General features: G+C 68.1%; 57 protein-coding genes, 2 tRNA genes and 1 pseudogene (2 of these 60 cut by a window edge). 26 read left to right on the top strand and 34 right to left on the bottom strand.

Going from position 1 to position 55,651, the window contains the following annotated elements; all coding sequences use genetic code 11:
* Both C6A86_RS10105 and C6A86_RS10100 read left to right on the top strand, forming a co-directional pair.
* Nucleotides 1–1,178 carry the 3' portion of a DUF1800 domain-containing protein gene (locus C6A86_RS10105; RefSeq protein WP_105364033.1) on the top strand. The gene continues 91 nt to the left of window position 1, outside the view, so the window shows 1,178 of its 1,269 coding nt (coding positions 92–1,269); its start codon lies off the left edge, out of view; it ends in the stop codon at nt 1,176–1,178.
* Between the two features lie 11 nt (nt 1,179–1,189).
* Nucleotides 1,190–2,395, top strand: a complete 1,206-nt coding sequence (locus C6A86_RS10100) for a DUF1501 domain-containing protein (protein ID WP_105364025.1) — start codon at nt 1,190–1,192, stop codon at nt 2,393–2,395.
* A 54-nt stretch (nt 2,396–2,449) separates the two neighbouring features.
* Here C6A86_RS10100 and C6A86_RS10095 read toward each other — a convergent pair.
* From C6A86_RS10095 to C6A86_RS10080, 4 genes are all read right to left on the bottom strand, one after another.
* A tRNA-Glu gene (locus C6A86_RS10095) sits at nt 2,450–2,522 on the bottom strand.
* A 74-nt stretch (nt 2,523–2,596) separates the two neighbouring features.
* Nucleotides 2,597–2,668 (bottom strand) — tRNA-Gln (locus C6A86_RS10090).
* Nucleotides 2,669–2,784: 116 nt separating this feature from the next.
* Nucleotides 2,785–4,236: a glutamate--tRNA ligase gene (gene gltX / locus C6A86_RS10085; protein WP_105364024.1), complete on the bottom strand. Its 1,452-nt coding sequence runs from the start codon at nt 4,234–4,236 to the stop codon at nt 2,785–2,787.
* Nucleotides 4,237–4,238: 2 nt separating this feature from the next.
* Nucleotides 4,239–5,051 carry a fumarylacetoacetate hydrolase family protein gene (locus C6A86_RS10080; protein ID WP_105364023.1) on the bottom strand — a complete coding sequence of 271 codons (813 nt, stop codon included), beginning with the start codon at nt 5,049–5,051 and terminating at the stop codon, nt 4,239–4,241.
* 130 nt (nt 5,052–5,181) lie between these two features.
* Here C6A86_RS10080 and C6A86_RS10075 point away from each other — a divergent pair, with 130 nt between their 5' ends.
* Nucleotides 5,182–6,384, top strand: coding sequence for an MFS transporter (locus C6A86_RS10075; protein WP_105364022.1), 1,203 nt, complete (start codon nt 5,182–5,184; stop codon nt 6,382–6,384).
* Nucleotides 6,385–6,402: 18 nt separating this feature from the next.
* On the opposite strand, the gene C6A86_RS10070 is transcribed toward C6A86_RS10075, so the two are convergent.
* The 4 genes from C6A86_RS10070 to serA are packed head-to-tail and all read right to left on the bottom strand — an operon-like array spanning nt 6,403 to nt 10,215.
* Entirely contained in the window at nt 6,403–7,011 is a 609-nt protein-coding gene (locus C6A86_RS10070; protein ID WP_105364021.1) for a dihydrofolate reductase family protein, read from the bottom strand.
* 29 nt (nt 7,012–7,040) lie between these two features.
* Nucleotides 7,041–7,604, bottom strand: a complete 564-nt coding sequence (locus tag C6A86_RS10065) for a hypothetical protein (RefSeq protein ID WP_105364020.1) — start codon at nt 7,602–7,604, stop codon at nt 7,041–7,043.
* 5 nt (nt 7,605–7,609) lie between these two features.
* Nucleotides 7,610–8,632 carry a 3-isopropylmalate dehydrogenase gene (locus C6A86_RS10060; RefSeq protein ID WP_105364019.1) on the bottom strand — a complete coding sequence of 341 codons (1,023 nt, stop codon included), beginning with the start codon at nt 8,630–8,632 and terminating at the stop codon, nt 7,610–7,612.
* Nucleotides 8,629–10,215 carry a phosphoglycerate dehydrogenase gene (gene serA / locus C6A86_RS10055; protein ID WP_105364018.1) on the bottom strand — a complete coding sequence of 529 codons (1,587 nt, stop codon included), beginning with the start codon at nt 10,213–10,215 and terminating at the stop codon, nt 8,629–8,631. The genes C6A86_RS10060 and serA overlap by 4 nt, the downstream gene beginning before the upstream one ends.
* Nucleotides 10,216–10,292: 77 nt before the next feature.
* On the opposite strand from serA, the gene C6A86_RS10050 reads away from it, so the two are divergent.
* Genes C6A86_RS10050 through C6A86_RS10030 form a run of 5 tightly spaced genes read left to right on the top strand, consistent with a single transcriptional unit; the run spans nt 10,293 to nt 13,318 of the window.
* On the top strand, nt 10,293–11,723 hold the full coding sequence (locus tag C6A86_RS10050) for an NAD(P)/FAD-dependent oxidoreductase (RefSeq protein ID WP_233213056.1): 1,431 nt from the start codon (nt 10,293–10,295) through the stop codon (nt 11,721–11,723).
* A complete protein-coding gene (gene wrbA / locus C6A86_RS10045) occupies nt 11,720–12,319 on the top strand; it encodes an NAD(P)H:quinone oxidoreductase (RefSeq protein WP_105364016.1) in 600 nt (199 codons plus the stop codon). The genes C6A86_RS10050 and wrbA overlap by 4 nt, the downstream gene beginning before the upstream one ends.
* Before the next feature lie 29 nt (nt 12,320–12,348).
* The gene (locus C6A86_RS10040; RefSeq protein ID WP_105364015.1) at nt 12,349–12,564 is read left to right on the top strand and encodes a DUF2945 domain-containing protein; all 216 of its coding nucleotides are present in this window, start codon (nt 12,349–12,351) and stop codon (nt 12,562–12,564) included.
* On the top strand, nt 12,561–12,989 hold the full coding sequence (locus C6A86_RS10035) for a hypothetical protein (protein WP_105364014.1): 429 nt from the start codon (nt 12,561–12,563) through the stop codon (nt 12,987–12,989). The genes C6A86_RS10040 and C6A86_RS10035 overlap by 4 nt, the downstream gene beginning before the upstream one ends.
* Nucleotides 12,986–13,318 (top strand): DUF3140 domain-containing protein, encoded by a 333-nt coding sequence (locus C6A86_RS10030; protein ID WP_105364013.1) that lies wholly within the window; start codon nt 12,986–12,988, stop codon nt 13,316–13,318. Before C6A86_RS10035 ends, C6A86_RS10030 begins: the two co-directional genes overlap by 4 nt.
* A 56-nt stretch (nt 13,319–13,374) precedes the next feature.
* Here the strand turns inward: C6A86_RS10030 and ilvC are convergent, their stop codons facing one another.
* From ilvC to C6A86_RS10015, 3 genes are read right to left on the bottom strand one after another with little or no spacing between them, the layout of a single operon-like run.
* The gene (gene ilvC / locus C6A86_RS10025) at nt 13,375–14,376 is read right to left on the bottom strand and encodes a ketol-acid reductoisomerase (protein WP_199196252.1); all 1,002 of its coding nucleotides are present in this window, start codon (nt 14,374–14,376) and stop codon (nt 13,375–13,377) included.
* 53 nt (nt 14,377–14,429) lie between these two features.
* A complete protein-coding gene (gene ilvN / locus C6A86_RS10020) occupies nt 14,430–14,939 on the bottom strand; it encodes an acetolactate synthase small subunit (protein ID WP_105364011.1) in 510 nt (169 codons plus the stop codon).
* Nucleotides 14,936–16,786, bottom strand: coding sequence for an acetolactate synthase large subunit (locus C6A86_RS10015; protein WP_105364010.1), 1,851 nt, complete (start codon nt 16,784–16,786; stop codon nt 14,936–14,938). Before C6A86_RS10015 ends, ilvN begins: the two co-directional genes overlap by 4 nt.
* Before the next feature lie 305 nt (nt 16,787–17,091).
* Between C6A86_RS10015 and C6A86_RS10010 the strand changes: the two genes are divergently transcribed.
* Complete coding sequence (locus C6A86_RS10010; protein WP_105364009.1) at nt 17,092–17,472, top strand: PH domain-containing protein; 381 nt, start codon at nt 17,092–17,094, stop codon at nt 17,470–17,472.
* 6 nt (nt 17,473–17,478) lie between these two features.
* Here C6A86_RS10010 and C6A86_RS10005 read toward each other — a convergent pair whose 3' ends face one another.
* Nucleotides 17,479–18,300: a DoxX family protein gene (locus C6A86_RS10005; RefSeq protein ID WP_105364008.1), complete on the bottom strand. Its 822-nt coding sequence runs from the start codon at nt 18,298–18,300 to the stop codon at nt 17,479–17,481.
* A 210-nt stretch (nt 18,301–18,510) separates the two neighbouring features.
* Between C6A86_RS10005 and C6A86_RS10000 the strand changes: the two genes are divergently transcribed.
* Nucleotides 18,511–19,617 carry a PQQ-dependent sugar dehydrogenase gene (locus C6A86_RS10000; RefSeq protein ID WP_311101219.1) on the top strand — a complete coding sequence of 369 codons (1,107 nt, stop codon included), beginning with the start codon at nt 18,511–18,513 and terminating at the stop codon, nt 19,615–19,617.
* Between the two features lie 47 nt (nt 19,618–19,664).
* On the opposite strand, the gene gatB is transcribed toward C6A86_RS10000, so the two are convergent.
* The 5 genes from gatB to C6A86_RS09975 all read right to left on the bottom strand — a co-directional run bounded on the left by gatB (nt 19,665) and on the right by C6A86_RS09975 (nt 25,243).
* Nucleotides 19,665–21,167: an Asp-tRNA(Asn)/Glu-tRNA(Gln) amidotransferase subunit GatB gene (gatB, locus tag C6A86_RS09995; protein ID WP_105363385.1), complete on the bottom strand. Its 1,503-nt coding sequence runs from the start codon at nt 21,165–21,167 to the stop codon at nt 19,665–19,667.
* A 28-nt stretch (nt 21,168–21,195) separates the two neighbouring features.
* Nucleotides 21,196–22,203 (bottom strand): hypothetical protein, encoded by a 1,008-nt coding sequence (locus C6A86_RS09990; protein ID WP_199196190.1) that lies wholly within the window; start codon nt 22,201–22,203, stop codon nt 21,196–21,198.
* Between the two features lie 2 nt (nt 22,204–22,205).
* Nucleotides 22,206–23,540, bottom strand: coding sequence for a peroxidase (locus C6A86_RS09985; RefSeq protein WP_105363387.1), 1,335 nt, complete (start codon nt 23,538–23,540; stop codon nt 22,206–22,208).
* Nucleotides 23,537–24,097 (bottom strand): hypothetical protein, encoded by a 561-nt coding sequence (locus tag C6A86_RS09980; protein WP_105363401.1) that lies wholly within the window; start codon nt 24,095–24,097, stop codon nt 23,537–23,539. The genes C6A86_RS09985 and C6A86_RS09980 overlap by 4 nt, the downstream gene beginning before the upstream one ends.
* A gap of 114 nt (nt 24,098–24,211) precedes the next feature.
* On the bottom strand, nt 24,212–25,243 hold the full coding sequence (locus C6A86_RS09975; protein WP_057166292.1) for an ATP-dependent 6-phosphofructokinase: 1,032 nt from the start codon (nt 25,241–25,243) through the stop codon (nt 24,212–24,214).
* Between the two features lie 76 nt (nt 25,244–25,319).
* Between C6A86_RS09975 and poxB the strand changes: the two genes are divergently transcribed.
* Nucleotides 25,320–27,050 (top strand): ubiquinone-dependent pyruvate dehydrogenase, encoded by a 1,731-nt coding sequence (gene poxB, locus C6A86_RS09970; RefSeq protein WP_105363388.1) that lies wholly within the window; start codon nt 25,320–25,322, stop codon nt 27,048–27,050.
* Nucleotides 27,051–27,053: 3 nt separating this feature from the next.
* Here poxB and gatA read toward each other — a convergent pair whose 3' ends face one another.
* Both gatA and gatC read right to left on the bottom strand, forming a co-directional pair.
* Nucleotides 27,054–28,535, bottom strand: coding sequence for an Asp-tRNA(Asn)/Glu-tRNA(Gln) amidotransferase subunit GatA (gatA, locus tag C6A86_RS09965; RefSeq protein WP_105363389.1), 1,482 nt, complete (start codon nt 28,533–28,535; stop codon nt 27,054–27,056).
* Nucleotides 28,532–28,831, bottom strand: a complete 300-nt coding sequence (gene gatC, locus C6A86_RS09960; protein ID WP_105363390.1) for an Asp-tRNA(Asn)/Glu-tRNA(Gln) amidotransferase subunit GatC — start codon at nt 28,829–28,831, stop codon at nt 28,532–28,534. Before gatC ends, gatA begins: the two co-directional genes overlap by 4 nt.
* 70 nt (nt 28,832–28,901) lie before the next feature.
* Here gatC and C6A86_RS09955 point away from each other — a divergent pair, with 70 nt between their 5' ends.
* The 6 genes from C6A86_RS09955 (at nt 28,902) to C6A86_RS09930 (ending at nt 33,186) form a co-directional block, all read left to right on the top strand.
* The gene (locus C6A86_RS09955; protein WP_105363402.1) at nt 28,902–29,561 is read left to right on the top strand and encodes an amino acid-binding protein; all 660 of its coding nucleotides are present in this window, start codon (nt 28,902–28,904) and stop codon (nt 29,559–29,561) included.
* A 67-nt stretch (nt 29,562–29,628) separates the two neighbouring features.
* Nucleotides 29,629–30,246 carry a DUF4178 domain-containing protein gene (locus tag C6A86_RS09950; RefSeq protein WP_105363391.1) on the top strand — a complete coding sequence of 206 codons (618 nt, stop codon included), beginning with the start codon at nt 29,629–29,631 and terminating at the stop codon, nt 30,244–30,246.
* An 8-nt stretch (nt 30,247–30,254) separates the two neighbouring features.
* The gene (locus C6A86_RS09945; RefSeq protein WP_105363392.1) at nt 30,255–30,746 is read left to right on the top strand and encodes a DUF2617 family protein; all 492 of its coding nucleotides are present in this window, start codon (nt 30,255–30,257) and stop codon (nt 30,744–30,746) included.
* Nucleotides 30,743–31,174: a DUF4247 domain-containing protein gene (locus C6A86_RS09940; RefSeq protein ID WP_105363403.1), complete on the top strand. Its 432-nt coding sequence runs from the start codon at nt 30,743–30,745 to the stop codon at nt 31,172–31,174. Before C6A86_RS09945 ends, C6A86_RS09940 begins: the two co-directional genes overlap by 4 nt.
* Before the next feature lie 15 nt (nt 31,175–31,189).
* Complete coding sequence (locus tag C6A86_RS09935; protein WP_105363393.1) at nt 31,190–31,654, top strand: DUF350 domain-containing protein; 465 nt, start codon at nt 31,190–31,192, stop codon at nt 31,652–31,654.
* Nucleotides 31,651–33,186 carry a polyamine aminopropyltransferase gene (locus C6A86_RS09930; RefSeq protein WP_105363394.1) on the top strand — a complete coding sequence of 512 codons (1,536 nt, stop codon included), beginning with the start codon at nt 31,651–31,653 and terminating at the stop codon, nt 33,184–33,186. Before C6A86_RS09935 ends, C6A86_RS09930 begins: the two co-directional genes overlap by 4 nt.
* Before the next feature lie 81 nt (nt 33,187–33,267).
* On the opposite strand, the gene C6A86_RS09925 is transcribed toward C6A86_RS09930, so the two are convergent.
* Genes C6A86_RS09925 through C6A86_RS09915 form a run of 3 tightly spaced genes read right to left on the bottom strand, consistent with a single transcriptional unit; the run spans nt 33,268 to nt 36,420 of the window.
* Nucleotides 33,268–33,678, bottom strand: a complete 411-nt coding sequence (locus C6A86_RS09925; RefSeq protein ID WP_142406983.1) for a hypothetical protein — start codon at nt 33,676–33,678, stop codon at nt 33,268–33,270.
* Between the two features lie 23 nt (nt 33,679–33,701).
* Nucleotides 33,702–35,783 (bottom strand): NAD-dependent DNA ligase LigA, encoded by a 2,082-nt coding sequence (gene ligA / locus C6A86_RS09920; protein ID WP_396835018.1) that lies wholly within the window; start codon nt 35,781–35,783, stop codon nt 33,702–33,704.
* Nucleotides 35,784–35,826: 43 nt separating this feature from the next.
* Nucleotides 35,827–36,420 carry a class I SAM-dependent methyltransferase gene (locus tag C6A86_RS09915; protein WP_199196192.1) on the bottom strand — a complete coding sequence of 198 codons (594 nt, stop codon included), beginning with the start codon at nt 36,418–36,420 and terminating at the stop codon, nt 35,827–35,829.
* Between the two features lie 84 nt (nt 36,421–36,504).
* Here C6A86_RS09915 and C6A86_RS09910 point away from each other — a divergent pair, with 84 nt between their 5' ends.
* Entirely contained in the window at nt 36,505–36,900 is a 396-nt protein-coding gene (locus C6A86_RS09910) for an MmcQ/YjbR family DNA-binding protein (RefSeq protein ID WP_105363397.1), read from the top strand.
* Nucleotides 36,901–36,941: 41 nt separating this feature from the next.
* Here the strand turns inward: C6A86_RS09910 and C6A86_RS09905 are convergent, their stop codons facing one another.
* Entirely contained in the window at nt 36,942–37,829 is an 888-nt protein-coding gene (locus C6A86_RS09905) for an alpha/beta fold hydrolase (RefSeq protein ID WP_105363398.1), read from the bottom strand.
* 94 nt (nt 37,830–37,923) lie between these two features.
* Between C6A86_RS09905 and C6A86_RS09900 the strand changes: the two genes are divergently transcribed.
* The gene (locus C6A86_RS09900) at nt 37,924–39,534 is read left to right on the top strand and encodes a 4-coumarate--CoA ligase family protein (protein WP_105363405.1); all 1,611 of its coding nucleotides are present in this window, start codon (nt 37,924–37,926) and stop codon (nt 39,532–39,534) included.
* Here C6A86_RS09900 and C6A86_RS09895 read toward each other — a convergent pair.
* Nucleotides 39,520–39,648, bottom strand: coding sequence for a hypothetical protein (locus C6A86_RS09895; protein WP_255419453.1), 129 nt, complete (start codon nt 39,646–39,648; stop codon nt 39,520–39,522). The genes C6A86_RS09900 and C6A86_RS09895 overlap by 15 nt on opposite strands.
* 28 nt (nt 39,649–39,676) lie before the next feature.
* Between C6A86_RS09895 and C6A86_RS09890 the strand changes: the two genes are divergently transcribed.
* Nucleotides 39,677–40,042: a hypothetical protein gene (locus C6A86_RS09890; protein ID WP_233213008.1), complete on the top strand. Its 366-nt coding sequence runs from the start codon at nt 39,677–39,679 to the stop codon at nt 40,040–40,042.
* 283 nt (nt 40,043–40,325) lie between these two features.
* Here C6A86_RS09890 and C6A86_RS09885 read toward each other — a convergent pair.
* The 7 genes and pseudogenes from C6A86_RS09885 to C6A86_RS09855 form a co-directional block, all read right to left on the bottom strand.
* Nucleotides 40,326–41,335, bottom strand: a pseudogene (locus tag C6A86_RS09885) (methionine synthase).
* A 25-nt stretch (nt 41,336–41,360) separates the two neighbouring features.
* On the bottom strand, nt 41,361–42,428 hold the full coding sequence (gene mnmA / locus C6A86_RS09880) for a tRNA 2-thiouridine(34) synthase MnmA (protein ID WP_105362993.1): 1,068 nt from the start codon (nt 42,426–42,428) through the stop codon (nt 41,361–41,363).
* Complete coding sequence (locus tag C6A86_RS09875; RefSeq protein ID WP_105362992.1) at nt 42,425–43,612, bottom strand: cysteine desulfurase family protein; 1,188 nt, start codon at nt 43,610–43,612, stop codon at nt 42,425–42,427. Before C6A86_RS09875 ends, mnmA begins: the two co-directional genes overlap by 4 nt.
* Nucleotides 43,613–43,659: 47 nt before the next feature.
* Nucleotides 43,660–44,499 carry a 1-acyl-sn-glycerol-3-phosphate acyltransferase gene (locus C6A86_RS09870; RefSeq protein ID WP_105362991.1) on the bottom strand — a complete coding sequence of 280 codons (840 nt, stop codon included), beginning with the start codon at nt 44,497–44,499 and terminating at the stop codon, nt 43,660–43,662.
* Nucleotides 44,496–45,341: a GNAT family N-acetyltransferase gene (locus tag C6A86_RS09865; protein ID WP_105362990.1), complete on the bottom strand. Its 846-nt coding sequence runs from the start codon at nt 45,339–45,341 to the stop codon at nt 44,496–44,498. Before C6A86_RS09865 ends, C6A86_RS09870 begins: the two co-directional genes overlap by 4 nt.
* A 144-nt stretch (nt 45,342–45,485) precedes the next feature.
* Nucleotides 45,486–46,442 (bottom strand): electron transfer flavoprotein subunit alpha/FixB family protein, encoded by a 957-nt coding sequence (locus C6A86_RS09860; RefSeq protein ID WP_105362989.1) that lies wholly within the window; start codon nt 46,440–46,442, stop codon nt 45,486–45,488.
* Between the two features lie 43 nt (nt 46,443–46,485).
* Nucleotides 46,486–47,277: an electron transfer flavoprotein subunit beta/FixA family protein gene (locus C6A86_RS09855; RefSeq protein WP_105362988.1), complete on the bottom strand. Its 792-nt coding sequence runs from the start codon at nt 47,275–47,277 to the stop codon at nt 46,486–46,488.
* 197 nt (nt 47,278–47,474) lie between these two features.
* On the opposite strand from C6A86_RS09855, the gene C6A86_RS09850 reads away from it, so the two are divergent.
* The 5 genes from C6A86_RS09850 (at nt 47,475) to C6A86_RS09830 (ending at nt 52,593) form a co-directional block, all read left to right on the top strand.
* Nucleotides 47,475–48,260, top strand: a complete 786-nt coding sequence (locus C6A86_RS09850; RefSeq protein ID WP_199196158.1) for a bifunctional 2-polyprenyl-6-hydroxyphenol methylase/3-demethylubiquinol 3-O-methyltransferase UbiG — start codon at nt 47,475–47,477, stop codon at nt 48,258–48,260.
* A 29-nt stretch (nt 48,261–48,289) separates the two neighbouring features.
* Nucleotides 48,290–49,822, top strand: a complete 1,533-nt coding sequence (locus tag C6A86_RS09845; protein WP_199196159.1) for a glycoside hydrolase family 57 protein — start codon at nt 48,290–48,292, stop codon at nt 49,820–49,822.
* Between the two features lie 25 nt (nt 49,823–49,847).
* On the top strand, nt 49,848–51,077 hold the full coding sequence (locus C6A86_RS09840; RefSeq protein WP_105362995.1) for a glycosyltransferase family 4 protein: 1,230 nt from the start codon (nt 49,848–49,850) through the stop codon (nt 51,075–51,077).
* Between the two features lie 120 nt (nt 51,078–51,197).
* Nucleotides 51,198–51,815, top strand: a complete 618-nt coding sequence (locus C6A86_RS09835) for a helix-turn-helix domain-containing protein (protein ID WP_105362986.1) — start codon at nt 51,198–51,200, stop codon at nt 51,813–51,815.
* Nucleotides 51,799–52,593, top strand: coding sequence for an SRPBCC domain-containing protein (locus C6A86_RS09830; RefSeq protein WP_105362985.1), 795 nt, complete (start codon nt 51,799–51,801; stop codon nt 52,591–52,593). The genes C6A86_RS09835 and C6A86_RS09830 overlap by 17 nt, the downstream gene beginning before the upstream one ends.
* On the opposite strand, the gene C6A86_RS09825 is transcribed toward C6A86_RS09830, so the two are convergent.
* Nucleotides 52,594–53,331 carry an acyltransferase gene (locus C6A86_RS09825; RefSeq protein WP_105362984.1) on the bottom strand — a complete coding sequence of 246 codons (738 nt, stop codon included), beginning with the start codon at nt 53,329–53,331 and terminating at the stop codon, nt 52,594–52,596. It abuts the gene before it with no gap.
* Between the two features lie 47 nt (nt 53,332–53,378).
* Here C6A86_RS09825 and C6A86_RS09820 point away from each other — a divergent pair, with 47 nt between their 5' ends.
* Entirely contained in the window at nt 53,379–54,668 is a 1,290-nt protein-coding gene (locus C6A86_RS09820; RefSeq protein ID WP_105362983.1) for a PQQ-binding-like beta-propeller repeat protein, read from the top strand.
* Between the two features lie 12 nt (nt 54,669–54,680).
* Here C6A86_RS09820 and C6A86_RS09815 read toward each other — a convergent pair whose 3' ends face one another.
* Both C6A86_RS09815 and C6A86_RS09810 read right to left on the bottom strand, forming a co-directional pair.
* On the bottom strand, nt 54,681–55,385 hold the full coding sequence (locus tag C6A86_RS09815; protein ID WP_105362982.1) for an esterase: 705 nt from the start codon (nt 55,383–55,385) through the stop codon (nt 54,681–54,683).
* 64 nt (nt 55,386–55,449) lie between these two features.
* Nucleotides 55,450–55,651, bottom strand: the end of a protein-coding gene (locus tag C6A86_RS09810) for a THUMP-like domain-containing protein (RefSeq protein ID WP_199196157.1). It continues 968 nt past the right edge of the window; the window shows 202 of its 1,170 coding nt (coding positions 969–1,170); its start codon lies off the right edge, out of view; it ends in the stop codon at nt 55,450–55,452.

Genomic DNA, 55,651 nt, shown 5'->3' with positions numbered 1-55,651 from the left:
CACTGGACCCGGCCGCCGACCCCGGCGCCATCGCGACCCCGATGGCCACCTACTCGACCCCCGCGCTCCCCGCCAGCGAAGCCACCACCGCCCCCTTTGTGAGCAGCATGCTGGCACAGATGCAGGACCTGTCGGGATGGTGGATACGCCGGATGGTCGCCGTGCGCCAACCGATCCACGAGAAGCTGACCTTTGTCTGGCACAACCATTTCGCCACCTCGGCGGAAAAAGTGGTGGCCGCGGAATTCATGGCGGCGCAGAACCAGACCCTGCGCGCGCATACTCTCGGTGACTTTCGCGACCTCGCCTACGCCATGCTCACCGACTCCGCGATGCTGCGCTGGCTGGACGGTTTGGGCAATACCAAGGAGGCGCCCAACGAGAACCTGTCCCGGGAGTTCATGGAACTTTTCGCCCTCGGTCACGACAATGGCTACACCGAAACCGATGTCCGCGAGGGCGCGCGGGCACTCACCGGCCGCTTCGACACGTTGGGCAACGGAACCTTGCTGCTGGCAGAGCATCACGACAGCGGTGTCAAGACGATCCTCGGGGCGACAGGCCCGTTCGGGGACAGCGACTTCTGTGACATCGTGCTCGGCCATCCCGCCTCGGCGCGCTTCGTCAGTGCGAAGCTGTGGCGTCTGTTGGCCGCGGATACGGATCCGGGCGAGGCCGCTTGGGGCCGCTTGGTCACCGCCTACGGCCCGAACCGGGATCTGAAAGCCTTGACCAAGGCCATCTTTCTCGATCCCGAATTCGTCGCCGGTGCCGGCACCGCGGTCGTCACCCCGGTGGATTGGCTGATCGGAATGCTGCGCTCGCTGTCGGTGCCACTGGACGGCCCGAACACACTGACCGCCTGCGATGTCGTGCTCAAGGTGATGGGCCAGCGCCCCTTCTCACCGCCCGATGTCGACGGCTGGCCCCAGGGCCGGGTGTGGCTGTCCAATACGAGTGCGGCCGCGCGGTTCTGGGCGGCCGACCGGTTCGTCCCGACCGGTGACCTCTCGACGGTGGCCGACGCCGCCCCGAGTGACCGCGTCGATGCCGCGGGCTACCTGCTCGGGATCGGGGCCTGGTCCGACACCACCGCGGCAGCCCTGCAGCCCCTCGCCGACAATCCGGACCGGTTGGTCGCCGCCGCCGTCAACACGCCCGAATACCTGACGGTGTAGGTAGATATCTCATGCCGGAGCTCAATCGCCGCAGATTCCTGATCGCCAGTGCCGGGGCCGCAGGGCTCGCCGCGGCGGCCGGTGCGGCGGTCACACTGCCCCAGCTGTTCGAGCGCGCGCAACAACAACCCTTGCCGGCCGACACCGGAATCCTGGTGATCCTCACGCTCTATGGCGGCAATGACGGCCTCAACACCGTGATTCCCTACACCGACAACGCGTACTACGACGCGCGTCCCGATCTGGCGTTCGCACCGGAAGCGGTCATCGATCTGGACGGTGTTGTCGGGCTGAACCCGGCGCTGACCGGCCTGGAGACGTCGTGGCGCAATGACAACCTGGCCATCATCCGCGGCGTCGGCTACCCGAAACAGGACCGAAGTCATTTCCGTTCGATGGATATCTGGCAGACGGCCTCACCCGATGACCCGACGGCATCCGGCTGGATCGGGCGCTGGCTGGACGCAGGCGGCGACGATCCGTTGCGCGCGGTGAACATCGGCACGGTGTTGCCGCCGATGGCCATCGGCGGAAAGCACACCGCAGCCGGTCTTTCGGCCACCATCCCGAGGCTGCCGCCGGATATGCCCGGCGTACTGGAGGCGATGAGCTCACCCGACCCGCACGACACGCCCGCCATGGCGGCGGTCCGTGCCGACTTCCGGGCCTACCGCGCCATCGATGACACGTTCCGGACCTTCACCGACAGCCCGCTGCCCACGACGGCGGCCACCGATCTCGGCAGGCAACTCGCCGACGACCTCGAACTGGTGGCCCAGTGCGTGCGGGCCGGCGTTCCCACCAAGGTGTACATGGTGTCCCTCGGCGGATTCGACACCCACGCCAATGAGCGCGGCGACCAACAGAAACTGCTCACCGCACTCAACGACGCGATCACTCCGTTCCTCAAGCAGATGCGCAACAGCGCCTACGGCAGGCATGTGGTCACGATGATCTATTCGGAGTTCGGCCGGCGGGTGGCTGCCAACGCCACCCAGGGCACCGACCACGGCACCTCCGGTCCGGTGTTGATCCTCGGCGAGTCCGTGCGGGGCGGCTTCTACGGCGACGCACCGAGCCTCACCGATCTGCACGACGGCGACCTCAAGACCACCACCGACTTTCGAGACGTGTATCACGAACTTCTCGATCAGACGCTGGGAGCGGATCCGGAGCCCTCGGTCGGCCCGGGCCGGCGGCCGATCGGCTTCCTGTGAGGTTCGCGACATCGCACGAAAAAAGTCCCAGGATTTCTCCTGGGACTTCATCTGTACCCCCGATGGGATTCGAACCCACGCTACCGCCGTGAGAGGGCGGCGTCCTAGGCCGCTAGACGACGGGGGCTAGAACATCTTCCGGACGGTCAGCATAGCTCAGGCAATCGTGCTCACCTAATTGGTGCCGACGTGACCGGACAGCTGGGGTACCAGGACTCGAACCTAGAATGAGGGAATCAGAATCCCTAGTGTTGCCAATTACACCATACCCCATTTGATACCCATCACCGCAGGTCAGGGCATCAATTGACCCAATCAGCGCCGCGGAAGAGTTCTCCGCTGTGCTTTTCGGGCCGACGCACAGATTACCAAAGAATCGGGGCCACTTTTCACACCCCACCCCTTGCGGCCCGCAACCGGGCCAGGCTGCGGTCACGGCCCAGCAGCTCCATCGACTCGAACAGCGGCGGGCTGATCGTCGCGCCGGTCACCGCGACCCGGATCGGACCGAAGGCCTTACGCGGTTTGAGCTCGAGGCCGTCCAGCAGCGCCGTCTTCAGCGCCTCCTCGATCGAGGCTGTCGTCCATTGCGGCGCAGCCTCCAGGGCTGCCAGCGCGGCGTCGAGCACCACAGCGGCCTCGGCCTTCAGTTCCTTGGCCGCCGACTTCTCGTCGAGCACATAGCTGGCATCGTTGAAGAACTTCAACAGATCCCACGCATCGCCGAGCACGACGATGCGGGTCTGCACCAGTGCCGCCGCCTCCGCGAAGCCGGCGTCGTCCAGGCCGGTGTCGTGGCCGTGCGCGTCCAGGTAGGCACGTAGCCGGGTGCTGAATTCGTCGGGCGTCAACATCCGGATGTGCTCGGCGTTGATGGCGTCGGCCTTCTTCTGGTCGAACCGGGCCGGGTTCGAGTTGACGTCGACGACGTCGAACGCCGCCACCATCTCATCGAGGCTGAACAGGTCATGATCGTCGGCGATCCCCCAGCCCAGCAGCGCGAGATAGTTCAGCAGGCCCTCGGGGATGAATCCGCGGTCGCGGTGCAGGAACAGGTTGGACTGCGGGTCGCGCTTGGACAGCTTCTTGTTGCCGTCGCCGAGAACACTTGGCAAGTGGGCGAACTCGGGGATGCTGTCGGTGACGCCGATCCGGATCAGCGCCTGGTACAGCGCGATCTGGCGCGGCGTGGACGGCAGCAGATCTTCGCCGCGCAGAACGTGGGTGATCTTCATCAATGCGTCGTCGACGGGATTGACCAAGGTGTACAGCGGATCTCCGCTGGCCCGGGTGACCGCGAAATCGGGCACCACGCCGGCGGCGAAGGTGGTCTGCCCGCGCACCAGGTCGTTCCAGGTCAGGTCCTCATCGGGCATCCGTAACCGCAGCACCGGTTTACGGCCCTCGGCGGTGAAGGCCGCCCGCTGCTCGTCGGTGAGGTTGCGGTCGTAGTTGTCGTAGCCCAGTTTGGGATTGCGGCCGGCGGCGATATGGCGGGCTTCGACCTCTTCGGGCGTGGAGTAGGCCTCGTACACCTCGCCTGCGGCCAGAAGTTTGGCGATCACATCGCGATACAGATCGGAACGCTGGGACTGCCGGTAGGGCTCGTACGGCCCCCCGATCTCGGGGCCCTCATCCCAGTCCAGGCCGAGCCACCGCAGGGCGTCCAGGATCGCATCGTAGCTTTTCTGGCTGTCGCGGGCCGCATCGGTGTCCTCGATGCGGAAGACGAAGGCGCCACCGGTGTGCCGGGCGTAGGCCCAGTTGAACAGCGCGGTGCGGACCAGCCCGACGTGCGGGGTGCCCGTCGGCGATGGGCAGAAACGTACCCGAACGGTCATCGCTATTTTCCTTTACGCACAACAGGATTGGACAGGGTGCCGATGCCCTCGATGGTGATGCTGACGATGTCGCCGTCCTCGATCGGGCCGACCCCCTCGGGGGTGCCGGTCAGGATCAGGTCACCGGGCAGCAGCGTCATGACCGCCGACACCCATTCGATGATGGCGCCGACATCGTGCAACAGCATCGCGGTGTTGCTGTTCTGCCGGACTTCGATCTCGCCGACCGAACCGTCCTCGGCCGGATGGATCACCTCGGTGCGCAGGTCCAGCTCGGAGGGATCGACGGCGGTCTCGATCCACGGTCCGACCGGGCAGAAGGTGTCATGGCCCTTGGCCCGCATCCACTGGCCGTCCTGCTGCTGCTGGTCGCGCGCGGACACGTCGTTGGCGATGGTGTAGCCGAGGATGTAGTCGGCGGCCTTCGCGGCGGGCACGTCCTTGCAGGGCCGCTCGATGACGGCCACCAGCTCACCTTCGTGGTGGACGGGGTGGGCATCGGCGGGAAGCTGGATGGCGACGTTGGGCCCGATGATCGCGGTGTTGGGCTTGAGGAAGATCACCGGATCCTCGGGCGCCTCGCCGCCCATCTCGAGGGCGTGGGCGGCGTAGTTCTTGCCCATGCAGACCACCTTGCTGGCCAGGATCGGGGCCAGCAGCCGCACATCGGCCAGCGGCCAGCTGCGGCCGGTGAAGGTGGGATTTCGCGACAGGTACTGCTCGGCGATCTCGCGGCACACCGCATCGGAGTTGGAGTCGCCTTCGATGACCACAAAGGCGACCCCGTCGGGACTGGCAATTCGACCGAGGCGCATCCGTTCAGCCTAATGAGGCCCCGCGGCCGCTCGGCGCCCGGCGTCCGGCTTGCACCTGAACAGGCACGCGACATTTCAAATAGTGAGATTCCAGTTCAATATCATGGGATGACCGTGGCACCATGGCGACATGCCCACGACGTCGATCAGCACCGCGCGGCGCTGGTCCATGCTGGTGATCGCCCTGACGGCGACCACATGCGCCAACGTGTTCATCAACGGCGCGGCCTTCCTGATTCCCACCCTGCACAGCCAGCGCGGACTCGATCTCGGCCTGGCGGGCCTGCTCTCGGCAATGCCCAGCTTCGGCATGGTGGTGACGCTGATCGCCTGGGGTTGGCTGGTCGACCGGGTCGGCGAGCGCATCGTGCTGACCGTCGGCTCGGCACTCACCGCGGCATTCGCGTTCGGCGCGGCCTCGGTGCAATCGCTGTGGGCCGTCGGGGCGTTCCTGCTCCTCGGCGGGATGGCCGCCGCGAGCAGCAACGCCGCGAGCGGTCGCGTCGTGGTGGGCTGGTTCCCACCGGAGCAGCGCGGTCTGGCCATGGGAATCCGCCAGACCGCGACACCCCTGGGCGTCGGACTGGGCGCCCTGGTGATCCCCCGCGTCGCCGAAAGTCACGGTGTGGGCCCGGCATTGCTGTTCCCCGCGGTGGTGTGCGTGCTGTCCGCGGTGATCTGCGCGATCGGCGTTCTGGACCCGCCGCGACCGCCCCGGGCCGAGGCGCCGCCGGAGGACCTGGCCAACCCCTATCGCGGATCGTCGGTGCTGGCACGCATTCACGCGGTCTCGGTCCTGCTGGTCATCCCCCAGGGTTTCGTCTGGACCTTCATGCTGGTGTGGCTGATGACCGAGCGTGGGTGGTCCGCCGCTTCGGCGGGCGCGCTCGTCACCGCCGCCCAGGTGCTGGGCGCCGCCGGGCGTATCGCGGCCGGGCGATGGTCCGATGTACTCGGCCTACGCCTGCGGCCCATCCGATTCATCGCTGCGGCCGCGTCGGCGACAATGGCGTTGCTCGCCATCACCGATGCACTGGGTTCACCGGCCAGCGTCGCGCTCATCGTCATCGCCTCGGTGGTGACGGTGTCCGACAACGGGTTGGCGTTCACCGCGATCGCCGAGATCGCCGGTCCGTTCTGGAGCGGACGCGCGCTGGGCACCCAGAACACCAGCCAGCATCTGGCCACGGCGGTCGGGTCACCGGTGTTCGGTGCGCTGATCGCCGCGGCTGGATTCCCGTTCGCGTTCGCCGTATGCGCACTGTTCCCCGCGGCAGCGATATTCCTGGTGCCGGCCGACCCCGGGTCCGAGGCCGTGGCACGCGCGAAATAGCACACCTGCGAACAACTTTCAGGAGGCAGTCATATCCCCCGTCGCCGGCACACCGTCGGCGAGGCCATAGCGCAGGTACACCGATCCCTTCGGGCTCGCGACCGGCGGCTGCAGCAGCCGGACATTCGTGGGCACCACACCACCGTCGAACACCTTCTTGCCCACACCGAGCATGACGGGATGCAACCACAGATCGATCCCGTCGAAGAGCTTCTCCCGCAACAGGGTCTGCACCAGATTCAAGCTGCCCACAACCTTCACCCGCTCGTGCCGGTCCCGGATCTCGCGCACCGCGCCGACCAGATCCGGGCCGAGCCGGATCGATCCCGCCCAGGACAGGTCGGGCGTGCCGCGCGAGGCCACATACTTCGGGATGCGGTTGAACAACGCCGCGAACTCGCCGTCCTGATGGGGCCAGTACGCGGCGAAGATGTCATAGGTGCGCCGGCCGAGCAGCAACGCGTCGGTGCCCTCGTACGCCGCCGCCACCTGCGCACCGGCGACATCGTCCTGCAGCGGCGCCTGCCAGCCGCCGAACGGGAAGCCGATCGGATCCTCGTCAGGGCCGCCGGGGCCCTGGCCGACCAGATCCAGCGTGGCGAACAATTCGATATCGATGAGTCCCATACCGAATAGACCAGCCGGGACGCGTCAACTCATCGCCGCGGACGGAGCAACAGTGCCGCCGCCAGGAAGCACAGCGCACCGACGAATGTGCCGAGGTTGGCCAGGGATGCGTTGACCGTCTCGCCGGTCTTGAACACGAAGGCCGCCGCTGCCGACACCCCGAACGCGACGCAGCCGGCCAGATTGATCCACCCCGCCTGCCAGTCAACGGATCTCGGCGCCCACCAGCCGACCACCAGGACCGCAAGCACCCCACTGATCAGAAATGCCACGGACCCCGTGGCATCCGGCGCCCACACGTCGCGCCGCTCGGCATGAACCGAGTGCGCCCACACCGATGCCCCGGTGCTGACGTTGAACAGGACGGTGCCCGCGAATTGGCTGGCCGATGACCACCAGCCGATGCCGCTTTCGGACAACTGCAGCTGGATGAAAGCCGCCGTGGTGAAGAACCACGAACCGACGAAACACAGCGCGTTGGACGCCCCGGCCCCGGCCAGCGCGGCGAATCCCGGCGCGGTGGCCACCGCGAAGAACGTCGAACCGATCGCGAACAGCACGCACTGCCGGCTCAGCGTCGCGAGTGCGGCCACCCGTGCTACAGCAGCGACAGGATGCGGTCGCCGACCTCGCGGGTCGACAGCGTCGCCTCGCCACGAGTCGCCAGGTGCTCGGAGACCGCCTCGTCCACCCGCGCCGCGGCGTCGTCCTCGCCCACGTGCGAGAGCAACAACGCCACGCTCATCACGGCCGCGGTGGGATCGGCGATACCTTGGCCCGCGATATCGGGCGCGCTGCCGTGCACCGGTTCGAACATCGACGGATTGGTGCGGGTGGCATCGATATTGCCGCTCGCGGCCAGACCGATGCCACCGCACACCGCCGCCGACAGGTCGGTGATGATGTCGCCGAACAGGTTGTCGGTGACGATCACGTCGAAACGACCCGGGTCGGTGACCATGTGGATGGTGGCGGCGTCGATGTGCTGGTAGGCGACCTCGACATCGGGGAACTCGGTGCCGACCTCGGCCACCACCCGCGACCACAGGCTGCCCGCGAAGGTCAGCACATTGGTCTTGTGCACCAACGTCAGATGCTTACGCCGGGTCTGGGCCCGGGCGAACGCATCGCGCACGACACGCTCCACACCGAAGGCGGTGTTCACGCTGACCTCGGTGGCCACCTCGTGGGGCGTGCCGACCCGCAGCGCACCACCATTGCCGGTGTAGGGCCCCTCGGTGCCCTCGCGGACCACGACGAAATCGATTCCGGTCACACCCGAAAGCGGGCTGCTCACACCGGGATAGAGCCGACCGGGCCGCAGGTTGACGTGATGGTCGAGCGCGAACCGCAGCTTGAGCAGCAACCCGCGCTCCAGTACACCGCTGGGTACCGACGGGTCGCCGATCGCGCCGAGCAGGATTGCGTCATGGCCGCGCAACTCCTCGATCGTCTCCGCGGTCAGCAGCTCGCCCGACGCGTGGTAGCGCCGCGCACCCAGGTCGTACTCGGTGCGCTCGACCCCGGGCAGCACGGCGTCGAGTACGCGCAGCGCCTGGTCGATGACCTCGGGTCCGATGCCGTCACCGGCGATCACTGCCAGTTTCTTGACTGAAGTCATGACAGATCGACCACTTCCAGTGTGGTGGCGCCCACCGCCGAGGCGATCGCGGCGCGCACGTCTTCGGGCACATCGGTATCCAGGCGCAGCATCACGGTGGCGCTGTCACCGCTGGCGTCCTGACTCATCTGGGCGGCGAGGATGTTGACCTCGGCACTGCCGAGCAGGGTGCCGATCTTGCCGAGCGCGCCGGGCTGGTCGCTGTAGTTGACCACCAGGTTGTAACCCTCGGCACGCAGGTCCAGGTTGCGGCCGTTGATCTGGACGATCTTCTGCACCTGCTGCGGGCCGGTCAGGGTGCCCGCCACGTTCAGCGCACCGCCGTCGGAGTACACCGCGCGTACGTCCACCACACTGCGGTGGTTGGGACTCTCACTGGCGGTAGTGATCTCGGCAGTCACGCCGCGGTCCTTGGCCAGCGCGGGCGCGTTGACGAAGGTCACCTGCTCGTCGACGACGGCCGAGAACAGGCCGCGCAGCGCCGACAGGCGAAGGATCTCCACGTCTTCGGATGCCAGCTCGCCACGGACCTGGACGGTCAACGACACCGGCGCAGCCTCGGCGAGCGAGCCGACCAGCAGGCCGAGCTTGCGGACCAGGTCCAGCCATGGCGCCACTTCCTCGCCGACGGCTCCCCCGCCGACGTTGACGGCATCGGGCACGAACTCGCCGGCCAGCGCCAACTTCACGCTGGCGGCCACATCCGTGCCGGCCCGGTCCTGCGCCTCGGCGGTCGACGCGCCGAGGTGCGGGGTGACCACGACCTGCGGCAGCTCGAACAGCGGGCTGTCGGTGCACGGCTCGGTGGAGAACACGTCCAGGCCCGCACCGCGGACGTGTCCGCTGGTGATGGCATCGGCGAGCGCCTGCTCATCGATCAGACCACCACGGGCGGCATTGACGATGATGACGCCCGGCTTGGTCTTGGCGAGGTTCTCCTTGCCGAGCAGGCCCGCGGTCTCCTTGGTCTTGGGCAGGTGCACCGAGATGAAGTCGGCTCGGCTGAGCAGCTCGTCGAGGCTGACCAGTTCGATGCCGATCTGCGCGGCGCGAGCCGAGGACACGTAGGGGTCGTAGGCCAGGATGTGGGTGCCGAATGCGGCCAGCCGCGCCGCGACGAGCTGGCCGATGCGACCCAACCCGACGACGCCGACGGTCTTGCCGAAGATCTCGGTGCCCGAGAACGAGGACCGCTTCCAGGTGTGCTCGCGCAGCGTGGCGTCGGCGGCCGGAACCTGGCGCGCGGCCGACAGCAGCAGGGCCAGCGCATGCTCGGCGGCGCTGTGGATGTTGGACGTCGGCGCATTCACGACCAGGACACCGCGTGCGGTGGCCGCGTCGACGTCCACGTTGTCCAGGCCGACACCGGCGCGGGCGACGATCTTCAGTTTGGGCGCGGCGGCGATGACTTCGGCGTCGACCGTGGTTGCCGAGCGCACCAGCAGTGCGTCGGCGTCGGCGACGGCCTCCAACAATTTCGGGCGGTCCGGGCCGTCGACCCAACGGACCTCGACCTGGTCGCCGAGGGCGGCGACGGTCGACTCGGCAAGCTTGTCGGCGATCAGAACAACGGGAAGACTCACGGCGCTACAGCCTAGTGTGTGCCCGCCGCGCTACCACAGGCCACGTGCGCTCGGCGTCGATGATGTCTACTGATGTGGTGGACGTCACCGTCGTCGGAAGTGGCCCCAACGGGCTGACCGCAGCCGTCATCCTGGCCCGGGCCGGGTTGGCCGTACGCGTCATCGAAGCGCAGACCACCGCGGGCGGTGGTGCGCGCACTCTGCCCGACCCGGAGTTCGACGGTGTCCGCCACGACATCTGTTCGGCGGTGCATCCGCTGGCGCTGGCGTCGCCGTTCTTCGCCGCCTACGACCTGCAGGCCCGCGGTGTGCAATTGTCGGTCCCGGAAATCTCCTACGCCAATCCGTTCACCGACCGGCCGGCGGCAATCGGCTACCGCGATATCGAGCGCACCGCCGCCGAGTTGTCCGACGGAGACTCGTGGCGGCGACTGCTCGGCCCGCTCGCCGCCGACTGCGACGGCGTGGTCGGGTTGCTGCTCGGCGACAAAAGGTCGCTGCCACCGTCGATCCCCGCCGCACTGAAGGTGGCACCTCGGCTACTCACCCAGGGCAGCCCGCTGTGGGGCGCGCTGAAGGGCGAGGATGCTCGCGCACTGTTCACCGGTGTTGCCGCGCATACCATTTCGCAGATGCCGTCCCTGGTCGCGTCCGGGGCGGGTCTGATGTTGGCGACGCTCGGGCATGCGGTCGGCTGGCCGATTCCCGTCGGTGGGTCGCAGGCCATTCCGGATGCCCTTATCGCCGATCTGCTGGACCATGGCGGGGAACTCGTTCTCGGCGAGGAAGTCACCGCACCGCCGGGTGGCGTGGTGCTCTATGACACGGCGCCGACGGCTCTGCTGTCCATCTACGGCTCGACTCTGCCGACTCGGTACGCAAAGGCCCTGCAGCGCTACACCTATGGGCCCGGTGTGGCCAAGGTCGATTTCGTGCTCTCGGGCGAAATCCCCTGGCGCGATTCACGTCTGGCGCAGGCCCCGACCCTGCACCTGGGCGGGAGCCGGTCGCAGATGGCGCTGGCCGAATCCGAGATCGCCGCCGGCAGACACGCCGAGTGGCCGATGGTGCTGGCGGCCCTGCCGCATATCGCCGACCCGGCCCGCATCGACAGCCACGGCAGACGGCCCCTGTGGGCGTACGCCCATGTCCCGGCGGGTTCGCCGGTGGACATGGGCGAAGCCGTCACCGATATCTTCGAGCGGTTCGCACCCGGGTTCCGCGACGTGGTGGTCGCGGTGCGCAGCGTGCCGGCCGCGCGACTGGCCGATCACAACGCCAACCTGGTCGGCGGGGATATCGGCGTCGGCGGCAACAACATGGTCAGCGCGATCGCCGGTCCTACCCCGCGGATCAACCCGTGGTCCACCCCGATTCCGAAGGCCTATCTGTGTTCCTCGGCCGCCCCGCCCGGCGGCGGCGTGCACGGCATGGCCGGTTTCTACGCCGCGCGGACCGTGCTGAAACGTGAGTTCGGCATCCGGGAGCTTCCTAAACTGGCGCCATGACCAAACTCGCCGTCATCTACTACTCGGCCACCGGGCACGGAACCTCGATGGCGGCCCGGATATCCGCTGCCGCCGAGGCTGCCGGCGCCGAGGTCCGCATCCGCCATGTCGCCGAGACCAACGATCCCGAGTCGTTCGCGGGCAATCCGGCATGGACAGCCAACTATCAGGCCACCAAGGACCTGCCGGTCGCGACCGGCGAGGACATCGTGTGGGCCGATGCGGTGATCTTCGGCTCCCCCACCCGTTTCGGTTCTCCGGCGGCGCCGCTGCGGGCCTACCTGGACTCGCTCGGCGGGCTCTGGTCGCAGGGCAAGCTCGCCGACAAGGTGTACGCCGCGTTCACCTCCACCCAGACCGCGCACGGCGGCCAGGAGTCCACGCTGCTGAATCTGTATGTGACGCTGATGCATTTCGGCGGGATCATCGTCCCGCCGGGATACACCGACCCGGTGAAATTCGTCGACGGCAATCCCTACGGAGTTGGGCTGATCGCGAATCGGGAGAACATCACCGAGTTCGATGCCGCGACGAACGACGCCCTCGATCATCTGGCGCGCCGCGTCGTCGGCATCGCCGCCAGGCTCGGTGACTGAAACGCTGCACAGCCGGGTACCCCGCCGGAATGAGCGAATCATTCAAGAAGGGCGACAAGGTGTCCTGGCAGAGCCACGGCACCACCGTGCCCGGCACCGTCGAGGAGAAGATCACGTCGGAGACCGAGGCCGCCGGTCGCACGGTGAAGGCCAGCAGGGACGAGCCGCAGTACCGGGTCACCAGCGACAAGAGCGGCAGCGACGCCGTGCACAAACCCGAGGCGCTGAAGAAGCGCTCGTCATGACCGCTTCGGCCGATGACGCGCACGCGCGGCCGCACGGTGCCTCCGACGACACCGTCGAGGCGGTCGGCAAGGTGTCCGAGGCGTTGGAGTACGTGGAACGGGCGCGGGGGCACCTGTATTCGTTCCATCAGTTGATGGGGCACGCCGACCTGCTGCTCGGCGAGGCGGCCGAGGCCCTGCGCGACGCGGGGCACGACGAGATCGCCGACCGGCTGACCGAGGATATGGTCGGCCGCAACATCATTCGCGGTCGCTGGACGTTCCAGGTCGTCGAGGAATTCGACGACGACTACTGGTCACGTTTCCGCGAGCATGAGAAGAAGGTCCGCGACGAGCTGATGGACGGCCGGCGGCACGTCTTCGAGGCCGAGATGAAGGAAAGCCGCCGGACCAAGGGACGCGACGGCCACGAGGCCACGCCATGACCGATGATGATCAGAACACCTGGGAAGAGTTCCACGATGTCGTCAACATGACAGCGGGTGAGCTGGACAAGTTTCTGAAGTCCGATGACTCCAAGAAGGTCGGACAGAAGAAGGACGGCGGCGAGTCCACCGGGCACGAAAGTGGTCGGCGCATCGTGGAGTTACTGCGCACCAAGAAGGACGATCTCGGCGACGCTGACTATGCGCACATGCGCAAGGTGGTCGGTTACTGCAAGCGGCATCTGGCGCAACGCCCCAAGAGCGACGTCGAGGACAGTGCCTGGCGGTACTCCCTGATGAATTGGGGCCACGACCCCACCAAAGAGTAGCGATTTGTGGAGTCTCAGCCGTAACCAGTACGTACGACTGAGACTCCACAAATCGGCTAGGCAGTCTCGGTGATCGGCCGGTCGACCCAGCTCATCAGGTCGCGCAGCTTCTTGCCGGTGACCTCGATGGGATGCTCGGCGTTCGCCTTGCGCAGACCCTCAAGCTCGGTGTTGCCGTTCTCGACGTTGGCGACCAGGCGCTTGACGAAGCTGCCGTCCTGGATGTCCTTGAGGATGGCGCGCATGCGCTCCTTGGTGTCGGCGTCGATGACGCGCGGCCCGGAGATGTAGCCGCCGAACTCCGCGGTGTCGGACACCGAGTAGTTCATCCGCGCGATGCCGCCTTCGTAGATCAGATCAACGATGAGCTTGAGCTCGTGCAGCACCTCGAAGTAGGCCATCTCGGGGGCGTAGCCGGCCTCGACCATGACCTCGAAACCGGTCTTGATGAGCTCTTCGGTGCCACCACACAGCACGGCCTGCTCACCGAACAGGTCGGTCTCGGTCTCTTCCTTGAAGGTGGTCTTGATGACACCGGCACGGGCGCCACCGATGGCGGCGGCATACGACAGCGCCAGCGCCTGGCCCTCACCCTTGGGGTCCTGCGCGACGGCGATCAGGGCGGGCACGCCCTTTCCGTCGACGAACTGCCGGCGCACCAAGTGGCCGGGGCCCTTGGGGGCGACCATGCCCACGGTGATGTTCTCGGCCGGCTTGATCAGGCCGAAGTGGATGTTGAGGCCGTGCCCGAAGAACAGCGCGTTGCCGTCTTCCAGGTTGGGCTCGATGTCCTTGGTGAAGATCTCGGCCTGCGCGGTGTCGGGTGCGAGCACCATGATCACATCGGCCCACTTGGCGACCTCGGCCGGCGTGCCGACCTCCAGGCCCTGCTCCTCGACCTTGACGCGGGACTTCGAGCCCTCCTTCAGGCCCACCTTGACCTGCACGCCCGAGTCACGCAGCGACAGCGAATGGGCGTGGCCCTGGCTGCCGTAGCCGATCACCGCGACCTTGCGGCCCTGGATGATCGACAGATCCGCGTCGTCGTCGTAGAACAGTTCGATTGCCACTGAATTTCCTTCTCTTTTGTCTCTTTGATTCGTTGGTGAAGCTATTTGGCGGTGCCGATACCGCGCGGTCCGCGCGACAGCGAGACGATGCCGGACTGCACGATTTCCCGAATACCGTACGGCTCGAGCACCCGCAGGAATGCCTCGAGCTTCTCCGGCGTCCCGGTGGCCTCGATGGTCAGCGACTCGGTGGACACGTCCACCACCTTGGCACGGAACAGGTTGACCGCTTCAATCACCTGGCTGCGGGTGGTCGCATCGGTACGCACCTTGATCAGCGCGAGCTCACGCGACACCGACTGATCTTCGTCCTGTTCGACGATCTTGATCACGTTGATCAGCTTGTTGAGCTGCTTGGTGACCTGCTCGAGCGGGAAGTCCTCGACCTCGACGACGATCGTCATCCGGGACAGGTGCTTCTGTTCGGTGGCGCCGACGGCGAGGCTCTGGATGTTGAAGCCGCGCCGGGAGAACAGCGCCGCGACGCGGGCAAGCACACCGGGCTTGTCCTCGACGAGCACCGACAGCGTGTGGGTGGAGACCTTGCTCATGCGTGCCCCTCTTCCGAATCGAACAGCGGACGGATGCCGCGGGCGGCCTGGATCTCGTCGTTGCTGGTGCCCGCGGCGACCATCGGCCACACCTGGGCGTCGGCGCCGACGATGAAGTCGATGACCACGGGCCGGTCGTTGATGGCACGCGCCTGGTTGATGACGTCTTCGACGTCTTCTGCACGCTCACAACGCAATCCGACGCACCCCAGCGCCTCGGCCAGCTTCACGAAATCCGGGATCCGGTGGCTGTGCGTGGACAGGTCGGTCTGGCTGTAGCGCTCTCCGTAGAAGAGCGTCTGCCACTGCCGCACCATGCCCAGGTTGCCGTTGTTGATCAGCGCGACCTTGATGGGCGCACCCTCGAGTGCGCAGGTGGCCAGCTCCTGATTGGTCATCTGGAAGCAGCCGTCACCGTCGATCGCCCACACCTCGGCCTCGGGCCGGGCGAACTTGGCGCCCATCGCCGCGGGGATCGCGTAGCCCATGGTGCCCAGACCACCGGAGTTCAGCCAGGTCTTGGGGTTCTCGTACTTCACGAACTGCGCGGCCCACATCTGGTGCTGGCCGACGCCGGCGACGTAGAGCGCCTCCGGGCCGGCGATCTGGCCCAGCTTCTCGATGACGAGTTCCGGGCTCAGGCTGCCGTCGCTCTGCGGGCCGTAGCTCAGCGGGAAGGTGGCCTTGATGCTCGACAGGTACTCCCACCAGTTGTCCAGTTTCAGCGACGCTGCATTCGTGCCGTCGCGGCGCAGGATCTCCAGCAGATCGGTGATGACATTCTTCACATCACCCACGATCGGCACATCGGCGTGCCGGTTCTTGCCGATCTCGGCGGGGTCGATGTCGGCGTGGATCACCTTGGCGTCGGGGGCGAAAGAATCCAGCTTGCCGGTGACACGATCATCGAAACGGGTGCCCAGCGCGATCAGCAGATCGCTCTTCTGCAGCGCGGCCACCGCCGAGACGGTGCCGTGCATACCGGGCATACCCATGTGCTGCGGATGGCTGTCCGGGAACGCGCCGCGGGCCATCAGGGTCGTGACCACCGGGATGCCGGTCAGCTCGGCCAGCTCCATCAGTTCGTCGGTCGCCTCACCGCGGATGACACCGCCTCCGACATAGAGCACCGGCTTACGGGCCTCGGCGATCAGTTTGGCGGCCTCGCGCACCTGGCGGCTGTGCGGCTTGGTGTTGGGCTTGTAGCCCGGCAGGTCCATCACCGGAGGCCAGGAGAAGGTGCACTCGCCCTGCAGGATGTCCTTCGGGACGTCGACGAGCACCGCACCGGGGCGTCCCGACGCGGCGATGTGGAACGCCTCGGCGATCACCCGCGGGATGTCATCGCCCTCGCGCACCAGGAAGTTGTGCTTGGTGACCGGCATGGTCATCCCGGTGATATCGGCTTCCTGGAAGGCGTCGGTGCCGATCAGGGCGCGCCCGACCTGACCGGTGATCGCCACGACCGGGATGGAATCCATCTGGGCATCGGCCAGCGGGGTCACCAGGTTGGTCGCACCCGGACCCGAGGTGGCCATCATCACGCCGACCTTGCCGGTGGCGTGGGCGTAGCCGCTGGCAGCGTGCCCGGCGCCCTGCTCATGGCGCACCAGCACATGGCGCAGCTTCTTCGAGTCATAGAGCGGGTCGTAGACGGGCAGCACGGCGCCACCGGGGATGCCGAAGATGATCTCTACACCGATCTCCTCGAGCGACCGCACGACCGACTGCGCGCCAGTCATCTGTTGTGGTGCAACAACATTGGTCTTCGGCTCCGCCTTGGCAGGGGCCTTGACGCCGTTCGCGCGCTGGGTGGACTCCGGCGGCCGCGTGGTGGGTGCGCTCACTTTTTCCTCATCGATCTGGTTCGGTCCGGTTGCTTCTGTGGTGTGGTGACGTTCTGTGACAGCAAAAAACCCCCGTCAGCGGAGTCCGCTGTACGAGGGTCGGCGCGTCGATGCTGTTGGCTAAGCCCGGCAGAGAGCTAGCGCGGCATCAACGCGCCAACCAATTACTACGAGCTTGTCCGGGGTGTACATAGACCCTGACGGTAGCCGCCGCACTGCTCAAAGGTCAAATTGCCCATCCCGATCGAGGACGCCACCGCCCCTCGCGGACAAGCCGGCGCCACTGGCGATGAGAAGATGACGGGGTGAGTGACCCCTCCCCGCTTGTCATCCGCATCTCCCCGATGGCCCACTTCGCGGTGTTCTTTCTGTTCCTCGGGCTGGCGGCGCTGGTGTTCGTGTGGCCGAGCTGGACGCAGATCCTGTTCGTGATCCCGGTGCTGGTGTCGGCGGCCGTCGTGCGCTATCGGACGGTGGCCGACCGCGAAAAGGTGACCTCAAGGACGTTGCTGAGCAGCCGGACCGTGCCGTGGTCCGACATCGACGGCCTGCGCTTCAACCGATCCTCCTGGGCCAGGGCCCGGCTCACCGATGGCAGCGAATTGACGTTGCCCGCAGTGACGTTCGCGACCCTTCCGCTGCTGACACAGGTCAGCGGCGGACGGGTTCCGAATCCGTACGAGTGAGCGGCGCTACCCGAGCGGGTTGGCGCCGTTGAGCAGCACCCACATGCCGATGCCGACACCGATGCCGAGCAGCAGCGCCAGGAACGATCCGACGAACGGGCGCCGGGACCACCCGCGGCCGGCGTCGAGGCCGTAGCGCCCGGGACCGGTCAGGGTGAGCGCCGCGGCGACCAGCACCAGGGTCGCCTGGTGCTCGTGCCCGGTCGGGATGACGAAATCGACGAAGCTGACGCCGGGTTCGGCGGCAATGGAAGCCAGCAGCGCATTGACCGAGTAGGCCAGCGCGGCGGCCGCAGCCAGCGGGGTGAACAGCCCGAGCACCAGCAGCAGCCCGGCAGCGACCTGCGCTCCGGCGCCGACATAGGTCAACAGGCCGGCGTGCTGGTAGCCGAGGTCGGCCAGCGAACCCTCGAAACCGCTCAGGCCCGCGCCGCCCCACCAGCCGAAGATCTTCTGCAGCCCGTGCACGATCAGCAGTGCGCCCAGGCCGACCCGCAGCAGCATCAAGCCCAGGTCGGTGGTGCCACGACGGCCGGCATGGCGAATCTGCTGCTCGGCGTCGTAGGGGCCGATCTCGGTCGGGGCGGCCGGTGCCGCGGCGTACGGGTTGGGCTGCGCCGGAGAGACATAGGGCAGCGGCTCGGGGTCGTTGAGCAGCCCGAAGGGTGACTGATCGGGCTTGGATGAGCCATCGACGTCATAGCGCGGGATGGCAGTCGTTTCGAAGTCTCCCCCGTAGGTCGACGAGGGGAGGTCTTCTTCGGGGTCGACCAACTGCGCCGACGCCGGCCGTTGCCAGTCGGTCAGGTTCTGAGGTTCAGCGGTCACGAATGCCAGCGTAAGTGCAAGTCACCGCAGAACAAGGGATTGGCGCGGCGCATGGCGCAGCGTATCCACACCGTTGCCGAGTTGTGATACACCGGCGCATTCCACCCGGAGCGAGCGCAACGACGGGGAGGAACTACAGGCCTTCGTGGCGCGCACTGCCCGCCGATCCGTAATCTGGCCAGCATGAGACTGGGCCGACCGACGCGGGGCATGCCGGTGCGACTGGCGGTGGTGCTGTGCGCGGCGTTGCTGGTCGGTTCGGGATGTGCGCGGTTCGACGACGCCCAGTCCCAGCCGTTCACCACCCAACCCGCGATGACGCCTCCACCCCCGACCAAACCCGAGCCCCCACCACCGCTGCCGGCCACACCATTCCCGAAGGAGTGCAAGGCCACCGGGGTCATGCAGGGCTGCCTGGCGAGCACCAGTGGACTGATCATGGGCGGCGACAGCCAATCGGCGCTGGTCGCCGAGCGCGCCACCGGGGTGATCAAAGAGGTGTCGACGAAGGCCGAGCCCGTCGTCAAGCTCGTCATCCCGGTCGATCCGGCCGGTGACGGCGGCCTGCTCGACATCATCAAGTCACCGACCTATGCCCAGGACCGGCTGATGTACGCCTACATCAGCACGCCCACCGACAACCGTGTCGTGCGCATCGCCGACGGCGATCCCCCCAAACCGATCCTCACCGGGATCCCGAAGGGCCCGACCGGCAACGCCGGGGCGCTGGTCTTCACCAGCCCGACGACCCTGGTGGTGCAGACCGGTGACGCCGGAGACCCGGCGCTGGCCGCCGACCCTGCCTCGTTGGCCGGCAAGGTGCTGCGCATCGAGCAGCCGACGACCGTGGATCAGGCACCGCAGACCACTGCGCTGTCGGGGATGGGCGCCGGCGGCAGCATGTGCGTCGATCCGGCCGACGGCGCGCTCTACATCACCGATCGCACCCCGACAGCGGACCGGGTGCAGCGCATCACCAAGGATTCCAGCGTCTCGACGGTGTGGACATGGCCGGACCGCCCCGGGGTGGCCGGCTGCGCCGCGCTCGACGGCACCGTGCTGGTGAACCTGGTGAACACCAAGCAGACGGTGGCGCTGCGGTTGGCGCCCGATACCGGCGCGGTCACCGGTGAGCCCGAGGTGGTCCGCCAGGACCAGCACGGTCACGCGTGGGCACTCGCGGTCTCCCCGGACGGCAACATCTGGGGCGCCACGGTGAACAAGACCGCCGGCGACGCCGGAAACTTCGACGACGTGGTCTTCCCGCTGTTCCCGTCCGGTGGCGGGTTCCCCCGCAGCAACGCCGACAAGACGTAGGTGATCTCGGCGCGCTCGCGCTCACCGAGCGAGCGCGCCGAAGTCGCTCAGGAACAGGCGGCGAGCACCAGTTCACGCACCCGCGCGGCGTCGGCCTGGCCCTTGGTCGCCTTCATCACCGCGCCGACGATCGCGCCGGCGGCAGCCACCTTGCCGCCGCGGATCTTCTCGGCGATATCGGGATTAGCCTCGAGAGCTTCATTGACGGCGGCCTGGATCAACGAATCGTCGCGCACCACGACCAGACCGCGGTCGTTCATCACCTGCTCGGGCTCACCCTCACCGGCCAGCACGCCCTCGATGACCTGGCGGGCCAGCTTGTTCGACAGCTTGCCCTCGTCGACGAGCTTCACCACCGCGGCCACCTGGGTGGGCGTGATCGGCAAGTCGGACACTTGCACTCCAGCTTCATTGGCCTTCTGCACCAGGAAGTTTCCCCACCAGGCGCGGGCGGCTTCGCTGGACGCGCCCTGGGCCACGGTCGCGGCCACCAGGTCGATCGCGCCGTTGTTGACCAGGTCGCGCATCACCTCATCGGAGATGCCCCACTCCTGCTGAACGCGGTTGCGCACCAGCCACGGAAGCTCCGGGATGGTGGCGCGCAACCGCTCCACCAGTTCGGCCGACGGCGCCACCGGTTCCAGGTCGGGCTCCGGGAAGTACCGGTAGTCCTGCGCGGTCTCCTTGCTGCGCCCGGCGTTGGTGTGGCCGTCCTCGTGGAAGTGCCGGGTCTCCTGGGTGACGGTGCCACCGGAGCGCAGCACCGCCGCCTGCCGGCGCATCTCGTAACGGACGGCGACCTCGACGCTCTTGAGCGAGTTGACGTTCTTGGTCTCGGTACGGGTACCGAATTCCTTGGCGCCCTTGGGTTTCAACGACAGGTTGGCATCACAGCGCATCGATCCCTGGTCCATCCGCACATCGGAGACATCCAGTCCGCGCAGCAGATCGCGCAGCGCGGTCACATACGCCCGCGCGATCTCCGGGGCTCGTTCGCCGGCGCCCTCGATGGGGCGGGTGACGATCTCGATGAGCGGCACACCGGCCCGGTTGAAGTCGGCGAGCGAGGTGGTCGCACCGGAGATCCGGCCGGTGTCACTGCCGAGGTGGGTGAGCTTGCCGGTGTCCTCCTCCATGTGCGCGCGTTCGATCTCGATCCGCCAGGTGGTGCCGTCGTCGAGCGGCACGTCCAGGTAGCCGTCGATCGCGATCGGCTCGTCGTACTGGCTGATCTGGTAGTTCTTCGGCTGATCCGGATAGAAATAGTTCTTCCTGGCGAAACGCCCCCACGGCGCGATATCGCAGTTGAGCGCCAACCCGATCCGGATCGCCGATTCCACCGCGGCCTGGTTGAGCACCGGCAGCGAGCCGGGCAGGCCCAGGCACACCGGGCACACCTGGGTGTTGGGCTCGGCGCCGAACTTGTTGGCGCACCCACAGAACATCTTGGTGGCGGTGGACAGCTCGACGTGCACTTCCATGCCCATCACGGGATCGAACTCGGCGATGACGTCGTCGTAGTCAAGAAGTTCGGCGGTATCGACAGACATGCACCGATCCTAATGGGGCCGGTCAGCGTCACTTCATGGTGGCGACGTTGCGCCAGAAGTTCTGCAGACTGTCGGTGCCCCCGAACAGGGTGGTGAAGTTGGTGGAGTCGACCAGCAGGATGTGCCCGGACCGCGCCCCGGTCGGCGGCATCGAGATCAGCGCATTGAACTCGGTGTGGCCGGCCGCGGTGAACGGGTGCGGACGGTGCGGGTCGACCCGCTGCTTGCCGAGCACCCGCAGATCCTGGCTTTCCGGCGCGGTCAGTTCGTAGTGCGGCAGGTGCGGGTGGAAGTTGAAGGTGGTGACGGTGGTGAGCAGGCCGGTTCCGTCGAGATCGGGAAAGGCCGTCAGCGGCGCGATCTGGTTGGTGGTGCCGTCGACCACGGCGGGGCGCAGCCCCCAGGTGTTGTGCACGGGCACCTGCAGCGCCGCCATCAGGGACCGGGTGTACTGGCTGAAACGCTGCTGCCTGGGCACCAGCCGGTCGCCGTGGTGCAGGTATTCGACCTGGCGCTGGGCGTAGTCGTCGGTGAATCCGACGTCGTGGTGCGGGGCCAGCACCAGGCAGGTGCCCTCCCGCTGCAGCCATTGGGCGATGGCGGCGATCTCTTCGGGTTCGGCGTCCTGCTCGGAGGGCAGGTGGTCGAGCCCGAACACCATCAGGGTGTCGGTATCGGCCAGGATGCGCTCGTCGATCGGCAACCGGTAGCCCGCCTGGTCGATGCGCTGAAACACGGCCACCGGGTGCCCGGTCACCTCCTCGGCGAGGGCCTGGAACGCCAGCGTGGACCGGTGGAAGAGTTCGAGTGTGCCGGGGATGCCCTGCAGGAAATTCGCCGCATCGTATTCGGGTGTCTCGTAGGCCGGCCACAGCACGTTGCGGACCTCGGTGATGGTCGAGAACCGGTTGGACATTTCAGCCGGGTCGCGTTGCGCCTCCCAGGGATAGCTCCACGTCCAGTAGATGCTGATCCGACGTCGCCCGTCGTGCGGCCGCGGGACGTGGCTCTGGTTGTAGGTGCGCGCAGCGATCATGGTCACTCCTCCGCGCCCAGCGCGGCCAGGTACCTCATCGCCGACATGCCGGGCAGAAAGAAGTACGCCCCACCGGTGAGGGTGGTGAAGGCCGGCAAACCCTTGTGCACCTTGCGGATCGGACGTTTGGGCACGGTGAAGTCCAGGGTGCCGTCCTGGGCGCCGCAGATCGGATCGTGTTCGTTGCCCAACTCGTGGAAGGCCTTGTCGTTGATCCAGACGTTCTGCGCGAACTCGAACTGGCGCACCAGATCCGCGCAGATGATGAAGGCCGCGATACCGCGCTCGATGCCGTCCTCGGGCGCCCCGTCCGGCAGCGCCGGGCCGTAGGTCGCGCCGCGCCGGATCATCCGGCGGCGGTTCATGTAGTGCGCCGTGTCGCGGGGGTTGAGCCGGCGAGCGTGCGAGCCGAGCGGGCAGGCGTACCCGTGCGGATCCATCTCCTTGTAGTTGAAGTCGTTGTTGCGCATGGGGTCGGCCCCCAACCCCGGATCGTCATGCTCGGGTGCCAGTACCAGTGGTGCACCGCTGCGCCAGCGACCCATGAACTTGGCCGCCAGCAGTTCCTGCTCTTGCGGGGTGTCCGCGTGATCGCTCAGGTAGTCACGAAACGTACCGACGTGCTCCTGCAACCTCCGGTAGGCCATGAAGCTGCCGTTGCGCGACAACACCTCGGGCTGAGGAAGATTCGCGACCGGGCCGTTCTCGTCGGGGTAGCCGAGGATGAACTCCCCCGGTTCCAGCGCGTCGCCAGATCCCGGAGTCGGCTCCTCGCCTGATCCCTTCATCACCGGCTGGGACAATCGGTCCCGGAAGCCGAAATGGTCGTGCGCATAGTTGAACGGCGGTGAGGCGTTGAGGTCGAGAAAGGACAGGCTGCGCACACCGGCGGTGCGGGCGAGCAGCTTGTCGTGTTCCTCGATGGAGCGGGCACACTGCTCATCGGTGCGGGAAAACAGGATCGCGATCGCGTGCACATCGTCGCCGGCCAACCCACCGAGCCAGTGTTCGGGCGCACTGGTGCCGGCGTCACCGAGGATGGCGGCCCGGGCGGCCATCCCTTCGCGGAACGCGTCGGGGAAGGTGGCCAGCGATTCCCCGGGTACGCCGAGTGCACGCAGGCCGGTCCAGGTGAACGCCAGGGTGACCCACCGGTCCGATTCGTCCATCATCGTCGTCGCCTCGGATGCGGACTGCACGCGATCGAGCAGTGCGGTCAGCCACGCTCGTCCGCCCGCCGGGGTGTCGAACGTCAGGAACTCATAGCGCCCCGTGATCGCCGGAGTCCTGGTCAACAGGATGTGCTGGATATCGTCGACCTCGAGCGTCTCGGTCACTGCATCTGGTCGAGCATGTCCGAGAAGGCGGCCTTGAGCTTGAGCGCCTTCTTGATCTCGTCGGCGGTGACGTAGGGGTACTCACCGTATTCCAGGAAGCTCGGCTGCTGGTGGTCGCGGACGAACTTGATGAACGCCTCCGGGTTCTCCTTCCAGTCCTCCGGAAACCCTTCGAGTTGGGTGAAGATGGTCGTGATGCCCGTCGCGCTGAAAAGCTGGACGGCATCCTCGGTGTATTTGTCGAAATCGGTGTCGAAGATGCCCATGTACTGGAAATGCAGGCCGGAACCGATGTCGAAGAGATTCCAGCGCAGGTAGTGCAAGCGCAACGGCGCCAGCGCGTCCGGACTCGCCGCGATGGTCTCTTCGATGGTCTTGCCGTAGGCGCGGACCGCCTCCTCACGGCCCTCTTTCACCTTCGCGATGATCGAGAAGCCGTAGCACGCCGGTGTCCTGGGGTAGACCGGGCCGTACCGTCCGCGCTCCAGCTCGAAGTAACCCTCTTTGGGGATGGCGAGCGCCGCCGGTTTCGTCCAGTCGCCAGTACCTGCAGTCATGTCGGCGACCTCCCGGTTCGGTGCCCCGGACGCTACACCCGGGCAGTCGTTTCGGCGGCCGAACGGCACGGTGCGCGGGGATGGGAGCAAAGCCCGACGCAGACGCGCCACATATCAGCCGAAGAACTCCGCGGCATCGTCGTAGCGGCTTTGCGGAACCAGCTTGAGCTGGCGCACCGCGTCGGCCAGCGGGACCCGGCCGATTTCCTGCCCGCGCAGCGACACCATCATCCCGTACTCACCCGCATGCGCGGCGTCGGCGGCGTTGACGCCGAATCTGGTGGCCAGCACGCGGTCATAGGGCGTCGGGGTGCCGCCACGCTGCACGTGGCCGAGCACCGTCACCCGCACTTCCTTGTTGATCCGCTTCTCGATCTCGACGCCGAGCTGGTGCGCCACACCGGTGAACTTCTCGTGCCCGAATTCGTCGGTGCCACCCTGCTTCAGCTGCATCGAACCCTCGGCCGGCTTGGCGCCCTCGGCCACCACGCAGATGAAATGCGAATCACCGCGAACGAAGCGCTGTTTGACCAGCCGGCACACTTCTTCGACATCGAAAGGCTGCTCCGGGATCAGCGTCATGTGCGCGCCCGAGGCCAGGCCGGCGTTGAGCGCGATCCAACCGGCGTGGCGGCCCATCACCTCGACCAGCATCACCCGCTGGTGCGATTCGGCGGTGCTGTGCAGCCGGTCGATGGCATCGGTCGCGACATGCAACGCGGTGTCGTGCCCGAAAGTGACGTCGGTGCAATCGATATCGTTGTCGATGGTCTTGGGCACACCGACCACCGGCACGTTCTCTTCGGACAGCCAGTGCGCCGCGGTCAGCGTGCCCTCACCACCGATCGGGATCAGGACGTCGATGCCGTTGTCTTCGAGGGTCTGCTTGATCTGGTCCAGACCGGCACGCAGCTTGTCCGGGTTGACGCGCGCGGTGCCCAGCATGGTGCCGCCCTTGGCGAGCAGCCGGTCATTGCGGTCGTCGTTCGACAGCTGGATGCGGCGGTCCTCCAACAAACCGCGCCAGCCGTCCTGGAAACCGACGACCGATGAGCCGTACCGCACCGCACTGGTGCGCACCACCGCGCGGATCACCGCATTCAGGCCAGGACAGTCACCACCACCGGTGAGAACACCAATACGCATGGGCTAGATCCTGCCAGCTTCGTCCAGTCCGGGCTCGCCCACAGCGAAAGTGAAGCTCAGCGTCCTAGGGTTGGGTATGACCACACTTGCCGATCACGTCATCTTGACACTGCAGGCCAGTGGGGTCACACGCATGTACGGACTGCCCGGGGACAGCCTCAACGGGCTGACCGACGCCATCCGGCGCGCCGACGACTTCAACTGGGAACACGTCCGCCATGAGGAGACGGCGGGTTTCGCGGCGGCCGGTGATGCGGCGCTGACCGGGCAGCTCGCGGTCTGTGCCGGCAGTTGCGGGCCGGGCAACCTGCACCTGATCAACGGGCTGTTCGACGCCCAGCGCAGCCGGGTGCCGGTGCTGGCCATCGCCGCGCACATCCCGCAGTCCGAGATCGGCTCGGAGTACTTCCAGGAGACCCGCCCGCAGGAACTGTTCCGCGAATGCAGTGTCTACTGCGAGCTGGTCACCACCCCGGAGTCCGCGCCGCGGGTGCTGCAGATGGCCATGCGCGCCGCCATCGAGGAGAACGGTGTCGCCGTCGTCGTCATTCCGGGCGAAATCTTCCTGCACAAGGCCGGTGACCTCAGAGTCAGCCCGGTGCTGCCCACCCACTCGATATGCCGGCCCGCCGACGATGAACTGCGTCGCGCCGCAACGATTCTCAACAACTCCGACAAGATCACCATCCTCGCCGGCGCCGGGGCCGAGGGTGCCCACGACGAGCTGGTGACGCTGGCGGCCACCCTGAAGGCGCCGGTGGTCCATGCCCTGCGCGGCAAGGAATTCGTCGAATACGACAATCCGTACGACGTCGGAATGACGGGCCTGCTCGGATTCGCCTCCGGCTACAAGGCCATCAAAGAGGCCGAGGTGCTGCTCATGCTGGGCACCGACTTCCCGTACCGGCAGTTCTATCCCGAGCACGCCACCGTCATCCAGGTGGACGTCCGCGGCCGAAACCTGGGCCGGCGTACCCCGATCGACCTCGGGATGGTCGGATACGTCGGCGACACCCTGGCCGCCCTGCAGCCACTGCTGAGCACCAAGGACGACCGCACGCACCTGGACCGGTCGCTGAAGCACTACCGAAAGACCCGCCGCCGGCTCGACGAGCTCGCCGTCAACGATCGCGACAAGACCCCCATCCGGCCGGAATACCTTGCCGCCGAGGCAGATCGGCTGGCCGCTGCGGATGCGGTGTTCACCGTCGACGTCGGGTCGCCGGTGGTGTGGGCGGCGCGCTATCTGACCATGAACGGCCGCAGGCGCCTGCTCGGCTCGTTCAACCACGGCACCATGGCCTGCGCGCTGCCGCTGGCCATCGGCGCCCAGACGGTGGACCGCAACCGGCAGGTGGTGGCCTTTGCCGGCGACGGCGGACTGACCATGCTGTTCGGGGAGCTGATCACCCTGAGCCAGAACCGGTTGCCGGTGAAGGTGATCGTGTTCAACAACTCGTCGCTGAACTTCGTGGAGCTGGAGATGAAGGCGGCCGGCATCGTGACCTTCGGCACCGATCTGCAGAATCCCGACTTCGCGGCGGTCGCGCGGTCCCTGGGGCTCTTCGGTCGGCGGGTGGAACGGCCCGGCGACCTGGAATCCGCGCTCACCGCGGCCTTCGCCCATGACGGCCCGGCGCTGATCGACGTGGTGACCGCGCGTCAGGAACTGTCCATCCCGCCGGCCATCACCGTCGAGCAGGCCAAGGGTTTCTCGCTGTACGCGATCCGCACCATCCTGGCCGGACGGTCCGACGAGTTGCTGGATCTGGTCAGCACCAACGTGGCACGCCGCATCCTGGACTGACGGCTACAGCGCGGTGGGCAGCACTCCCCGCGCGACCTCGTAGGCCGCACCGACCCGGTAGAGCCGGTCATCGGCCAGCGCCGGCGCCATGATCTGCAGCCCGACGGGCAGATTGTCCTCGGCCGCCAGGCCCGACGGCACCGACATCCCGCAGTGCCCGGCCAGGTTCAGCGGCAGCGTGCACAGGTCGAACAGGTACATGGCCAGCGGATCGTCGACCTTCTCCCCCAGCCGGAAGGCGGTGGTCGGCGTCGCCGGTGAGACCAGCACGTCCACCTTCTGGTAGGCCGCGTCGAGATCGCGGGCGATCAGAGTGCGAACCTTCTGCGCCTGGTTGTAGTAGGCGTCGTAGTAGCCGGCCGACAGTGCGTAGGTACCGATCATGATGCGGCGCTTGACTTCCGGGCCGAAGCCGGCCGCGCGGGTCAGCGCCATCACCTCTTCGGCGCTGTGCGTGCCGTCATCGCCGACGCGCAGGCCGAACCGCATGGCGTCGAAGCGCGCCAGGTTGGAGGACACCTCCGAGGGCAGGATCAGGTAGTAGGCCGCCATCGCGTGATCGAAATGGGGGCAGTCCACCTCGGTGACCTCGGCCCCGAGCGCGGTGAGCTGTTCCACGGCGGTGTTGAACGAGGCCAGCACGCCGGGCTGATACCCGTCCCCGCGCAACTGCTTGACCACGCCGATGCGCACACCCTTCAGGTCGCCGGTCGCTCCGGCGCGGGCCGCGCCGACGACATCGGGCACCGGGGCGTCCACCGAGGTGGAGTCCCGCCCGTCATGGCCGGCGATGACCTGATGCAGCAGCGCGGTGTCCAGCACGGTGCGCGCGCACGGACCGCCCTGGTCCAGCGACGACGCGCAGGCCACCAGCCCGTAGCGGCTGACGGTGCCGTAGGTGGGCTTCACGCCGACGGTCGAGGTGAGGGCGGCGGGCTGGCGGATCGAGCCACCGGTATCGGTGCCTATGGCCAGTGGCGCCTGGAACGCGGCGAGCGCGGCGGCGCTGCCACCACCGGAACCGCCGGGCACCCGGTCGGTGTCCCAGGGGTTGCGGGTCGGACCGAACGCGGAGTTCTCCGTCGAGCTGCCCATGGCGAACTCGTCCATGTTGGTCTTGCCCAGAATCGGGATGCCGGCCGCGCGCAGCCGCGCGGTGACCGTGGCGTCATACGGCGGGTTCCAGCCCTCCAGGATCTTCGACCCGCAGGTGGTCGGCATGTCCGTGGTGGTGAACACGTCCTTGAGTGCCAGCGGCACACCGGCCAGCGGGGACGGGAGCTGCTCCCCCGCGGCCACCTTGGCGTCGATCTCGGCGGCCGCGGCCAACGCCCTGTCCCCCGCGACGTGCAGGAAGGCGTGGTAGCGCTCGTCGGTGGCGGCGATCTGGTCCAGGTGGGCCTGGGTGACCTCGGTGGAGGACACCTCCTTGGCGGCGATCCGGGCGCCCAGCGTGGCGGCGTCCTCGCGGATGAGTTCGGTCACTCTGCCTCCCCGAGAATCCTGGGCACGGCGAACCGTCCGTCCTCGGCGCGCGGCGCCGCCGCCAGCGCCTCGTCCTGCGCCAGACCGGGCACGACGGTGTCCGGCCGGGTGACGTTGAGGACCTTCAAGGGGTTGTCCGTGGCCTCGACGCCGGTGACGTCGACGGATTGGATCTGGCCGACATGGGCCAGGATGGCGTCGAGTTGGCCTGCGAAGCTGTCCAGCTCACCGTCGGTCAGGGCGAGCCGGGCCAGCCGCGCCAGGTGCGCTACCTCGTCCCGGGAAATCTGTGACACGACTGCAAAGCCTAGTCACCCTGCAATCCTCGGGTCGCTGCGCCCCGACCCCTGTGACATCGTGTTGGCCGTGCCGTCATATCTGCTGCGGGTCCAGCTGGAGGACCGACCGGGCAGCCTCGGCTCACTGGCCGTCGCACTCGGTTCGGTGGGTGCCGACATCCTGTCCCTCGACGTCGTCGAGCGCGGCGCCGGCTACGCCATCGACGATCTGGTGGTCGAACTGCCGCCCGGCGCGATGCCCGACTCGCTGATCACCGCCGCCGAGCACATCAAGGGCGTCTACGTCGACAGCGTGCGCCCGCACACCGGGCTGCTGGAAGCCCACCGCGAACTCGAGCTCATCGACCACATCGCCGCGGCGCGGGGCCGGTCCGACAAACTGCACGTGCTCGCCCAGGACGCGCCACGTGTGCTGCGGGTGAGCTGGTGCACCGTGGTCCGCTCCACCGCCGAGGGCGTCGAGCGCGTCGCCGGCAGCCCGGGCGCACCGGAGACCCAGGCCACCACCGCCCCCTGGCTCCCGCTGGAACACGCCGCGGCGCTGGACGCCACCGCGGACTGGGTGCCGCAGGTGTGGCGCGATATCGACACCGCGCTGGCGGCAGCCCCGCTGGGCGACCCGTCGATCGCGGTCGTGCTCGGCCGTGCGGGTGGCCCGGCGTTCCGACCGTCGGAGGTGGCCCGGCTGGGCTACCTGGCCGGCATCGTGGCGACCATCCTTCGCTGATAATGCTGAGAACCCGCTGTGAGCGAGGCTGTACGGTGGAATTCTTGACCACGATGAAAGGTGTTGCGTGGGGGAACTACTGATCGTCCTCGCCATCGTTGCGCTCGCGGCGGGCGTGATCGTCTTCCTCGTCGCCCGCAATCGCCCGAAGCAGCCCAAACAGCCCTCGGCTCGCCAGGATCCGCTGCGATTCGCGTCCCAAACAGAGACCTTCGGCCCGCGCCAGCTGGGCCCTGGTGCCATCGTCAGCTACGGCGGCACCGACTACGTGGTGCGCGGATCGGTCACCCTGCGGGAGGGTCCGTTCGTCTGGTGGGAGCATCTGCTCGAGGGCAAGGCCGACGAGCCACCGGTCTGGTTCAGCGTCGAGGAGGACGAGGGCCGCCTCGAGCTGGTGTGGTGGCACAAGCGCACGGGATTACCGGCCGAACCGGGCAGCAGCATCGACGTCGACGGAATGTCCTTCACCGTCGACGAGAACGGCCGCGCGTCCTACACCACCGAGGGCACCACGGGACTGCCCGCGGGCGGCGACATGGACTACGTGGACTACAGCGCCAACGGCGGCACCGCCCTGCTCGGCTACGAGCGCTGGGCGCCGACGATGGCGTGGGAGGTCTCCTACGGCACCCCGGTGCGCGCCGGGGAGTTGACCGTGTACCCGGCGCCGCCGGCCGGATTCTAGGCATCGCGTTGCCGTTGCATCGCCTGCGCGTGGTTCCCGTCGATGTCAGTGGCACGAATCTGCGCTTGACGCTGAACGCCCCTGCCCCGCCCCCGCTGGCGTCCTGCACGCTGCGCCATCCCGGCGGCGCGGATCTGACCCTGGGCGTGCTCGGCGCGTCTCATGTCATCACGGTGGCTGAGTTCTCCGAGCAGGTGTCTTGCACCGAGCATGCTGCCGGTTCGGCACTGCCGGACTCGGCGAAGGCACCCGGCTACCGGTTGCAGTCCGAGACCACCAGCCACGACGAGTCCGCATTCCGCCGGATCGCGGCCGGCCTGCGGCACCGCTGCGAACACGAGAGCGGTTGGCTGGGTGGCAGTTTCCCCGGCGACGAGGCCGCGCTCACGGCGCTGTGCGCCACCCCCGAGGGCGCCGGCTGGCACTGGCAGACCTGGCATCTGTACCCCGCGGCCCGCAGTGGCCTCGTCGTGCACACCGAGAGCCGGTGGCAGCCGTGAGCCGCAACGCCCTGTTCGCGCTGGCCGGAGTGCTCGTCACGCTCGGCGCTGTCCTGCTGATTTCCGGAATGGTGTTGCTGAACAAGGACGTTCGCAACCACGTCAGCGAAAACTACCGGCAATATTCGGCGGACGGCGGTGACGGGCGCTACGAATGCAGCGGCTCCCCGACATCGGTGGCCGACGACATCGCGTCCTACGACGCCCCGGAATCGCGCGCCTCCGACCGCGGCAGCGAGTATCTGCGCTACCCCGACGACATCGTGATCGTCGGTCCGGACGGCCAGTATCCATGCAGTGTCCGGGTCGAGGACGTCAATTCCCGCTACAGCGGCGGCGGGTTCATTTTTCTGGGTCCGGGGTTCACCCCGGGCTCACCAGCGGGCGGCTCGGGCGGTAGCTCCGGCGGACCCGGCGGAACGAAGTAGGAGCGGGAGACACCGATGGACACGTCATACCTTGCACTGGAGTTCGGCACGGTCGACGGCGGCGCACTGACCCAGAACGTGGTCGCGGCGGTGCTGTATTTCGTCGTCGGGATCGTGGTTTTCGGCGCCGGGTTCGTGATGACCGACCTGTTGACGCCGGGCAGCCTACGCGAGTTGGTGTTCGTCGCGCACCGCCCGAATGCGGTCGCGGTGGCCTGCGGCATGTACGGGGCGCTGTCGTTGGTGACCGCCGTCGCGATCATCGCGAGTTCTGCCGAACTGGGCCAGGGATTGGTCGATGCGCTGGTGTACGGACTGGTCGGGGTGACATTGCAGGGCGTCACACTGCTGGTGCTGGAAGCGCTGGTGCCGGGCCGTTTTCGCGACCTCATCGGCGATGAGAAGCTGCACCCGGGTGCCGTCGCGACCGCGGTGATCCTGCTGGCCGTCGGAGGGGTGAACGCAGCCGCGCTGTCATGACCGGCACGACGCGCTGGCGGGCACTGCTGCTGGCCGCGGTCGCGGCCTGCGCGGCGTGCGGGCTCATCTACGAGCTCGCCCTGCTGACGCTGTCGGCCAGTCTGCACGGCGGCGGTATCGTCGCCACCTCACTGATCGTCGCGGGCTACGTCGCCGCGCTCGGCGCCGGCGCACTGCTGGTCAAACCGCTGCTCGGCCACGCCGCCATCACCTTCATCGCCGTCGAGACCCTGCTCGGTGTGATTGGCGGATTATCTGCTGCGGCAATGTATGTGGCGTTCTCGTTCATCGGCGGTTCACTGTGGGTGCTGGCGCTGGGCACCGCGGTGATCGGCGCGCTGGTGGGCGCCGAAGTCCCGCTGCTGATGACGCTCTTGCAGCGGGGCCGTACCGCGGGAGCCGCCGACGCCGGCCGGGTGCTGGCCAACCTGAACGCCGCGGACTATCTGGGCGCCCTGATCGGCGGTCTGGCATGGCCGTTCCTGGTGCTGCCGCAGCTGGGCATGATCCGCGGCGCCGCGGTCACCGGGATGATCAACCTGGCCGCGGCGGCCGTCGTGGCGGTCTTCCTGCTGCGCAGCATCATCAGCCGCCGCCAGCTCGCGTCGGCGCTGGCCGTGCTCACCGCCGCCGCGATGGGACTGACCGCGCTGATCGTGGCCTCCGACGGTATCCAGAGCACCACCCGTCAACGGCTGTATGCCGATCCGATCATCGCCTACCAGCAGTCCTCCTATCAGGAGATCGTGGTGACCCGCCGCGGCCCCGACACCCGGCTGTATCTCGATGGCGGACTGCAGTTCTCGACGCGCGACGAGTATCGCTACACCGAGAGCCTGGTGTATCCGGCGCTCGGCAACGAGGCCCGCACGGTGCTCATCCTCGGCGGTGGCGATGGCCTGGCCGCCCGCGAGTTGCTGCGGATGCCGCAGGTGCGCCAGATCGTCCAGGTGGAACTCGATCCGGCCGTGATCGCGCTGGCGCGCGGACCTCTGCGCGAGACCAATGCCGGCGCGCTGGACGACCCGCGGGTGCAGGTGATCGTCGATGACGCGATGACCTGGCTACGTGAGCCCGGTGTGGTGCCCGACGGCGGCTTCGACGCCGTGATCATCGATCTGCCCGACCCCGACAATCCGGTGCTGGGCCGGTTGTATTCACTTGAGTTCTACGCGCTACTGACCCGGGTGCTGGCCGTCGACGGGCTGGTGGTGGTGCAGTCGGGCAGCCCGTTCTCGACACCGAATGCGTTCTGGCGCACGGTGTCCACCCTGGGGTCGGCGGGATTCGCGGTGACCCCGTATCACGTGCACGTGCCGACCTTCGGCGACTGGGGTTTCGCGCTGGCCCGCCGCGGGGCCACGCCCCCGACGCCCACGGTCCCCGACGATGCTCCCCCGCTGCGGTTTCTCACCCAGGAGGTGCTCGACGCGGCGACGGTGTTCCCCCTGGACAACGCCGCGCAGGTCCTCGCGCCCTCCACGCTGGACAATCCGCGGATCGTCGAGGACATGCGCGCGGGGTACCGCTAGGGTTGCCCGCGATTCTTGGTGTTCCGTATGAGTCCCGTGACAGTGGTTTTCCGGGCCCATAGGTTGGGAGACAGGAAAGATTCACACCACCGAAGGTTGATTCTCTCCTGAAACCCGCTGAAAGACAATGAGATTGCGTTCTTCTGCACCAAATACATTGTCAAAAGCATGATGTGCGAACAAGAGAATCACCACCCTGGGGCGCCGTAGGCGCAATGCCGGGTGGCTGCCACTACCGGAAAGGCACGTAGAAATGCACACAACCAGCTTGGTCACAGTCGGTGTCATCGCCCTGACAGCCGCGATTTTCGGGACCGCACCAGTCGTGTCTGCGACCCCGTCGGCGCCCGCTTCCGCTGCCAGAACCGTGGCAGAACAACCCAACCCGGACGACAGCGTCCAGGTGAACGGATCGCGCAGCGCGCGCCAGAAATCGGTCGACACCACCGCCGGAAACGTCTTCACTCCTCCGGTGACTGCCCCCCAGCCCACGGTCGATCCCTACAACGACTGAACTAACTCTCGGCCGGCTCCGCCTCGGCCTCGGGTGCGGGCCCGTCGGCCAGTAGCGTGCGGAAACCGTCCTCGTCGAGCACCGGCACGCCGAGTTCGATCGCCTTGTCGTACTTGGATCCCGGTGCGTCACCGGCGACCACGTAGGAGGTCTTCTTGGAGACCGATCCCGCTGCCTTGCCGCCGCGGACGAGGATCGCCTCCTTGGCCTCGTCGCGGGAGAAGCCGGTCAGCGAACCGGTCACCACGATCGACAGCCCCTCCAGGGTGCGGTCGATGCCGGCGTCGCGTTCGTCGGCCATCCGGACACCGGCGGCGCGCCACTTGTCCACGATCGCGCGGTGCCAGTCCACCTCGAACCATTCGATGACCGCCGCGGCGATGGTCGGCCCGACGCCTTCCACCGCGGCGAGTTCGGCCTCCGAGGCGGCGATGATCGCGTCGAGACTGCCGAATTCGCCGGCCAGCGCGCGTGCCGCCGTGGGACCGACGTGCCGGATGGACAGCGCGACCAGCACCCGCCAGAGCGGTTGGGATTTCGCCTTGCCCAGGTTGGCGAGCAGCCGCTTGCCGTTGGCCGACAGCTCGCCGGCCTTGGTGGTGAACAGCTCGGTGCGCAGCAGGTCCTCGGCCGTGAGCCCGAACAGTTCACCCTCGTCGGTGATGACACCGGCCTGCAGCAGGGCGGTGCCCGCCTCGTATCCGAGGCCCTCGATGTCGAAGGCGCCGCGGCCTGCGGCGTGGAACACCCGCTCCCGCAGCTGCGCCGGGCAGGTGCGGGTGTTGGGGCAACGGATGTCGGCGTCACCCTCCTTGGCCGGTGCCAGCGTGGTGCCGCATTCGGGACATGTTGTGGGCATGATGAATTCGCGTTCGGTGCCATCGCGCAGATCGACCACGGGGGCCAGCACTTCGGGGATGACGTCACCGGCCTTGCGCAGCACCACGGTGTCACCGATCAGCACACCCTTGCGTTTGACCTCGGACGCATTGTGCAGGGTGGCCAACCCGACGGTGGACCCGGCCACCTTGACCGGTTCCATGTAGGCGAACGGGGTGACCCGTCCGGTGCGCCCGACGTTGACCCGGATGTCGAGGAGTTTCGTGGTGACCTCCTCGGGCGGATACTTGTAGGCGATCGCCCACCGGGGCGCCCGTGAGGTCGCACCGAGTCGACGCTGCAGGTTCACATCGTCGACTTTGACCACCACACCATCGATCTCGTGTTCGACGTCGTGGCGATGTTCACCCCAGTAGGCGATGCGGTCGGCCACTGCCTTGATGCCCTGCACCTTGGTGGTGTGGGTGGACACCGGCAGGCCCCAGGCGCCCAGCGCCCGGTACGCATCATGCAGGGAGGCGGGGGTGAATCCTTCGGCCTTGCCGAGTCCGTGACAGATCATCCGCAACTTGCGTCGCGCGGTGACGGCAGGGTTCTTCTGCCGCAGCGAGCCCGCCGCGCTGTTGCGCGGGTTGGCGAACGGCGGTTTGCCCTCGGCCACCAGGCCGGCGTTGAGGTCCTCGAAATCGGCCAGCCGGAAGAACACCTCACCGCGCACCTCGAGCACCGCTGGGACCGGGAATTCGTCTGTGCCGGTGAGCCGTTCGGGGATGTCATCGATGGTGCGGGCATTGAGGGTGACATCTTCGCCGCTGCGGCCGTCGCCGCGGGTGGCCCCGCGGACCAGGACACCGTCGCGGTAGACCAGCGCCAGTGCGACACCGTCGATCTTCAGTTCGCACAGATAGTCGATATCGGTGCCGATCTCGGCACCGAGGCGCGCGGCCCACGCCGACAGCTCATCGGTGTCGAATGCGTTGTCCAGCGACAGCATCCGTTCCAGATGGTCGGCCGCGCCGAAATCGGTGGCGAAACCGGCGCCGCCGACCAGCTGGGTCGGCGAATCCGGCGAGCGCAGTTCCGGATACCGCTCTTCGAGCTCCTCCAGCTCACGCAGCAGGGTGTCGAACTCGGCGTCGGAGACGACCGGTGCGTCCTTGACGTAGTAGCGGAACTGGTGGCCGCGCACTTCCTCGGCGAGTTCCTGCCATCGACCACGGGCCTCTGCGTCCGGTGAGCTCACCCTGGTCAGGCTAGTCGAGGCCTCCGACAGGCCCCGACACCGATTACAGCGTCGGGATGCGCCGGAACTGCACCACATCACGCCAGGTGGTGCCCTCCCAGCACTGCAACACGAACCCGCGGGGTTCGACCAGCTCGCGCAACGCCGCGACGCTCTGGCGATCGGGGTCCGGGAAGGCCTCGACGAACACCAGCAGCGCCCCCGGGTTGAGCACCCGCTCCAGCCCGCGGATGCAGGCGTCCCGGTCGGGTACCTCACCGAGCACCGCGGCCAGGAAGGCGACATCGAAGGAGTTGTCGGGGAACGGCAACCCGGCACCGGCGTCCCCGGAGTGAAACCCCACCTGGCAGCCGGTGTCGACGCCGGCCAGCCTGCGTGCCGCCTTGTCCAGCATCTGCGGCTGCAGGTCGAACAGGTCGAGCCGGCCCAGTGGCAGCCGGCGGGCAATTTCGGTGCTGAAGTATCCCGGACCGGGCCCGATCTCAAGGACCCGTTCGTTGCCGGCCAGCCGCAGCGAGTCCACGACGCTGCCGGGCCGCCCGACGAGTCGGCGGACCGGGTTGTTCAGGAACACCGCAGCCCAATGCGGGTACGGAAAGTCGGCTACCCGCCTGCTCTGCCGGAGCACGGTATCCATCCATGATGTGGGCATAATGACCCCTCCTCACCTGCGAAAGTAAGGGTAGCCTAATCGATAGGTGGCATGGATAGACTGCTACCCGTGCCGCACCCGATCATGTTCTCCGACGACGACTTCGGGCTCGCCGAGCTACGCGGGCTGGCGCTCGGCTTTCCGGCAGCCTTCGAGAAGGTCTCGTGGGGCCGACCGGTGTTCTGCGCACCGAAGATGTTCGCCATGTACGGCGGCAACCTGAAGGCGGCCGGCGAGATGGTCGCCTTTCCGCACGCGCTGCTGGTGAAGGTCGACGACTCCGACCGCCGGTCCCTCGAGCAGGACGACCGGTTCTTCTTCCCCGCCTATATGGGCCCGTTCGGCTGGATGGGCCTGGACCTGACCGCCGCGGCGGTCGACTGGGATGAGGTCGCCGAGTTGCTCGACGCGTCGTTCCGGTTGGTGGCGTCGAAGAAGCTGATCACACAGCTCGACGAGCGGTAGTTGGTGACACCGACTGCAGAACGGCGAGATTCGCCGTCGGCCTAGGTGGTCTTCAGGAACGTGCGCAGCCGGTCCAGCACCAGCTCTGGGCGCTGCTCGACAATCCAGTGCCCGACGCCGGGAACCAGTTCGAGCTCGAAATCCGAACAGTGCTCGGGCAGCACCCGCAGCAGTTCCGGGGTGAGCACCGAGTCGTCGGTGCCGTGCAGCCAGCGCACCGGGATCGACACGTGGTGATTATCGAATTCCCCGCGCATCCAGCGCGCGGCCTCGCGGGTCTGGAAGGTCCGGTACCAGCGTGAGCCCGCTTCGGCGTAGCCCGGTCGGCGCATGCAGGCGACGTAGAACGCGATGTCCTCGTCCGGCGTCTGGAAATCGCCGCCCACCCAGGAGCCCAGGAACCGGAAGAACCGCGCCTTCGGGTCGGCGATCACCTTCGGGCCGATCACCGGCAGCATCATCGGGATCTGGTACCACATGCGCCAGACGTTGATCAGTGCCTCGCGGTCGTGCTTGAGCCACGGCACCGCGGTGTTCAGGCCCATGAAGGCCGCGACCTTCTCGGGATGGCGCAACATGAAGATGGTGGCCACCGGGCCGCCCCAGTCGTGGGCGACGAGTTTGACCGGACCCACGCCGAGCCGGTCACACACCGCGGCCAGATCGTCGGCCATATCGTTCTTGCGGTAGCGGTCCCGGGGCGCCGAGCTCCACCCCGCCCCGCGCAGATCCGGGCACAGCACCCGGTATCCGTCCGCGGCGAGCGGGCCGATGAGCTCGTGCCATTCCCACCAGTTCTGCGGGAAACCGTGCACCAGCATGACCGGCGGACCGTCGGCCGGGCCGGCGTCGGCGACGTGAATCGTCACGCCGCGACCGAGATCGACAAAGCGGTGTTGCACGCCGGGGAGATCGGGCGGGTTGTCCATGGCGACAATCTACGGTATGCAGTACCGCTGGTAACACGTCGGCTTCGAAGGTTGCCCACATTTGCCGCGAAGGCGTGGTTCGATGGGCAGCACCATGAGTATCGAAAGCCCGTTTCCCAAGGTCCAGATTCCCTCATCAAACGTCTACGAGTACCTGTTCGCAGACATCGATCCCGCAGTGGCAGAACAGGTCGCGCTGCTGGACGCCAAAACCGGCAACACCACCACCTACCGCCAGATGATCGACCGGATCGACGCGTTCGCCGGGGCGCTCGCCGCGCGCGGACTCGGCCCCGGTGACGTGGTCGGCCTGCTGGCCCCCAACAGCTCGGCCTTCGCCGTCGCCTTCCATGGCATCCTGCGTGCCGGTGCCACCGCCACCACCATCAATGCGCTGTTCACCGCCAAGGACATCACCAAGCAGCTCACCGACTCCAAGGCCGCCCTGCTGGTGACGGTCTCAGCGCTGAAACCGCAGGCACTGGAGGGCGCGCTCGCAGCGGGCCTCGACGAATCGTCGGTCGTCGTGCTCGACGGCCCGGGCGCCGACACCGACGGGCACCCCAACGCCGAGGACTTGCTGGCCCCGGCCCACCCGGCACCGCAGGTCAGCTTCGATCCGGCCACCCATCTGGCCGTGCTGCCCTACAGCTCGGGGACCACCGGCAACCCCAAGGGCGTGATGCTGACGCACCGCAATCTGGTGGCCAATGTCGCGCAGATCCGCCCGCTGCAGGGCATGACCTCCGGTGATGTCATCCTGGCCGTCCTCCCGTTCTTCCACATCTACGGGATGACGGTCCTGCTCAACGCCGCGCTGCACGCCCGCGCTCAGCTGGTTATCATGCCCGGCTTCGACCTGACCGAGTTCCTGGCCAATATCGCCGATCGCAAGTGCACGCACGCCTTCATCGCCCCGCCGGTCGCGGTGGCGCTGGCCAAGCATCCGCTCATCGACGACTACGACCTGTCCTCGCTGCGCGCCATCATGTCCGGTGCCGCGCCGCTGGACGAGGAACTCGGCCGCGCCGTCACCGCGCGCCTGGGCTGTGCGCTGGTGCAGGGCTACGGGATGAGCGAGCTGAGCCCGGTCAGCCACATCACGCCGTTCGACGGCGGTGCCGAACTGGTCGGGGCGGCGGCACCGGTCAGCTCGTGCGGGTGGACCGTGCCCAATGCGGTGTCCAAACTCGTCGACCCGGCCACCGGCAAGGAGATCGGGCTGCCCGAGAACGGGCTGAGCGAGACCGGGGAACTCTGGTTCAAAGGGCCCAATGTGATGGTCGGCTACCTGGGCAACGACACCGCGACCCGCGACACCATCGACGACGACGGTTTCCTGCATACCGGTGACCTCGCCCGCGTCGACCCGACCGGCTGCGTGTTCATCGTCGACCGGCTCAAAGAGCTCATCAAGTACAAGGGCTATCAGGTGCCGCCCGCCGAACTGGAGGCCGTGCTGCTGGGCCATCCCTCGATCGCCGACGCCGCCGTCATCGGGGTGATCGAGCAGGAATCCGGTGAAGAGGTGCCCAAGGCGTTCGTGGTGCGCCAGCCCGACACCGAGCTCAGCGAGGATGCGGTGATGGAGTTCGTCGCCGGCCAGGTCGCGCCGTACAAGAAGGTCCGTCAGGTGGCGTTCATCGATGCCATCCCGAAGTCGGCGGCCGGCAAGATCCTGCGCAAGGATCTACGCGGGCGGTAGCCCGCTTGTCCGGGCGGGCGGTAGGGCGCGCGCTGCGCGCGCCTGCCGGTAGCCCAGCGCAGCGCCGGCCAGCGGGATCAGCAACAGACCGAGGATGCCGAACAGTGAGGTCATCGGCTGGCCGGGGCGCGGGTCAGATCCGATGGGCAACACCGACAAGCCCATATCGGCCACCGGCAGCCCCGCGACCGGTGCCGTGATCGGCGCCGGCACCGGAGCCACCGGCTGCGGTGCGCGCACCTCGGCCGGCGAGTTCACCGGCGCCGGCCGCGACGGCGGTGGCGACGCCGGCGGTCGGGCCGCGCTGGCAGTGGGCGCGAGCACCGGTGGGTCGACGTCAGTGGGCGCGACGGGCGCTGCCGGACGCAATCCGGAACCACCGGTCCTGACGTCATCGGCGGTTCGCGCGGTTCTGGCGGTGCGCACCGTGCGCGCGCTGTCGGCGGTGGTCACCGACGGCCTGCTCCGCTCGCTCGACGACGCGTCCGCGTTGGCGCTGCTCTGCTGAGTACCGCCTGCACTGTCATCACGCGATCCGTTGCCGGCGACGTCGTTGCTGGGGACAATGCTCCGGGAGCTTTCGCCGCCACGTCTACTCGAGTCGTCACGGCGATCGGAATCGGCGGAGGCCGATCCGCGGTGTCCCGGGTCGGCGGTAGCGACAGCGCCAGGTGCGATGACCAGCGTCAATGCGACCGTTGCACCGGCAACGGCCGTCACCACACGCTTGCACTGACTCACTGGCTCCCCAACCTTTGGCCCTCACCTTACGCCACCGGGAAGTTTGCTTGTCAGATTCCTTCAGGATCGGTTTCGACACCGTCGGCGGCCTTCTGGACCAGGCCGATCGCGATGCGGGCCCATTCCTCGGTGGCACCGGACAGCCCGCAGGCAGGGGTGATACCGATCCGTTCGCGCAGCACCGTGCGGGGAAGCCCAGCCGGTCGGTGATCTTGGCCGCCGCGGCAGCGACCTGCTGAGGCTTCCACTGCTGTTGCTGCGCGGTGCCCGGCACCACCCCGAGCAGAACGGTCCGCCCGGATTCCACGAACTCGCCGACTCCGTCCAGGTCGGCCGCCTGCAGGGTCGACACATCGATAGCGATGGCCTGTAACTGGCTGCGCTGCAACAGCTTCCACGGCAGATCAGCAGCGCAGCTGTGCAGCGCGACCTCGCCGCCCACCCTGGCGATGCACTCGTCCAGCAGCACCGCGGCGACCTGCTCCTCGACCGGATTCACCGGGGAGAAGCTGGTCACCCCGGTCAGTCGGCCCAGCATCGCCGCGGGAAGCAGCGGTTCGTCGAGTTGCACCACGACCTCGGTGCCCAGCCGGCGCGCCACCTCGGCCCGGTGCAACGACAGTCCTTCGGACAGCGATTCAGCCAGATCACGCAGCGCCCCGCTGTCGGTGATGGCCCGGTGCCCGTTCGCCATCTCCATCTGGGCGGCGAGCGTGATCGGCCCGGCGGCCTGGACTTTCACCGTGCGGCCCGAGCCGTGCAGACCGGCCTTCTCCCAGGCCTCCTCCAGCGCGTCGAGATCCTCGTTGAGCATGCTCACCGCGCGGCGCAGCACCGAACTGCGGCCCGGCGCGATCCGGTAGGCCCGGGCCACCGTGTCGAAACCGATATCCACCAGCAGCGCGCCGGTACGCCCGATCAGGTCCGCGCCGACACCGCGGTTGGGCAACTCGACGAGGTGCGGCAGGGTGTGCAGTTCCCCGATGACGATCTCGGCGGCCTCGCGGGCCGACTCACCCGGCCACGATCCGATGCCGGTGGCGGCGGCGAAAACACTCATCGGCCAACCGTATTCGATCGCGCGGTCAGCGGGTGACAGTGGCGCTGGCAATGACCTCGTCGCCGGCGGGATCGGGCCGGTACAGCACCATGGTCTGCCCGGGTGCCACGCCCCGGATCGGGGTGCGGAGATCGGCGATCAGCCGCCCGTCGCGCAGCTCGGCGACGGCGTCGGCAAAGCCGCCGTGGGCGCGTACCTGGACCACGCCCTCGATGGGCCCGTGCGGTGCGGTCCCCGCGGTGAAGACGGGCTTCTCCCCCGTCAGCGTCGACACGTCCAGGTCATCGGCGGCGCCGACGCGCACCGTCCCGGTGGCGGCGTCGATACCCGTCACGTATCGGGGCTGCCCGTCGGGGCCGGGTCCGGCGATACCCAGCCCCTTGCGCTGTCCGATGGTGAACCCGTGCACACCGTCATGCTCGGCGAGCACGGCGCCACCGGAGTCGACGACGGCGCCCGGTCGCACCCCGATGCGGGCACCCAGGAAGGCGCGGGTGTCGCCGGACGGGATGAAGCAGATGTCATGGCTGTCCGGCTTGTCGGCGACCGCCAGGCCGCGGCGTGCCGCCTCGGCGCGAATTTCTGACTTGGGCGTGTCACCGATCGGGAACAGCGCGTGCCGCAGCTGCTCTGCGGTCAGCACCGCGAGCACGTAGGACTGATCCTTGTCGATATCGACCGCGCGGCGCAGCCGCCCGTCGGCCAGCCGCGCGTAGTGGCCGGTGGCCACGGCGTCGAATCCCAGGGCCACCGCGCGAGCCGACAGCGCGGAGAACTTGATGGTCTCATTGCACTTCACGCACGGATTGGGCGTCTCGCCGCGGGCGTAGGAGTCGACGAAGTCGTCGATCACCTCTTCCTTGAAGCGGTCCGCGAAATCCCATACGTAAAACGGGATGTCGAGAATATCGGCGACTCGGCGGGCATCGCCGGCATCCTCCTTGGAGCAGCAGCCCCGCGACCCGGTGCGCAACGTGCCCGGAGTCGCCGACAACGCCAGGTGCACACCGACGACGTCGTGGCCGGCGTCCACCATCCGTGCTGCGGCCACCGACGAGTCGACCCCGCCGCTCATGGCGACCAGAACCTTCATCGTCGCGTCCCCGCACTGGCCAGCGCGGCCTGCCGGGCCCGCTCCACCGCGGCCGGCAACACGTCGAGGGCGACATCTACATCGGCGTCGGTACTGGTGTGCCCCAACGAGAGTCGCAGCGAACCGCGCGCGGCGGCCGGGTCGGCGCCCATCGCGACGAGCACGTGCGAGGGCTGCGCCACTCCTGCCGTGCAGGCCGAACCGGTCGAACATTCGACGCCCTTGGCATCGAGCAGCATCAGCAGGGCGTCGCCCTCGCAGCCTCGGAAAGTGAAGTGCGCGTTGCCGGGCAACCGGTGATCACCGCTCGCGCCGTTGACGTCGACGTCCTCGATACGCGCCTGCACCCCGGCGATCAGTCGGTCGCGCAGGGCGCTGACCCGTGCGTTGGTCTCGGTGAGCGCCTCCACCGCCACCCGGGCGGCCGCGGCCATGGCCACCGCAGCGGCGACATCCGGTGTGCCCGAACGGACGTCACGCTCCTGGCCGCCGCCGTGCAGGATCGGCACGCAGGCGGTGTCGCGCCGCAGTACCAACGCCCCCATACCGGTCGGGCCGCCGAACTTGTGCGCGGCCACGCTCATCGCCGACAGCCCGCTCTCGGTGAACGCCACCGGGATGTGCCCGACGGCCTGGATCGCATCGCTGTGCATCGGAATCTCGAATTCAGCCGCCACTGAAGCCAATTCGGCGATCGGCATGATGGTACCGACCTCGTTGTTGGCCCACATGATCGAGATCAGGGCAACATCGTCGTGGGTGCTCAGCGCCGCGCGCAGCGACTCGGGTGCCACCGAACCGGCGGCGTCGACGGGCAGCCAGGTGACCTCGGCGCCCTCGTGCTCGACGAGCCACTCGACCGCGTCGAGCACGGCGTGGTGCTCGACCGGGGTGGTCACGATGCGCCGACGGCGCGGATCAGCGTCCCGACGAGCCCAGTAGATGCCCTTGACCGCCAGATTGTCGGATTCGGTGCCGCCGGCGGTGAAGATCACCTCGGACGGGCGGGCGCCCAGCAGACCTGCCAACGTCTCGCGGGCTTCCTCCATCCGCCGGCGCGCCGCGCGCCCGGACGTGTGCAGCGAGGAGGCGTTTCCGACCGTGGCCAGCGCGCCGACCATCGCCTCGATGGCAACGGGGTGCATCGGGGTGGTGGCAGCGTGATCGAGGTATACGGCTGTCATGGCCCATCAAGGATAGCCGCCGGGCCCGGGGCGCCCGTCCGCCGAGGTCAGGCAGCCAGCATGTGGCCGTGCGCCACGTCGCGGCCGGCGGTGCCGCGCACCGCCGCCTCGCACCGGGCCGCCAGGTCGCGCCGGTCCTGCCCCGGCAGTTCCAGCGACTGCACCTGGACGTGCACCACCGTGCGACGTGCCGTGACGAGCCGGCGGATCGAGTCGAGCAGGGTGTCCTCGCCGATGTAGGCGGGCACGGTCGACGGGCTGCCGTCGCGGTGGTGGTAGTTCAGCCGCAGCGGCTGCACCGGGCGGCCTGCGTCCACGGCGGCCTGGAACATGGCCGGACGGAACTGCCCGTATCCCAGTCCGCACCAGGTGGTGCCCTCCGGGAACGCCACCACCGTGTGTCCGTTGCGCAACCGCGCGGCCACCGCGCTGACCACCGCGGGCAGCCTGCGCAGGTTCTCCCGCTCGATCGGGATGACCTTCATGATGCGGGCGACGACCCCGAGCGCCGGCCAGTCGATCAGGTCGGCGCGGGCGACGAACGAGCCGGGCATCACCGCACCGATGCTGAAGATGTCCAGCCAGGACACGTGCCCGCTGACCACCAGCACGCCGCGCAGATTGCGGATGGGGCCACCGGAGACGGTGATCCGCACGCCGACGCAGCGCAGCATCAGCCGGCAGTAGGCGCGCTGCAGGTGCGAGCGGCCCGGCAACGGCACCGCGAGCAGCGGTACCGCCAGGAACAACAGCAGGGCACCGGTGACGCGCAGGGTCGTGCGGGTCCAGACCGCGGGACGGGATCCCAGCGGGGCCGCACCGGCGTGCATGCAGCTGGCATCGCAGGAAGCCCGCGGCAGCCAGGAGTGATCACTCGCGACGGTCATGCTGGAGTCTCGCTTTCGGTGGCGTCGGCGGCTTGGGACACCGAGCGCAGCCGCTTCAGGTAGCGGACATCGGCGTGGCGCTTGTCGAGCAGCGCCGGGAAGTCGCCGACGCCGAAATCGGGATCGTGGGCGGGTTCGCCGCACACCTGGGCGCCCAGGCGCAGGTAGCCGCGCATCAGGGCGGGCACCGTGACCCGCGCCGGCGGGTCGATCTCGTCGAGGCTGCGACCGTCGATGACGACCGGACGGTAGGGCCGCACGGTGAATTCCTGCGGGGCGCCGTGGCGGCGGAGCACGAAATCACGGACCCCACGCAGCTGGCTGCCGGGCTCCTCATGGGCTGGGTGCGTCGGCACCGACACGCAGCCGGTGACGTAGTCATAGCCACAGCGGTCCAGGTAGGCCAGGATGCCCGCCCACATCAGCAGCACGACACCGCCGTTGCGGTGATCCCCGCGCACCACCGCGCGGCCCATCTCGACCAGCGACGGACGCAGCGCGTCCAATGCGTGGACGTCGAACTCGGTGGCGGTGTAGAGGCTTCCGGCGGCGATCGCGCCGGGCGGCGGGAGCATCCGGTAGCAGCCGACGAGTTCGCCGGAGCCGTCCTCGCGCACCAGCAGGTGATCGCAGTACTGGTCGAAGCGGTCGGCGTCCAGACCGTCACCGGTGGGCGCCATGGCGAAGCCGGGTTCGGAGGTGAACACCTCGTGACGCAGGCGCTGGGCCGCCTCGATATGCGCCGGGTCGGTGGACAGCAGCAGGGTGTAGCGCGGCCCCGGTGTCCCGGATGTCGCCTGGTCGATGTCATCAGCCGGTATGAGAACAGATGCGGTACTCATGCCAGCACGGTCGCGCCTGCGGGTCTCCGGGCGGCATCAGGGGCGTGACGTGTCCGTGCACGGTGCGTGAACAGCACGCTCAGCACACGAAAGCGCCCCGGAACATGCGTTCCGGGGCGCCTTTCGAACTGCAGAGAGCGGGATTTAACCCTTACGGGCCTTGACCGCCTCGGTCAGCTGCGGGGTGACCTTGAACAGGTCGCCGACGATGCCGAGATCGGCGATCTCGAAGATCGGCGCCTCTTCGTCCTTGTTGACCGCGATGATGGTCTTCGACGTCTGCATGCCGGCTCGGTGCTGGATGGCACCGGAGATGCCCAGCGCGATGTACAGCTGCGGGGAGACCGTCTTACCGGTCTGACCGACCTGGAACTGACCGGCGTAGTAGCCCGAGTCGACGGCGGCACGCGAGGCACCGACGGCGGCACCGAGCGAATCGGCGAGCTCCTCGACGACCTTGAAGTTCTCCTCGCTGCCGACGCCGCGGCCACCGGCGACCACGACGCTGGCCTCGGTGAGCTCCGGACGGTCACCGGCCACGACGGGCTCGCGGGACGTGATCTTCGTCGCATTCTCGGCCGGGGCCGGGACCTCGACGTTGACGACCTCGCCGGCACCGTCGGCCGGGGCGGCCTCGACGGCACCCGGGCGCACGGTGATCACGGGGAGTTCACCGGTGGCCTGGGCGTCGACGGTGAACGCGCCACCGAAGATGCTGTGCACGCCGATGCCGCCCTCTTTGATCTCGACGACGTCGACCAGCAGGCCCGAGCCCAGACGTGCGGCCAGCCGGCCGGCGACCTCTTTGCCCTCGGCGTTGGCGGCGATCACGACGGCGGCGGGAGAGGCCGACTCGGTCAGCGCGGCGAGCACGTCGACCTTGGGGGTGACCAGGAAGCTGTCCACGTCGGCCGACTCGGCGACGTAGATCTTGGCGGCACCGGCGGCCTTGAGGCCGTCGGTGAGACCCGCGGCGGTGCCCTCGGGGCCCACCACGACCGCGGACGGCTCGCCCAGAACGCGGGCGGCGGTGATGAGTTCGGTGCTGACCTTCTTCAGTGCACCATCGGCGTGCTCGACGAGCACAAGTACTTCAGCCATGAATCTGTCCTTATGTGTTGTCAGAGAAGAATGGGATGGGCGACTAGATCAGCTTCTGGCCGACCAGGTATTCGGCGACCTTCTTGCCGCCCTCGCCCTCGTCGGTGATCTTCTCGCCCGCGGTCTTCGGGGGCTTGGGGGTCGACGAGAGCACCTTGGAGCCGGCGTTGGCCACGCCCACCTCGTCGGCCTCGACACCGATCTCGGCCAGCGTCAGGACGGTGACTTCCTTCTTCTTGGCGGCCATGATGCCCTTGAAGGACGGGAAACGGGGCTCGTTGATCTTCTCGTTGACGCTGACCACGGCGGGCAGCGAGGCCTCCAGGCCGAACACGCCGTCGTCGGTCTCGCGCTCGGCGGTGACCTTGCCGCCCTCGACGTTCAGCTTGCGCACGTGGGTCAGCTGCGGCAGACCCAGGTATTCGGCGATGACGGCCGGCACTGCGCCGCCGACGCCGTCGGTGGCCTCGTTACCGGCGATGACCAGCTCGGTGCCTTCGATGGTGCCCAGCGCGCGGGCCAGGGCCCAGCCCGTCTGGATCACATCGGAACCGTGCAGGCCGTCGTCCTTGAGGTGCACGGCCTTGTCGGCACCCATGGACAGGGCCTTGCGGATGGCCTCGGTGGCGCGCTCGGGGCCGGCGGTCAGCACGGTGACGGTGCTGTCGCCACCCTCACGCTCCTTGATGAGCAGCGCTTCTTCGACGGCACGCTCGTTGATCTCGTCGAGCACGGCGTCGGCGGCTTCCCGGTCCAGGGTCCAATCACCCTCGGACAGCTTGCGCTCGGACCAAGTGTCAGGGACCTGCTTGATCAGGACCACGATGTTTGTCATGACTGTGGTTCGTCCTCCTCGATGAGGCCGGCAGCCGGCCTGGGCATATCACGTTTTGTCCAACGGCCTCCAGGTTACTCGCGAGTAACTTCGGTGGCACGCATGGACACCATAACCCGTTGGTTGGTTCGCTCAGACCCCACGGTCGCCAGGGCATCCGTTCGCGAACCGGCCATTACGGGTTAGCCTGCCTTCCAATGAGCACAATCGGTTCCGTCGACAGCGCTGGCCCGGGCGATCCCCTGCCCCTGACCGGCGAGCGCACCATCCCCGGCCTGGCCGAGGAGAACTACTGGTTCCGCCGCCATGAGGTGGTCTATCAGCGGCTCGCCGACCGGTGCGCCGGCCGCGATGTGCTCGAGGCGGGCCCCGGTGAGGGCTACGGCGCCGACCTGATCGCCGGGATCGCGCGCAGCGTCACCGGGGTGGACTACGACGAACAGGCCGTTGCCCACATCCGTGCCAAGTACCCGCGGGTGCGGATGCACCTGGGCAACCTCGCCGATCTGCCATTGGCCGATGGCTCCGTCGATGCGGTGGTCAACTTCCAGGTCATCGAGCATCTGTGGGATCAGGGGCAGTTCGTCGCCGAATGCGCGCGCGTGCTGCGACCGGGCGGGTCGCTGCTGATGTCCACGCCCAACCGCATCACCTTCTCGCCGGGCCGGGACACCCCGCTCAACCCGTTCCACACCCGTGAACTGAACGCCGACGAGCTCACCGACCTGCTGGAGCAGGGCGGCTTCCGGGTCGAGGCCATGCTCGGGGTCTTCCACGGCGCCGGACTGGCCGCCCTCGACGCCCGCCACGGGGGTTCCATCATCGCGGCCCAGATCGACCGCGCGGTCGCGGATGCACCGTGGTCGCAGGAGTTGCTCGCCGACGTCGCCGCGGTGCGCGCCGAGGATTTCGATCTGCTCGACGCGAAGGAGAGCAACATCGACGACAGCCTGGATCTGGTGGCCATCGCGGTGCTGCCGTGACCGGATCTCCGCCGGACCCGGCACCCGGGATGTTCACGCTGGTGCTGCACACGCACCTGCCGTGGCTGGCCCATCACGGCCGCTGGCCCGTCGGCGAGGAGTGGCTCTATCAGTCCTGGGCGGCGTCCTATCTGCCGCTCGTGCGGGTGTTGCGCACGCTGGCTGCCGAGGACCGCAGCCATCTGGTCAGCCTGGGCATGACCCCGGTGGTCACCGCTCAGCTCGATGACCCCTACTGCCTGACCGGTATGCACCACTGGCTCGCCAACTGGCAGCTGCGCGCCCTGGAGGCGACCACCGTGCAGGCCGGGACCGGCGCCGAGGGCACCTTCGGTTCGGCGGAAGCGATGCGCCGGTTCGGCGTTCGCGAACATGCCGCCGCCACCGAAGCGCTGGAGAGCTTCACCACGCTGTGGCGCCACGGTGGCAGCCCGCTGCTGCGCCAGCTCGTCGACGCCGGGACCATCGAGCTGCTCGGCGGTCCACTCTCGCACCCGTTCCAGCCGCTGCTCAATCCGCGGCTGCGCGAGTTCGCGCTGCGCGAGGGTCTCGCCGACGCCCGGCAGCGCTTCGCGCACACCCCGAAGGGCATCTGGGCGCCCGAGTGCGCCTACGCCCCGGGAATGGAAATCGGTTACGCCGCAGCCGGTGTGGGCCACTTCATGGTCGACGGTCCGTCGCTGCACGGCGATACCGCGCTGGGCAGGCCCGTCGGCGACACCGATGTGGTGGCCTTCGGTCGCGACCTGCAGGTCAGCTACCGGGTGTGGTCGCCGAAGTCCGGCTACCCCGGGCATGCCGCGTACCGCGACTTCCACACCCATGACCACCTCACCGGCCTCAAGCCGGCGCGGGTCACGGGTCGCAACGTGCCCTCGGAGGCCAAGGCCCCCTACGAACCCGAGCGCGCCGACAGGGCGATCGACAAGCATGTCGCCGATTTCGTCGGCGTGGTGCGCCGACGGCTGCGCGAGGAAACCGAACGCATCGGCAGGCCCGCGCACGTCGTCGCCGCCTTCGACACCGAGCTGTTCGGGCACTGGTGGTACGAGGGTCCGAAGTGGCTGGAACGACTGCTGCGCGCACTGCCCGAGGCCGGTGTCCGGGTCGGCACCCTCGCCGATGCCATCGAGGCCGGCTTCGTCGGGCCAGCGGTCGAATTGCCGCCCAGCTCTTGGGGTTCGGGCAAGGACTGGCAGGTCTGGAACGGCGAGAAGGTGTCCGATCTGGTGCAACTCAACGCCGAGGTCGTCGATACCGCGCTGTCGGCGGTGGACAAGGCGCTGGCCCACCGCGGCGCCGGTGCGTCCCGCGATCTGGTGGCCGACCAGATCCTGCGCGAGACACTGCTGACGGTGTCCAGCGACTGGCCGTTCATGGTCAGCAAGGACTCCGCCGCCGAATACGCCCGCTACCGCGCGCATCTGCACGCCCATGCGACCCGGGAGATCTCCGCGGCGCTGGCCTCCGGACGCCGCGAGCAGGCGCAGCGGCTGGCCGGTGACTGGAACCGCGCCGACGGGCTGTTCGGCGCCCTGGACGCCCGGCGGCTCCCCCGATGACCCCACCCGTCGAAGGTGCATGCCCGTGAAGATCCTCATGGTGTCCTGGGAGTACCCACCGGTGATCATCGGCGGCCTCGGCCGCCACGTGCACCACCTGGCCACCGAACTCGTGCTGGCCGGCCATGAGGTCGTGGTGCTCGCGCGCCGGCCCACCGGCACCGACCCGAGCACCCACCCGTCGACCGATGAGGTCACCGAGGGCGTGCGCGTCATCGCCGCCGCCCAGGACCCGCACGAGTTCGGCTTCGGTACCGACATGATGGCCTGGACGCTGGCAATGGGCCACGCCATGGTCCGCTCCGGCCTGACCCTGCGCGACTGGCAGCCCGACCTGGTGCACGCGCACGACTGGCTGGTCGCCCATCCCGCCATCGCGCTGGCCGAATTCTTCGATGTGCCACTGGTTTCCACCATCCACGCCACCGAGGCGGGACGGCATTCGGGCTGGGTGTCGGGGCAGGTCAGCCGGCAGGTGCACGCGCTGGAATCCTGGCTGGTGCACGAGTCCGACTCGCTGATCACGTGTTCGGCGTCCATGCGCGAGGAGATCGACGCGCTGTTCGGCCCGGGCTTGTCCGAGACGACCGTCATCCCGAACGGGATCGACACCGACGGTTGGCCGTTCGCGCCTCGCCGGGTCCACGGCGGACCGGCCGCGCTGCTCTATTTCGGCCGCCTCGAGTACGAGAAGGGCGTGCACGACGCGATCGCGGCGCTCCCCCGCATCCGCAAGACGCACCCGGGCACCACACTGACCATCGCCGGCGACGGCACCCAGCTGGCGTTCCTCACCGAACAGGCCCGCAAGCACAAGGTGCTCAAGGCGACGAAGTTCATCGGGCGCGTGGACCATCAGCAGCTGGTCACCTTGTTGCACCGGGCCGACGTGGCGGTGCTGCCCTCACACTACGAACCGTTCGGCATCGTCGCGCTGGAGGCCGCCGCCACCGGTACCCCCTTGGTGACCTCGACCGCCGGCGGGCTGGGCGAGGCCGTCATCGACGGTGTCACCGGGATGTCCTGCCCGCCGCGCAACGTGGCCGCACTCGCCACCGCGGTGCGCGGGGTGCTCGACGACCCGGCCGCCGCACAGCGCCGGGCGCTCGCCGCCCGCGACCGGCTCACCTCCGATTTCTCCTGGCCGACGGTCGCCGACCACACCGCCCAGGTGTATCTGGCCGCCAAACGTGCCGAGCGGCAACCACAACCGCGCCGGCTGATCGTGGAACGCCCCCTGCCGGATTACGGCTGACCCACCCGCACCCCCGCCCCGCGAAACACGCGTACCCGGGGTGTGTGCACCCTTCGCCACCCCGGGTACGCGCGTTTCGGCGCCCTTGACAATATTTTTTGTCAAGACCAGACTGAGACCATGGTCGAGATCGAGGTGATCACCGACCCGGCGGCCGCAACCAGCGCGCTCGATCCCGTTCGTGCGCGGCTGCTGGCCGAGCTGAGCGAGCCGGCGTCCGCCGCGACGCTGGCCGCTCGGGTCGGCCTGACCCGTCAGAAGGTCAATTACCACCTGCGGGCGCTGGAACGGCACCGGTTGGTGGCCGTCGCCGAGGAGCGGCAATGGGGCGGGCTGACCGAACGTCTGCTGGTCGCCAGCGCCGCCTCCTACGTGGTGTCCCCCAGCGCCCTGGGTCAGGTCGGCGCCCGGGTGGACAAGACCAACGACCGGTTCTCCGCCGGCCACCTCATCGCGCTGGCGGCACGCGTGGTCAACGAGGTGGGCGAAATATGGCAGGCGGCACGCAAAGCCGACAAACGCCTGGCCACACTGTCCATCGACACCACGATCCGCTTCCGGTCCCCGGCGGATCGCGCCTTCTTCACCAGGGACCTCACCGAGGCGGTCGCGGCACTCGCGGCCCGCTACCACGACGAGACGGCACCGCGCGGACGGCCCCATCGTCTGTTCGTCGCGTCCTATCCCGCGCCGTCGACCGACGAGAATCAGGAGCGCCGAGATGCCCGTGCACCATGACGACGAAAAACGCTGGGTGGAACTGCAACTGGTGGTGCCCGGCACTCCGGAACAGGTGTGGCAGGCCGTTGCCACGGGACCCGGGAACACGGCCTGGTTCACCAGGACCGCCATCGACGAGAAGGTCGGCGGCCCCCTCGAATTCGATTTCGGGCCCAACGGTTCCTCCAGCGGCGAAGTGACGCAATGGGAACCGCCACACCGGTTCGGCTACGTCGAACGCGACTGGTGTGACGACGCGCCGCCGGTGGTCACCGAGATCACCGTCACCGCGCGCTCCGGGGACCACTGTGTCATCCGGATGGTGCACTCACTGTTCACCGAGAGCGCCGACTGGGATGACCAGATCGAGGGCTTCGAATCGGGCTGGCCCGGTCACTTCGCGGTGCTGCACAACTATCTCGCGCACTTCGCCGGTAAGCCGGCGGTGACATTTCACCTCGCCGCCACCGGGGACATGCCCCAGCCCGAGGCGTGGAAGTTGATGCTGGCCGCGTTCGGGCTGGACGCCGCCGACGTCGGTGACCTGCGCACGCTGCACCCCGCACAGGACGATTTCGTCGGTCTCGTGGACCGGGTGTATCAGGACGAGAAACAGCGCTACCTGGTGGCCCGGTTGGCCGAACCGACCGCGGGCGCGGTGATGTTCGGCATCTGTGCTCCCGGCGGTCAGACCGCCACCGGAATCAATGCGTTCTTCTACGGCGACGACGCGGCGCGCAATGCCGCACTCGCGGAGCCCGCGTGGCGCACCCTGCTGGAGGGGGCGCTGCGCTGATCAGCGGGCGGCTTTCTTCCGTTCGATATCGGCCAGGTTCGCGGCCAGTTCGGCGCGCTCGGCGGCCGACGCGTCCCAGGCCACCTTGCGGTTCTTGACCACCTTCGCCGGCGAACCGACCGCGATGGAGAAGTCCGGGATCTCCCCCTTGACCACCGCGTGCGCGCCGAGCACACACCCGCGGCCGACGGAGGTGCCGCGCAGCACGCTCACCTTCGCCGCCACCCAGGTGTCCGGGCCGATCCGCACCGGGCTCTTGACGATGCCCTGGTCCTTGATGGGCAACTCCAGGCTGTCCATCTTGTGGTCGAAATCGCAGACATAGCACCAATCGGCCATCAGCACCGAATCGCCGAGTTCGATGTCCAGGTAGGTGTTGATGACGTTGTCGCGGCCCAGCACCACCTTGTCGCCGATGCGCAGCGAACCCTCGTGACAGCGGATGGTGTTCTTGTCCCCGATGTGCACCCAACGGCCGATCTCCATGGTGGACAGTTCCGGGGTGGCCTCGATCTCCACACCCTTGCCCAGGAACACCATGCCGCGGGTGATGATGTGCGGGTTGCGCAGCTTGAACTTCAGCAACCGCCAGTAGCGCACCAGGTACCACGGCGTGTACGCCTTGTTGGCCAGCACCCAGCGCAGCGAGTCGCGGGTCAGAAACTGCGCCTGACGCGGATCACCCAAGCGCGAACCACGCCACCTCTTGTGTAACGGCGCGCCCCACATCGTCGTCATGGCCGGTCAGCCTACGCGAGCCCGACACGGGCTAGTCTCGGACCTCGATGCCTGCTCGAGGAGGAACTGTGCGCCGGCTTGCTGCCGTGCTGGGAATCGCGGCGCTGACCGTCAGTTCCTGCGCAAACACCGATTCGTGGGTCGAGGCCCACCCGTCGATCGGGTGGGCGGCCCAGTACGCCGACGCCGCCAACAGCAGCTACCGGCCCATCGACGGGGCGCAGGCGCTCGCGCCGGACTGGGAACGCTCGGTCAAGGGCGAGCTCGGCGCCCAGGCCGCGCTGGGATCAGGCAGCTATCTCGCCGTCAACGGCCAGACCCCCGCCGGGTGCTCGCTGATGGTCTGGGAGACCGACAACAACGCCCGCCAGCGCTGGTGCACCCGGTTGTGGCAGGGCGGCGCGTTGTCCAGCCCGCTGTTCGACGATTTCGACAATCTCTACATCGGCCAGCCCGGCGCCATAATGTCCTACCCGCCCACCCAGTGGATCCGGTGGCGTCAGCCGGTGATCGGGATGCCGACCACGCCGCGGCTGCTGTCGCCGGGCCAGTTGCTCGTCCTGACCCATCTGGGTCAGGTGCTGGTATTCGACGCGCACAAGGGCACCGTCGTGGGCACGTCGCTGGATCTGGTGGCCGGGGTGGATCCCACCGACTCCGATCGCGGTCTCGCCGACTGCGCGGCGTCCCGCCGGGAATGCCCGATCTCGGCCGCACCCGCGTTCGGTGCGCAGACCGGGATCGTGGTGGTCGGGCTGTGGGAGCCGGGCGCGCAGGCCCCCGTGCTCGTCGGCCTGCGGTACCGACCGGACCAGACCCCGATCCTGAGCCGCGAGTGGACCAGCGAGGCGGTCGGCGGGGGTCCCCTCGCCAGCCCGGCGCTGTCCGCCGACGGCACCACCGCCTACGTCAACGGCCGCGACGGACGGTTGTGGGCCCTCGACACCGCCGACGGCACCCCGAAATGGTCGGTGGAGCTCGGGTATCAGCCGCAGACGCCGCCCTCGGTGTCCGCCGAGGGCGTCATCGTTGCCGGCGGCGGCCCCGGCGCACAGCTGACCGGTATCACCGATACCGGTGAGATCGTCTGGACACGTGCGGATGTGGAGCCGCTGTCGACGTCGAGCCGAGCCGGTGAGGACATCGGCTACACGGTGGTCCGCGACGGCGAGCGGGGGCAGGCGCTGCTGGTGTTCGACCCCATCGAGGGCGGCACCGTCAACCGCTATCCGCTGCCCGATGCCACCGGCGCGCCGGTCGGGGTCTCGATCGGCCATGACGGCCGGGTGGTGGCCGCGACCAGCGACGGCCAGGTCTACGGGTTCGCGCCCCCTTAGCCTTCGCGGGGATCAGGCGAGCAGCGGGGCGACGGTCGCCCGCGGCACCGATACCTGGACGGCTCCGGCCGCTTCCGGCAACAGTTCGCCCTGACCGAAGAAGAAGATCACCGCATCGTCGGTGATGGCGAAGTTCTGGTAGTTGACCGGGTCCAGACCGGATTCGGGCAACACCGGGTCCGGCATGCCGGACTGCCTGGCCAGGTCGGCCTGCACCACCGGGAAGATCACCGGCAACGGGTCGGTGCCCGCGCGGAACAGATTCTCGAAGGTGATCGGTTTGCGGTAGGCCTGATCCCAGCTGAACGCCTTGTAGAAGGTCTGCGGGTGCGCGCCCCCGACGTTCTGGTAGGTGGTGAACACCACCGATTGCGTACCGCGCGGCGGTACCGCGGAGCTGTACTGCGCCGAGGTGGTGTCCAACTCGTAAGGCATCGCGCGGAAGTCGGGCATCTTGGCCACATTCAGGAATCCGTCGCGGGTCTGCTTGACGTAGTCGATGACCGCCTTCTGGTCCGGGAAATCGGACGGGAAGTTGATGTTGAGCGTGTAGGCCGGATCGGTCTGCTGGATCTGACAGGTGAATCCCGGTCCGGGGGTGGCGCCCACGTCTTCGCATTTGGGCGGCGCGGCCGACGCCGTCGCGGCACCCGCAAGACCCGAGAGGGCGGTGGCGGCCGCGGCCAGCACCGATACGGCAACGGTGGGTACGCGCATCTGGGGGATCCTCCAAGAACCGGGAGCGGCACAGGCGCCGCTGCCCGCCAGGGTACCTGTGGCGCTATCGGGACGGCCGACAAATGAATGCCACCGCACGGCCGGCCGCACCGGTGCCGATGCGGGTGATGACCACCGAGTGCGGCGTCGCGCCGCGCAACTTCAGCCGACGCCGCAGGGCGTCGGGATCCACGTCCAGACCGCGCACCAGGATTTCGAGCGCACCACCGTCGCGGGCCGTCAGTTCGCGGCGCAGCCGCTTCTCG

Origin of the sequence: Mycobacterium sp. ITM-2016-00316 (assembly GCF_002968335.2) — a bacterium.
Lineage (GTDB): Bacteria > Actinomycetota > Actinomycetes > Mycobacteriales > Mycobacteriaceae > Mycobacterium.
Note: the sequence above shows the minus strand (reverse complement) of the source record. Positions and strands in the feature narration are given on the sequence as shown.

Excerpts from the sequence above, each read along its gene's own strand:
- C6A86_RS10100 (WP_105364025.1), top strand. The coding sequence starts at position 1,190 with ATGCCGGAGCTCAATCGCCGCAGATTCCTGATCGCCAGTGCCGGGGCC.
- gltX (WP_105364024.1), bottom strand. The coding sequence starts at position 4,236 with ATGACCGTTCGGGTACGTTTCTGCCCATCGCCGACGGGCACCCCGCAC.
- C6A86_RS10080 (WP_105364023.1), bottom strand. The coding sequence starts at position 5,051 with ATGCGCCTCGGTCGAATTGCCAGTCCCGACGGGGTCGCCTTTGTGGTC.
- C6A86_RS10075 (WP_105364022.1), top strand. The coding sequence starts at position 5,182 with ATGCCCACGACGTCGATCAGCACCGCGCGGCGCTGGTCCATGCTGGTG.
- C6A86_RS10070 (WP_105364021.1), bottom strand. The coding sequence starts at position 7,011 with ATGGGACTCATCGATATCGAATTGTTCGCCACGCTGGATCTGGTCGGC.
- C6A86_RS10060 (WP_105364019.1), bottom strand. The coding sequence starts at position 8,632 with ATGACTTCAGTCAAGAAACTGGCAGTGATCGCCGGTGACGGCATCGGA.
- wrbA (WP_105364016.1), top strand. The coding sequence starts at position 11,720 with ATGACCAAACTCGCCGTCATCTACTACTCGGCCACCGGGCACGGAACC.
- C6A86_RS10040 (WP_105364015.1), top strand. The coding sequence starts at position 12,349 with ATGAGCGAATCATTCAAGAAGGGCGACAAGGTGTCCTGGCAGAGCCAC.
- C6A86_RS10035 (WP_105364014.1), top strand. The coding sequence starts at position 12,561 with ATGACCGCTTCGGCCGATGACGCGCACGCGCGGCCGCACGGTGCCTCC.
- C6A86_RS10030 (WP_105364013.1), top strand. The coding sequence starts at position 12,986 with ATGACCGATGATGATCAGAACACCTGGGAAGAGTTCCACGATGTCGTC.
- ilvN (WP_105364011.1), bottom strand. The coding sequence starts at position 14,939 with ATGAGCAAGGTCTCCACCCACACGCTGTCGGTGCTCGTCGAGGACAAG.
- C6A86_RS10000 (WP_311101219.1), top strand. The coding sequence starts at position 18,511 with ATGCCGGTGCGACTGGCGGTGGTGCTGTGCGCGGCGTTGCTGGTCGGT.
- gatB (WP_105363385.1), bottom strand. The coding sequence starts at position 21,167 with ATGTCTGTCGATACCGCCGAACTTCTTGACTACGACGACGTCATCGCC.
- C6A86_RS09990 (WP_199196190.1), bottom strand. The coding sequence starts at position 22,203 with ATGATCGCTGCGCGCACCTACAACCAGAGCCACGTCCCGCGGCCGCAC.
- C6A86_RS09980 (WP_105363401.1), bottom strand. The coding sequence starts at position 24,097 with ATGACTGCAGGTACTGGCGACTGGACGAAACCGGCGGCGCTCGCCATC.
- C6A86_RS09975 (WP_057166292.1), bottom strand. The coding sequence starts at position 25,243 with ATGCGTATTGGTGTTCTCACCGGTGGTGGTGACTGTCCTGGCCTGAAT.
- poxB (WP_105363388.1), top strand. The coding sequence starts at position 25,320 with ATGACCACACTTGCCGATCACGTCATCTTGACACTGCAGGCCAGTGGG.
- C6A86_RS09935 (WP_105363393.1), top strand. The coding sequence starts at position 31,190 with ATGGACACGTCATACCTTGCACTGGAGTTCGGCACGGTCGACGGCGGC.
- C6A86_RS09930 (WP_105363394.1), top strand. The coding sequence starts at position 31,651 with ATGACCGGCACGACGCGCTGGCGGGCACTGCTGCTGGCCGCGGTCGCG.
- C6A86_RS09915 (WP_199196192.1), bottom strand. The coding sequence starts at position 36,420 with ATGGATACCGTGCTCCGGCAGAGCAGGCGGGTAGCCGACTTTCCGTAC.
- C6A86_RS09905 (WP_105363398.1), bottom strand. The coding sequence starts at position 37,829 with ATGGACAACCCGCCCGATCTCCCCGGCGTGCAACACCGCTTTGTCGAT.
- C6A86_RS09900 (WP_105363405.1), top strand. The coding sequence starts at position 37,924 with ATGAGTATCGAAAGCCCGTTTCCCAAGGTCCAGATTCCCTCATCAAAC.
- C6A86_RS09895 (WP_255419453.1), bottom strand. The coding sequence starts at position 39,648 with ATGACCTCACTGTTCGGCATCCTCGGTCTGTTGCTGATCCCGCTGGCC.
- C6A86_RS09890 (WP_233213008.1), top strand. The coding sequence starts at position 39,677 with ATGGGCAACACCGACAAGCCCATATCGGCCACCGGCAGCCCCGCGACC.
- mnmA (WP_105362993.1), bottom strand. The coding sequence starts at position 42,428 with ATGAAGGTTCTGGTCGCCATGAGCGGCGGGGTCGACTCGTCGGTGGCC.
- C6A86_RS09875 (WP_105362992.1), bottom strand. The coding sequence starts at position 43,612 with ATGACAGCCGTATACCTCGATCACGCTGCCACCACCCCGATGCACCCC.
- C6A86_RS09870 (WP_105362991.1), bottom strand. The coding sequence starts at position 44,499 with ATGACCGTCGCGAGTGATCACTCCTGGCTGCCGCGGGCTTCCTGCGAT.
- C6A86_RS09865 (WP_105362990.1), bottom strand. The coding sequence starts at position 45,341 with ATGAGTACCGCATCTGTTCTCATACCGGCTGATGACATCGACCAGGCG.
- C6A86_RS09860 (WP_105362989.1), bottom strand. The coding sequence starts at position 46,442 with ATGGCTGAAGTACTTGTGCTCGTCGAGCACGCCGATGGTGCACTGAAG.
- C6A86_RS09855 (WP_105362988.1), bottom strand. The coding sequence starts at position 47,277 with ATGACAAACATCGTGGTCCTGATCAAGCAGGTCCCTGACACTTGGTCC.
- C6A86_RS09850 (WP_199196158.1), top strand. The coding sequence starts at position 47,475 with ATGAGCACAATCGGTTCCGTCGACAGCGCTGGCCCGGGCGATCCCCTG.
- C6A86_RS09845 (WP_199196159.1), top strand. The coding sequence starts at position 48,290 with ATGTTCACGCTGGTGCTGCACACGCACCTGCCGTGGCTGGCCCATCAC.
- C6A86_RS09835 (WP_105362986.1), top strand. The coding sequence starts at position 51,198 with ATGGTCGAGATCGAGGTGATCACCGACCCGGCGGCCGCAACCAGCGCG.
- C6A86_RS09830 (WP_105362985.1), top strand. The coding sequence starts at position 51,799 with ATGCCCGTGCACCATGACGACGAAAAACGCTGGGTGGAACTGCAACTG.
- C6A86_RS09825 (WP_105362984.1), bottom strand. The coding sequence starts at position 53,331 with ATGACGACGATGTGGGGCGCGCCGTTACACAAGAGGTGGCGTGGTTCG.
- C6A86_RS09820 (WP_105362983.1), top strand. The coding sequence starts at position 53,379 with ATGCCTGCTCGAGGAGGAACTGTGCGCCGGCTTGCTGCCGTGCTGGGA.
- C6A86_RS09815 (WP_105362982.1), bottom strand. The coding sequence starts at position 55,385 with ATGCGCGTACCCACCGTTGCCGTATCGGTGCTGGCCGCGGCCGCCACC.